This is a genomic window from Streptomyces sp. NPDC055189 (assembly GCF_053606765.1).
In genome coordinates this window covers 163,703-214,785 of the sequence record NZ_JBSGSG010000006.1, presented here as the reverse complement: position 1 = coordinate 214,785, position 51,083 = coordinate 163,703, and the positions used below count along the sequence as shown (strand labels likewise).

The 51,083-nt window shown below is 69.5% G+C and carries 44 protein-coding genes and 5 pseudogenes (1 of these 49 cut by a window edge); 30 read left to right on the top strand and 19 right to left on the bottom strand.

The features are described from left to right. From ACWFR3_RS07300 to ACWFR3_RS07280, 5 genes and pseudogenes are all read left to right on the top strand, one after another. Nucleotides 1-249: pseudogene (locus tag ACWFR3_RS07300) on the top strand (hypothetical protein); the annotation flags it as partial. Nucleotides 250-290: 41 nt separating this feature from the next. After that, nucleotides 291-551: a hypothetical protein gene (locus tag ACWFR3_RS07295; RefSeq protein WP_453733566.1), complete on the top strand. Its 261-nt coding sequence runs from the start codon at nt 291-293 to the stop codon at nt 549-551. Beyond that, nucleotides 548-1,111, top strand: a complete 564-nt coding sequence (locus ACWFR3_RS07290; protein ID WP_453733565.1) for an FxLYD domain-containing protein — start codon at nt 548-550, stop codon at nt 1,109-1,111. The genes ACWFR3_RS07295 and ACWFR3_RS07290 overlap by 4 nt, the downstream gene beginning before the upstream one ends. 174 nt (nt 1,112-1,285) lie before the next feature. Then, nucleotides 1,286-2,050, top strand: a complete 765-nt coding sequence (locus ACWFR3_RS07285) for a hypothetical protein (protein ID WP_453733564.1) — start codon at nt 1,286-1,288, stop codon at nt 2,048-2,050. Between the two features lie 892 nt (nt 2,051-2,942). Next, nucleotides 2,943-3,569 carry an ABC transporter ATP-binding protein gene (locus ACWFR3_RS07280; RefSeq protein WP_453733563.1) on the top strand — a complete coding sequence of 209 codons (627 nt, stop codon included), beginning with the start codon at nt 2,943-2,945 and terminating at the stop codon, nt 3,567-3,569. A 51-nt stretch (nt 3,570-3,620) separates the two neighbouring features. On the opposite strand, the gene ACWFR3_RS07275 is transcribed toward ACWFR3_RS07280, so the two are convergent. Next, nucleotides 3,621-4,835: an N-acetyltransferase family protein gene (locus tag ACWFR3_RS07275; protein WP_453733562.1), complete on the bottom strand. Its 1,215-nt coding sequence runs from the start codon at nt 4,833-4,835 to the stop codon at nt 3,621-3,623. Nucleotides 4,836-5,065: 230 nt separating this feature from the next. Here ACWFR3_RS07275 and ACWFR3_RS07270 point away from each other — a divergent pair, with 230 nt between their 5' ends. Both ACWFR3_RS07270 and ACWFR3_RS07265 read left to right on the top strand, forming a co-directional pair. Beyond that, a complete protein-coding gene (locus ACWFR3_RS07270) occupies nt 5,066-5,869 on the top strand; it encodes an ABC transporter permease (RefSeq protein ID WP_453733561.1) in 804 nt (267 codons plus the stop codon). A 61-nt stretch (nt 5,870-5,930) separates the two neighbouring features. Then, nucleotides 5,931-6,899 carry an NAD-dependent epimerase/dehydratase family protein gene (locus ACWFR3_RS07265; RefSeq protein ID WP_453733560.1) on the top strand — a complete coding sequence of 323 codons (969 nt, stop codon included), beginning with the start codon at nt 5,931-5,933 and terminating at the stop codon, nt 6,897-6,899. Here ACWFR3_RS07265 and ACWFR3_RS07260 read toward each other — a convergent pair. The 7 genes and pseudogenes from ACWFR3_RS07260 to ACWFR3_RS07230 form a co-directional block, all read right to left on the bottom strand. Then, nucleotides 6,896-8,467 (bottom strand): aminotransferase class I/II-fold pyridoxal phosphate-dependent enzyme, encoded by a 1,572-nt coding sequence (locus ACWFR3_RS07260; protein WP_453733559.1) that lies wholly within the window; start codon nt 8,465-8,467, stop codon nt 6,896-6,898. The genes ACWFR3_RS07265 and ACWFR3_RS07260 overlap by 4 nt on opposite strands. Next, nucleotides 8,464-10,149: an AMP-binding protein gene (locus ACWFR3_RS07255; protein ID WP_453733558.1), complete on the bottom strand. Its 1,686-nt coding sequence runs from the start codon at nt 10,147-10,149 to the stop codon at nt 8,464-8,466. The genes ACWFR3_RS07260 and ACWFR3_RS07255 overlap by 4 nt, the downstream gene beginning before the upstream one ends. A 554-nt stretch (nt 10,150-10,703) precedes the next feature. Then, a pseudogene (locus ACWFR3_RS07250) lies at nt 10,704-11,145 on the bottom strand (alpha/beta hydrolase fold domain-containing protein); the annotation flags it as partial. A 298-nt stretch (nt 11,146-11,443) separates the two neighbouring features. Further along, the gene (nikE, locus tag ACWFR3_RS07245) at nt 11,444-13,186 is read right to left on the bottom strand and encodes a nickel ABC transporter ATP-binding protein NikE (RefSeq protein ID WP_453733557.1); all 1,743 of its coding nucleotides are present in this window, start codon (nt 13,184-13,186) and stop codon (nt 11,444-11,446) included. Then, the gene (locus tag ACWFR3_RS07240) at nt 13,183-14,088 is read right to left on the bottom strand and encodes an ABC transporter permease (RefSeq protein WP_453733556.1); all 906 of its coding nucleotides are present in this window, start codon (nt 14,086-14,088) and stop codon (nt 13,183-13,185) included. The genes nikE and ACWFR3_RS07240 overlap by 4 nt, the downstream gene beginning before the upstream one ends. Continuing rightward, complete coding sequence (locus ACWFR3_RS07235; protein WP_453733555.1) at nt 14,085-15,044, bottom strand: ABC transporter permease; 960 nt, start codon at nt 15,042-15,044, stop codon at nt 14,085-14,087. The genes ACWFR3_RS07240 and ACWFR3_RS07235 overlap by 4 nt, the downstream gene beginning before the upstream one ends. A 1-nt stretch (nt 15,045) precedes the next feature. Continuing rightward, nucleotides 15,046-16,653, bottom strand: a complete 1,608-nt coding sequence (locus ACWFR3_RS07230) for an ABC transporter substrate-binding protein (RefSeq protein ID WP_453733554.1) — start codon at nt 16,651-16,653, stop codon at nt 15,046-15,048. 684 nt (nt 16,654-17,337) lie between these two features. On the opposite strand from ACWFR3_RS07230, the gene ACWFR3_RS07225 reads away from it, so the two are divergent. Further along, nucleotides 17,338-18,453 carry a TauD/TfdA family dioxygenase gene (locus tag ACWFR3_RS07225; RefSeq protein ID WP_453733574.1) on the top strand — a complete coding sequence of 372 codons (1,116 nt, stop codon included), beginning with the start codon at nt 17,338-17,340 and terminating at the stop codon, nt 18,451-18,453. Between the two features lie 93 nt (nt 18,454-18,546). Beyond that, nucleotides 18,547-18,837: a hypothetical protein gene (locus tag ACWFR3_RS07220; protein WP_453733553.1), complete on the top strand. Its 291-nt coding sequence runs from the start codon at nt 18,547-18,549 to the stop codon at nt 18,835-18,837. 192 nt (nt 18,838-19,029) lie between these two features. Here ACWFR3_RS07220 and blsG read toward each other — a convergent pair whose 3' ends face one another. Both blsG and ACWFR3_RS07210 read right to left on the bottom strand, forming a co-directional pair. Beyond that, nucleotides 19,030-20,175 carry an arginine 2,3-aminomutase gene (gene blsG / locus ACWFR3_RS07215; RefSeq protein WP_453733552.1) on the bottom strand — a complete coding sequence of 382 codons (1,146 nt, stop codon included), beginning with the start codon at nt 20,173-20,175 and terminating at the stop codon, nt 19,030-19,032. A gap of 683 nt (nt 20,176-20,858) precedes the next feature. Further along, the gene (locus ACWFR3_RS07210; protein WP_453733573.1) at nt 20,859-21,965 is read right to left on the bottom strand and encodes a PP2C family protein-serine/threonine phosphatase; all 1,107 of its coding nucleotides are present in this window, start codon (nt 21,963-21,965) and stop codon (nt 20,859-20,861) included. Nucleotides 21,966-22,096: 131 nt separating this feature from the next. Between ACWFR3_RS07210 and ACWFR3_RS07205 the strand changes: the two genes are divergently transcribed. Then, nucleotides 22,097-22,339, top strand: a complete 243-nt coding sequence (locus ACWFR3_RS07205) for a hypothetical protein (protein ID WP_453733551.1) — start codon at nt 22,097-22,099, stop codon at nt 22,337-22,339. Between the two features lie 7 nt (nt 22,340-22,346). Here ACWFR3_RS07205 and ACWFR3_RS07200 read toward each other — a convergent pair. Continuing rightward, nucleotides 22,347-23,015, bottom strand: a pseudogene (locus tag ACWFR3_RS07200) (ANTAR domain-containing protein); the annotation flags it as partial. 321 nt (nt 23,016-23,336) lie between these two features. Here ACWFR3_RS07200 and ACWFR3_RS07195 point away from each other — a divergent pair. From ACWFR3_RS07195 to ACWFR3_RS07155, 9 genes and pseudogenes are all read left to right on the top strand, one after another. Continuing rightward, complete coding sequence (locus ACWFR3_RS07195) at nt 23,337-23,696, top strand: STAS domain-containing protein (protein ID WP_453733550.1); 360 nt, start codon at nt 23,337-23,339, stop codon at nt 23,694-23,696. Further along, on the top strand, nt 23,696-24,631 hold the full coding sequence (locus ACWFR3_RS07190) for an anti-sigma factor RsbA family regulatory protein (protein WP_453733549.1): 936 nt from the start codon (nt 23,696-23,698) through the stop codon (nt 24,629-24,631). Before ACWFR3_RS07195 ends, ACWFR3_RS07190 begins: the two co-directional genes overlap by 1 nt. Before the next feature lie 871 nt (nt 24,632-25,502). Next, nucleotides 25,503-26,948, top strand: coding sequence for an MFS transporter (locus tag ACWFR3_RS07185; RefSeq protein ID WP_453733548.1), 1,446 nt, complete (start codon nt 25,503-25,505; stop codon nt 26,946-26,948). A gap of 294 nt (nt 26,949-27,242) precedes the next feature. Further along, on the top strand, nt 27,243-28,694 hold the full coding sequence (locus tag ACWFR3_RS07180; protein WP_453733547.1) for an MFS transporter: 1,452 nt from the start codon (nt 27,243-27,245) through the stop codon (nt 28,692-28,694). Nucleotides 28,695-28,942: 248 nt separating this feature from the next. After that, nucleotides 28,943-29,437: a hypothetical protein gene (locus ACWFR3_RS07175; RefSeq protein ID WP_453733546.1), complete on the top strand. Its 495-nt coding sequence runs from the start codon at nt 28,943-28,945 to the stop codon at nt 29,435-29,437. Between the two features lie 200 nt (nt 29,438-29,637). Beyond that, nucleotides 29,638-29,838: pseudogene (locus ACWFR3_RS07170) on the top strand (VOC family protein); the annotation flags it as partial. Nucleotides 29,839-29,954: 116 nt separating this feature from the next. Then, nucleotides 29,955-30,127 (top strand): annotated as a pseudogene (locus tag ACWFR3_RS07165) (SAM-dependent methyltransferase); the annotation flags it as partial. A gap of 611 nt (nt 30,128-30,738) precedes the next feature. Further along, a complete protein-coding gene (locus ACWFR3_RS07160) occupies nt 30,739-31,281 on the top strand; it encodes an EF-hand domain-containing protein (protein ID WP_453733545.1) in 543 nt (180 codons plus the stop codon). Nucleotides 31,282-31,568: 287 nt separating this feature from the next. Next, nucleotides 31,569-32,243: a hypothetical protein gene (locus ACWFR3_RS07155; protein WP_453733544.1), complete on the top strand. Its 675-nt coding sequence runs from the start codon at nt 31,569-31,571 to the stop codon at nt 32,241-32,243. A 377-nt stretch (nt 32,244-32,620) separates the two neighbouring features. Here the strand turns inward: ACWFR3_RS07155 and ACWFR3_RS07150 are convergent, their stop codons facing one another. Together ACWFR3_RS07150 and ACWFR3_RS07145 are read right to left on the bottom strand one after the other, a co-directional pair. Next, nucleotides 32,621-33,136, bottom strand: coding sequence for a class I SAM-dependent methyltransferase (locus ACWFR3_RS07150; protein ID WP_453733543.1), 516 nt, complete (start codon nt 33,134-33,136; stop codon nt 32,621-32,623). A gap of 410 nt (nt 33,137-33,546) precedes the next feature. Beyond that, entirely contained in the window at nt 33,547-34,575 is a 1,029-nt protein-coding gene (locus ACWFR3_RS07145) for a phosphotriesterase family protein (protein WP_453733542.1), read from the bottom strand. A gap of 328 nt (nt 34,576-34,903) precedes the next feature. Here ACWFR3_RS07145 and ACWFR3_RS07140 point away from each other — a divergent pair, with 328 nt between their 5' ends. Beyond that, nucleotides 34,904-35,035, top strand: a complete 132-nt coding sequence (locus tag ACWFR3_RS07140; protein ID WP_453733541.1) for a hypothetical protein — start codon at nt 34,904-34,906, stop codon at nt 35,033-35,035. 286 nt (nt 35,036-35,321) lie between these two features. Here ACWFR3_RS07140 and ACWFR3_RS07135 read toward each other — a convergent pair whose 3' ends face one another. Then, nucleotides 35,322-36,311, bottom strand: coding sequence for a hypothetical protein (locus ACWFR3_RS07135; protein ID WP_453733540.1), 990 nt, complete (start codon nt 36,309-36,311; stop codon nt 35,322-35,324). Between the two features lie 52 nt (nt 36,312-36,363). Next, nucleotides 36,364-36,777, bottom strand: coding sequence for a hypothetical protein (locus tag ACWFR3_RS07130; protein ID WP_453733539.1), 414 nt, complete (start codon nt 36,775-36,777; stop codon nt 36,364-36,366). Between the two features lie 84 nt (nt 36,778-36,861). Here ACWFR3_RS07130 and ACWFR3_RS07125 point away from each other — a divergent pair, with 84 nt between their 5' ends. From ACWFR3_RS07125 to ACWFR3_RS07105, 5 genes are all read left to right on the top strand, one after another. Further along, on the top strand, nt 36,862-37,908 hold the full coding sequence (locus ACWFR3_RS07125; RefSeq protein ID WP_453733538.1) for a hypothetical protein: 1,047 nt from the start codon (nt 36,862-36,864) through the stop codon (nt 37,906-37,908). A gap of 72 nt (nt 37,909-37,980) precedes the next feature. After that, a complete protein-coding gene (locus tag ACWFR3_RS07120) occupies nt 37,981-41,094 on the top strand; it encodes a CHAT domain-containing protein (RefSeq protein ID WP_453733537.1) in 3,114 nt (1,037 codons plus the stop codon). Between the two features lie 332 nt (nt 41,095-41,426). Next, complete coding sequence (locus tag ACWFR3_RS07115) at nt 41,427-41,594, top strand: hypothetical protein (RefSeq protein ID WP_453733536.1); 168 nt, start codon at nt 41,427-41,429, stop codon at nt 41,592-41,594. Between the two features lie 35 nt (nt 41,595-41,629). After that, nucleotides 41,630-42,088 (top strand): hypothetical protein, encoded by a 459-nt coding sequence (locus ACWFR3_RS07110; RefSeq protein WP_453733535.1) that lies wholly within the window; start codon nt 41,630-41,632, stop codon nt 42,086-42,088. Nucleotides 42,089-42,388: 300 nt separating this feature from the next. Continuing rightward, a complete protein-coding gene (locus ACWFR3_RS07105) occupies nt 42,389-42,736 on the top strand; it encodes an amidohydrolase family protein (RefSeq protein ID WP_453733572.1) in 348 nt (115 codons plus the stop codon). A 399-nt stretch (nt 42,737-43,135) separates the two neighbouring features. Here ACWFR3_RS07105 and ACWFR3_RS07100 read toward each other — a convergent pair whose 3' ends face one another. Continuing rightward, nucleotides 43,136-43,939 (bottom strand): TIGR03619 family F420-dependent LLM class oxidoreductase, encoded by an 804-nt coding sequence (locus ACWFR3_RS07100; protein WP_453733534.1) that lies wholly within the window; start codon nt 43,937-43,939, stop codon nt 43,136-43,138. Between the two features lie 415 nt (nt 43,940-44,354). Here ACWFR3_RS07100 and ACWFR3_RS07095 point away from each other — a divergent pair, with 415 nt between their 5' ends. Genes ACWFR3_RS07095 through ACWFR3_RS07085 form a run of 3 tightly spaced genes read left to right on the top strand, consistent with a single transcriptional unit; the run spans nt 44,355 to nt 47,260 of the window. Beyond that, a complete protein-coding gene (locus tag ACWFR3_RS07095) occupies nt 44,355-45,656 on the top strand; it encodes a hypothetical protein (protein ID WP_453733533.1) in 1,302 nt (433 codons plus the stop codon). After that, complete coding sequence (locus tag ACWFR3_RS07090; protein ID WP_453733532.1) at nt 45,653-46,474, top strand: endonuclease/exonuclease/phosphatase family protein; 822 nt, start codon at nt 45,653-45,655, stop codon at nt 46,472-46,474. Before ACWFR3_RS07095 ends, ACWFR3_RS07090 begins: the two co-directional genes overlap by 4 nt. Before the next feature lie 9 nt (nt 46,475-46,483). Further along, nucleotides 46,484-47,260, top strand: coding sequence for a hypothetical protein (locus ACWFR3_RS07085; RefSeq protein WP_453733531.1), 777 nt, complete (start codon nt 46,484-46,486; stop codon nt 47,258-47,260). A 19-nt stretch (nt 47,261-47,279) separates the two neighbouring features. Here ACWFR3_RS07085 and ACWFR3_RS07080 read toward each other — a convergent pair whose 3' ends face one another. The 3 genes from ACWFR3_RS07080 to ACWFR3_RS07070 form a co-directional block, all read right to left on the bottom strand. Beyond that, nucleotides 47,280-47,828, bottom strand: coding sequence for a transposase (locus ACWFR3_RS07080; protein ID WP_453733530.1), 549 nt, complete (start codon nt 47,826-47,828; stop codon nt 47,280-47,282). 276 nt (nt 47,829-48,104) lie between these two features. After that, nucleotides 48,105-49,094 carry a bacteriocin fulvocin C-related protein gene (locus ACWFR3_RS07075; RefSeq protein WP_453733529.1) on the bottom strand — a complete coding sequence of 330 codons (990 nt, stop codon included), beginning with the start codon at nt 49,092-49,094 and terminating at the stop codon, nt 48,105-48,107. A 412-nt stretch (nt 49,095-49,506) separates the two neighbouring features. After that, entirely contained in the window at nt 49,507-49,635 is a 129-nt protein-coding gene (locus tag ACWFR3_RS07070; protein WP_453733528.1) for a hypothetical protein, read from the bottom strand. 723 nt (nt 49,636-50,358) lie between these two features. Here ACWFR3_RS07070 and ACWFR3_RS07065 point away from each other — a divergent pair. Beyond that, nucleotides 50,359-50,655, top strand: a complete 297-nt coding sequence (locus ACWFR3_RS07065; protein WP_453733527.1) for a hypothetical protein — start codon at nt 50,359-50,361, stop codon at nt 50,653-50,655. After that, nucleotides 50,652-51,083: the 5' portion of an IS21-like element helper ATPase IstB gene (gene istB, locus ACWFR3_RS07060; RefSeq protein ID WP_453733526.1), read on the top strand. The gene runs 354 nt beyond the window's last position; only the first 432 of its 786 coding nucleotides appear in the window; the start codon lies at nt 50,652-50,654; the stop codon falls past the right edge of the window. The genes ACWFR3_RS07065 and istB overlap by 4 nt, the downstream gene beginning before the upstream one ends.

The following is a 51,083-nucleotide window of genomic DNA, read 5'->3' as shown; positions in this document are numbered from 1 at the left end:
CACATCAAACTCACCCCCGGCGGCGGCCTGACCTCCTGGATGGACAAGGCAGGCGACACCGCACCGGACCCGCAGCCCGCGCCCGACGACGACGTACAGCCCGACCCGCAGCCCACCCCCGACGACGAGGTCCGGCCCGACCCCCGGCCGACCCCCGACGACCACGTGACACCCGACGAGCACAAGCCCGCGCCGGACACCGACCACACAACTCCCGACAGCCCCGCGGCCCCGCTCCCGGCCGTTTGATCGAACCCCTCCCGGCTGTGTCCGCGCGAGTCCGAGCCCTAGTGATCGTCATCGCCGCCCTCGCCGCGAGCACACTGCCCACCGTCGCCGCGTTCGCCGACCCGTCCCACGTGCCTGCCACCGTGCCGCACAGCACGCCCCGCGAAGAAATCCAGCCCGCCACCAACATCGTCGGCCATCTCGCCCGCCGCACCGCCGAGCGCACCACAGGCCGACCCATCGGCGTGCTGGCGGAGCACCCCTCAACCGTGGCACAGAACACGCCCATGTCGCCTACACCAAATTGGTCCGATTCATCATGAGCAACCGCGACACCACCCCTCACCGACTGCGCGAGCCGGGCGCCCCGCAACAGCACGACGCTCCACAGCGGGGAGAAACGGGAGACCGGCTGCTGCCCCCCAGAAGGCAGCGCAACCCGTGGAAGTGGGCCGCACTCGGCTGCGGCGGGGTGATCATCCTGGCCTTCGGCAGCTGTGCGGTCCTGACCGGCGCCGTCGTGAACGAGGCGGACAAGGAGATCCAGAAATCCTCCGCCGCCAAACCCGGAGACCAGGCGAAGGAAGCCTCCGGAGCCAACGACAAACTCAAGGACGTCCGCCTTGGCGAACCGAGCACTGACGGCCTGGGCCTCCCCCAGGCCGAAGTAGTCATCACCAACAACAGCAGTCAGACGTCCAACTACCTGGTGAGCGTGGAATTCCTCGACGCAAACGGCAAACGCATCGGGGCAAACACCAGCGTGGCCAGCGCTGACGGCGTAAGACCGGGCCAGTCCGTGACCGCCAAAACCAGCTGCGGGGAGGAACACTCCGGCAAAATCACCACGAAGGTGACCGAAGTGCACCGGTACGCCTCCTAGAAGAGGCCGCCGGCCCCGGCCTCAGCCGCCCGCCCCGCCGCACGGGAGGCTTCGTGCACATGCCCCTGGGGCCGCCCGGCACACTCCGCCCGCAGGTGCGCAACCAGGACCTGCCACCCACCAGTCACATTGCCAGGAGCCACGCATCTCATGTCCGAGTCCACTCATCAGTGCATGATCAAAGCGGGCGCCGGCGGGCTCGTGTCCGCAGACTGGTGCATCGACCAGTTCGCCGACCGGATCGCTGCGCTCCCCTGCAGCCTCACCGAAGCGGACACGACCCGCTCCGAGTTGCTGCTGCACGAGCAGCTCTACGGAAAGAAGCGGCTGCAGATCTGCTACACGCCTTTCGACCGCTGCAACCCCACCGCGCAGGTACTGCTCGTCGGAATCAGCCCCGGACGCCACCAGCACCTCCTGGCACTGCAGGCAGCCCGCGCGGCACTGCGAGAGGGCAGCACCCCCGACGAGGCAGTCCGCAGGGCCAAGAACAGCGCCAGCTTCGCCGGTGCGATGCGGAAGAACGCCGTGAACATGCTGGATGAGATCGGAATCCCCCGGGCCCTGGGAATCACCGGCAGCGACACCCTGTTCGGTGACAACGCCCGCCTGCGCGGGGGGACTTCAGCAATCTGCCACGCCGTCTACGTCGACGGCGCGAACTACACGGGCCACGGGCTGGAGCGCATCCCTGCGCTCCGGGCCTTCGCAAGCCAGGTACTCGGCGCGGAAATCGAGGCCACCCCCCACGCATTGGTGATCCCTTTCGGTGACGCCGCGTCAAAGGCTGTACAGCTGGCTATCAACAGCGGGCGCGTGTCTCCTTCCCGCTGCCTGCCCGGCTTCCCCCACCCCTCTGGCGCCAACGGGTGGCGAGTACGCAGGTTCAAGGACGCCAAGCACGATCTGCGCCGTGCTGTCGCAGCCTGGCAGGGATGACCTGCCGCACACGGGCCAACAGACGCTCTGCGCAGCGCAATCAGCCGGGAAGCGATCGCCCGGCTCCTGCGGCCATGAACCGCCGTATGCCCGGTTCTCGCCCGCCCCTTGGACGGATCTCCCTGAGATGACGCACCGGCTCCGGCGTACGACGGGGCCCTCTGCCGCACGAGAACAAGCGCACAGTGTGGTGCAGACGGATGACAGCCGCCGTGTGCGCCGGGCACCGCTCCTCTGCTCATCGCGGAGCTCGCTCCGCACTACGGAGCAGCCGCATTCTGTTGTCGAACCGGACAGGGGGATAACTTCGCAGCTTTCGGGGGCGTCTGCCCCCGGACACCTGCGGATCGATACCGACACCCGCAGAAGGGCACCCACCATGCTCCCGCCCGAATCTCCCACCAGCGCCTCCCCCGGCCGCTTACCCGCCACTGGGGTCAGCAGATCTGCTGCGGTGGCCGTCGAGGCCCCCGACCGGCCGACGCGAAGCCCATGCAAGTCCTTGCCGATGGGACCTACCTGACCAAGATGAACCTGGCCGGTCACCTGGGAGCGGGCCGTGCTGCCGCCGGAGCAGCCGTGAAGGACTGCCGATCTGATCTCGCCCCGTCGGGAAGGAGCGAGGGATGACCGACAACGCCGATGGCCCCGAGCGTGCGGGCAAAGCTGGTCGCCGACCCGCGGCACGTGATGAGGCAGAGGCACGACCAAAGCCCTGCGAGCGAGCCTCCACCCGAGGACGACGACGCCTGCCGCTGCGGCCCGCTCACTTGCGTGCACCTTCTTCCGGGCTGCAGGTGCAGTGCCGGACAGGCTGCCGAGTCGTTGACGTGTTGGTAGTGGCGAATCGAGCGGAGTGGCGATGACGGGCTGTCTCTTGAGGATCGAGCAGGTGGAGAAGTCCTACGGCCGGCGTCAGGTGTTGCGGGGCGTTTCGCTGTCCGTTGCACCCGGCACGGTGGCGGGACTAGTGGGTGAGAACGGGGCGGGGAAGTCGACACTGCTGAAGATCATGGTGGGGCAGCTGGCTCCCGACCGGGGCGCGGTGCAGCGGCGGGGAGCACTGGGGTACTGCCCCCAGTCGCCGGTGCTCAATCCGCACCTCACCGTCGAGCAGCACCTGCGGTTCTTCGGGGCCGCCTACGGTCTGAGCGATCTGTCGTGGGCGTATGAACTGGTAGAGATCCTGGGGTGTGGCGCCTTTATGTCGGACCGGACTGGGGCCTTGAGCGGCGGGACCCAGCAGAAGGTCAATGTGGTCCTGGCGTTGATGCACGATCCAACTCTGCTGGTGCTCGATGAGCCGTACCAGGGATTTGACTGGCACACCTACGAGCAGTTCTGGGACCTGGCCGCATCCCTTCGTGATCGCGGTCGATCGGTGCTGGTGGTTTCCCATCTGGTCCATGACCGCGAGCGCTTCGACGTCCTGCACCATCTGCGGGGCGGCCTCACGCATGCGGAGGATCCCAGGGGCGTACGGCGGGAGACGCCGGCGTCCCCGTCTGTCACGCGGTGAGCTTCTTCTTCCGGGGAGGGCGCGAAACCGGCCGGCCAGCGCGGGGCGTCGTCAGTGTGTGATTTCTTCGCGCGTGCGCGACTGAACAGCGCTTTGCGGCCACGGGGTGTCAACGGGGCGCGTGTACAGGCGGTATCGCTTGACCATACGGCCGCCGATCCGCTTCATGACATGGTTGATCTGGTGGTTGTCTTCCAACACCCATGATGCTTCCGCGGTGTGCAGGCCTTGGGCCTGCGCCGCCCGGGAGAGGGCCAGGTACATCAGCAGCTCCAGGCCCTGCCCGCGGTCTTCCTTGCGTACTCCCATGGCGGGCAGGCGGGCACGGGTGAGTTGCCGTCGGGCGCGCAGAAGACGCAGCAATCCCAGGGGAGCGCCGTAGGAGAACAGCCGTCCGTCGGCAGCAGCGAGTGCGGGGGCGAGGTCGGGCACGAGGATCGCGAAGCCGGCGGGGCGACCGTTGACTTCACCGATCAGGGCGTACTCCGCTCGCAGCACCGGCTTCAGGCGGTGTCCGAGCGCGGCGAACTCGCTTTGGCTCGCCGGGCTGAACCCCCAGTTGTCGCCCAGGGCCGAGTTGTACAGCTCCCGGATGAGCTCTGTCTCTTGGGCGAAGCGGCGGAGGTTGGCCGGCCGTACCGTCAGGGCCGCGTTGCGGGTGATGTACTGGGCTGCACGCTGAAGCCCCCGGTCTTCGTGAAGGGTTGTCGGGAACTGGTGCGCGAGCAGGTCCTTGGCCTGGCTGAAGCCGAGGGACTCCAGCAGGGCGGGGTAGTAAGGGGGGTTGTAGGGAAGCATGACCGCCGGGCGCTCGTCGAACCCTTCGACGAGCATGCCGCATTCGTCGTTGGTGGTGAATCCGACGGGGCCGAGCATCGTCTCCAGACCACGCTCCCGCAGCCACCCTTCCGCGGCCGTGAACAGTGCTTCGCCCACTGACCGGTCGTCAGTGGATTCGAAGAGACCGAAGAAGCCCTCGCGGGTGGCGTGGTGGGCGTTGGAATGTGGATTGTTGACCGCGGCGATGCGTCCGACAGGTCTCCCGCACCGGCGGGCCAGGAACAGCTCAGCCTGTCCGTAGTCGAAGAACGGGTTCTTCCGGGGGTTCAGCAGAGCCCGCTGTTCGCTGCGCAACGGGGGGACCCAGTGGGAGCGCTCGCAGTGCAGCTGGTAAGGCAGCTCGACGAAAGCGGCCAGGTCGCTGCGGGAATGCACGGCGGTGATGTCGAGATCACTACCGGTGTGGGGGGCGGCTGCCACGGTCATGGGGGCCTCATCTGATGTACGCCGGTTGCAGGGTGTGTGGTCACACAACGATTCGCGTGGGCACAAAGCACGCTTGTGCGCCAGCGGCGTTGCCTTTGCCGGATCTGATTCGTTGGTGCAGGGCGTGGCGGCGACGCGGGGAGGGCGCTCCGCAGGGAGCAGCTTGGGCCCGGGCCAGGGCGCACGGGCGCCCAGCGCATCGAGGGCCGAATGAAGGAAGTGACGCAGTTGTGAGGTCTCTTGCATTGTTTTTCACCGCGACGCGCTACGCCCTGGTGGAGCATGGACGTAACCGGCTGGCTGTTGTTCTGATGCTGGTGTTCGTACCGCTGTGGGTGACGCTGGCGCATTTGACCGTCGGCACGGCTCCGGCACGGTTTCGGCTGCATGCCACCGGCGAGCTGCTGAGTGCACGCAGCAACGAGCTGACGCAGATCACGGGGGCCATGAACGCGATCACTGCGATTGTCGGCTTCATGATGTTCGCTTCGACGTTTTCCAACGGTGCGTTCGATCAGCGTCTGGCGATGGCAGGGTTCCCCCGCGGCCTCCTTGTCCTGGCCAAGGTGGCCTGTCTGATGCTGGCCTCGGCGGCGCTGGTCGGTTACGCGACCGCTCTGCTGTGCTGCTTCTGGACACCGCGTCAGCCGGGCGTGCTGGCCGCCGCCCTGTTTTGTACGGCGATGACATACGGAGCGTTCGGCGTCGCCCTGGGATCGTTGTTGCGGCGCGAGGTCGAGGGAATGTTCGCGATCGTCATGCTGACCGTTACGGACATCATCTTGCAAAACCCCGTTGCCAGCGCATCCTCCGACGATGACATCGTGCGGTTCTTGCCCTCCTACGGCGCCATGCAGGCTGCCGTCGCAGCAGGGTTTTCCTCCACCGCGCTTCCGGCCTATCTGCTGATGCAGCTGGCCTGGTTCGCGGTCGCGGCAGCACTGTGCCTGCTGGCCTTCCACCAGCGCACCCGTGTCTTTGCCTGCCGGCAAGTGCGCGGCGAAGGTACGGAATGCGGATCAGCACGTGTCTGACGGTCCTGCGCACAGCGCGGCAGCGACGGCGCCGACTCCCACTCGAGGGACCCGATTCACGGTGGTCGGCGCAAGCGGGTTCATCGGAAGGCGGCTCTGCCGGCGCATCACCGCGGACGGCGGCCGCGTCACGGCGCTTGTCCGGCCGACGACCGATGCACGCGCGCTGACGACGATCGGGGTGCGCGTCGTGAGGGGTGATCTGGTGAGCGGTCAAGGCATCGCCGAGGCGGTCGGGGACGCAGAGGTGGTCATTCATCTCGGCGGGGTAACAAGAGCGCTGTCGAAGGAGGAGTACTGGCAGTGCAACGGGCACGGCGCCGACAGGGTCGCCCGCGCCGCGGCTGCTGTCATGTCTCCCCCGGTCTTCGTGCTGTGCTCCTCGCTCGCGGCGGCGGGCCCCTCCACACGGGAGCGGCCGCGCACGGAGCGGGACACCCCGGCTCCCGTTTCGTGGTACGGGCGCAGCAAACTCGACGGTGAACTCGCTGTGCGCGCGTGGGCCGACCCGATGCAGGTCACCATCGTGCGGCCGCCTGTCGTGTATGGGCCGGGCGATGCCCTGCTGATGCCCTCGGTGAAGCCGATGATCCGTACCGGGATGCTTCTCCAGGCCGGTTTCGGTCAGCGCGGCTTTTCCCTGGTGCACGTGGATGACGTATGTTCCGCACTTGTCGCCGCTGCACACTGCGGAAGCCGCGTACGCCCAGGCGATATTGCCCGCGGCGTGTACCACCTTTCTGACGGCTTCACCCACTCATGGGAGAGCTTTGGCCATGCGGTGGGACAGGCGCTGGGGCGCAGCCGCGCCCCGCGCGTGGTGCCGGTGCCCGTGGCGGTGGTCAAGGCGGCGGCCACGGCCGCCGAGGTGCGGGGCAGGATGCGGGGTGCGCCGCCCGCCTTGACACGCGACAAGGTCAAGGAACTCGCCTGTGAGTGGTGGACGTGTTCCAACGACAAGGCGCGGCACGACCTTTCCTTGGCGTCTCCCATCGATGTGAAGCGGGGCCTGCGCTATTTGCACGGTTAACACTGCAGAGCTGACCGGGCGGCTGGTCCCGTGCCCGTGCGCGCCCGGGGCAGCTCGGTGGCCAGGGCCTCGACGGCCTGGCGGATCTGCTGCTCGCTGTGGCCGGCGGTAATGAAGAACCGCAGGCGGGACTGGGCGTCCTCGACGGCGGGAGGGATGAAGGGTGCGACGCTGATACCGCGTCGGCGCATGCGGTCGGCCAGCCGCAGTGCGCAGCCCGCGTCACCGGTGATGATCGGTACGACGCCGGAGCCGTCCGTGCTTCGCCCCGTGTCGAGCCCTGCTTTCCGGGCCAGCGCACGAAAGAGGTCGGCCCGGAGCCGAGCCCTCGCAGCCAGTTGCGGCCGGGCTCGAAGCTGCCCAAGGGCGGCCAGGGCCGCGGCTGCGGCGCTGGGCGCGATGCCGGTGCCGTAGATGAATCCGGGTGTGGTGTGGCGTAGGTGTGCGATGAGGTCGTGGCTGCCGGCGACATAGCCGCCGCAGCTGGCCAGCGCCTTGGACAAAGTACCCATGTGTACGTCCACTTGGCGGGGCGGCACCTGCCAGTGTTCGGCTGCGCCGGCTCCGCGCTCGCCGAGCACGCCGACGCTGTGTGCCTCGTCGAGATAGAGCTTGGCCTGATGCCTCCGGCACAGCTGCAGCAGCTCGGGAAGGTCCGCGAGGTCACCGTCCATGCTGTAGACACCTTCCGCGGCAACGACCGCAGTGCGGTGGTGTGAGCGCTCCTCGCTCAGAATCCGGTGGAGCGCTGCCAGGTCGTTGTGGGCAAACGAGCGGCGCCGGGCTCCGGACAGCTGGGCTCCTTGCACGATGCTGTTATGGGCGAGCTCGTCGTGGACGATCAGATCATCGCGTCCGACGAGGTGGGACAGCACGGAGACATTCGTGGCGTGGCCTGCGACGAAGACCAATGCTTGCTCGGTGTCCAGGTGCTCGGCCAGCGCTGCTTCCAGCTGCTGATGGACGGGGCGCTCGCCGGAGACGGCACGGCTGGCTGAGACGGAGGTGCCGTACCGGTCGATCGCTGCTTTCGCGGCGTCGGCCACCAGGGGGTCGCCTGCGAGCCCCAGGTAGTCGAAGGAGGAGAAATTGGTCATGGGTGTGCCGTCGACAAGCATGGTGGCCGCGGTCAGTCCGTCGTGCACGGTGAAGTAGGGGTTGCTGACCTCATGCTGCGCGAGCTCGGTGGCGATTCTCGCCAGTCCGGTCTGTGCACTGTCTGCTTGCTCGAGGAGGCTTGCAGTCTCGTGCGGAAGCCGCGCTGCCGGGGCTGCGTGGTCTTGCGTGGTGCGCGGGGCTACGAGACCGGCGCCGGGCCGGTGCCCGGCGGACGGAGACTCCGCGAGTGCTCTGCACAGGTCTGCGACCGTGCGCGCTTGACCGAGCGTGGCGTCCTGGACTCTCACGCCCAGCTGGTGTTCGGCGATGACGACGACTTCGACGAGCTGGACGGAGTCCAGGCCCAGCGACTGCACCTCCGTACTCGCGTTGATTCCCGCGATCCGCCGGGCCGTGACTTTCTCGCAAGCCGCGTGCAGCACCTGCATGATCTCGTCACTGCTGGTCATACGAAGCTTCCATCCGTGGGGGCCGCGGCCTTGTCCGTACGGGCCAGGTAACTTGCGCGCATCTGCTGTCGTCGGGGCTTGCCTGACGTCGTTCTCAAAACGGTGCCCGGGCCGACAGCCACGACGTCGGCCACCTTGAGTGATAGTCGGTGGGCCACGAGTTCTCGCACTCTGTCCGTCAAGGCCGCGGCCTGGTCCGCCCGGCAGGCGGCGAGCACCACGACCTCCTCGGTGTCCGTGGCGGGACGGGTGAAAGCCACCGCCCCATTGGGACGCACCCCTTCGATGGTCTCCACCAGCCACTCAACACTCTGGGGATCGATGTTGCGCCCGTTGACGACGAGGACGTCCTTCGACCGTCCGGTGATATGCAGGGCACCGTCCTCATCGAGATAGCCGCGGTCCCCCGTGCGCAGCCATCCGTCCCGCCCGAAGGTCTCAGCTGTGGCGTCGCTGTCGCCCACATATCCGCGGGCCACGGAAGGGCCCCGGACCCAGACTTCACCAATGTTCCGCGCAGCGCACGTCTTTGCCGCCTCGTCGATGATGCGGACCTCGTGTCCGGACAGCGGGTGGCCGCAGGTGACCACTTCTACCGCTGCTTCCCCGGCCGCAGCACGTTGTGCCCGTCCCCGCTCGTGCAGTCCCGATCGGCTGACATGCTGGCTCTCAAGCCCAGCGCCCTGCGCTGCGAAAGTAACGGCAAGCGTCGCTTCGGCCAGTCCGTAGCAGCACCGCACCGCGGCCGGGTCGAGGCCGGCGAGCTGATGGATGTCGGTGAAGTGCTCAATTGACGCCCGGTTGACCGGCTCACCACCGCACAGCATGGTGTGCACGGCGGAGAGGTTCAGGTCTGCCACCTCCTGCGGTCGCGAGCGGCGTGCCGCGAGCGCGTAGGCGAAGTTCGGTGCGGCAGTGATCGTCCCTCCTGTCTGGGACATCGTCCGCATCCACACGCCAGGATCCCGGATGAATGTGCTGGGCGCCATCAAGGACACCGACAGTCCAAGGGTCAGCGGCGCTAGAACGAAGCCCACCAGGCCCATATCGTGGTGCAGCGGCAGCCAGCTGACACCATGATCTCGTTCGGGCTTCGCACGCAAGGCGTCCATGATGCCCAGCCCGTTGGCAGTCACTGATGTGCATGTGGCTGCGACCGCACGTGGCCGCCCGGTGCTGCCGCTGCTGAATTGCAGGTAGGCGACACGCTCGGGATCAAAGCCGACGGCATCGATTGCGCCCGAGGCGGCGACGTCCAACTGCTCGTAAGCAGCCAGACGCGCTCGCACGCCCGGCAACAGACGCAGGTGCTCCTCGGCCGCGGCTACCACCTTCGGCTGCACCACTTCCAAGGCGGCAACGATCTCTTCCCGCCACCCTTCCTTGCGGCCTAGCGGCGGAGGCGGCAGGGGCACCGGCACCGCTCCCCTCCACATGGCGCCGAGGAATGCGGCTACGAAAGCGGCCGGCTCCTGCGCGATCAAGGCGACTCGGTCCCCGGGAAGCACCCCGGATCGTGCCAGTGCCTCGGCGCGTCCGCGCACTGCCGAAAGCAGCGCGCTGCGGGAAACCTCCATCACGTCGTGGTTCGCAGCGATGTAACGGTGGGCCAGAGCACTGTCGCCCTCCCACCCCGCCATGACGCACGCCAACCATTGCTCACCCTTGACAGGCGTTCCCATTCGGCTTCCCTGCGTTCACTGGCAAGATCGCCCGAACCGTACCGGCAAAGACATCGGGATAGGCAACTCCTGTCCCCCAAAGCGGTGACGCTGCTAGATCAGGGGCGTATGCCCGGCACGCCGGTCCACACCCTCAATACACCCCGGTGGTCAGGAACATGCGGAGCCCAGTGTGGGACCGCAGGAACAGCCCGTCCTGGTCGCCCACTGCACAGCCGGCTGGAAGCGCAAAGCGTTCACTGCCGTTGCAGGCTGCGGGCATAGACCCCGCGAAGCGGTCCCGGAGCCCTCGGGAGTGACTCACCCCCTCGACGCGGCGGCCTGGGGAGCCGGACGCGTCGCCGCCAACGAGCACCCCGGACTACAGTGGGCCTCTTTAATATGTTTTATGCCCGTACGGTGTCACTGCGGCGAGGTGGCCGGTGAACGCCTTCGCGGACGGACCACGCCGGCCCCTCGACCAATGAGCGATAGCTTGCTCATTCCAGTCGCTGCAGAAACTGCCCTCTGCCGAGACCGGCCACGCCCCTCAGTCCTGGCCTCTCTCGGAACCATCAGAAAAGCGGCCGTTTCGGCGTCCCAAGTCGCCGGCCACGTACGGGGAATCGTGCCAGGTAGGCCGTTGCCAGGTGGATGGCCGCCTGTGCCGGGCAGGTCGCACGCAGAGCATCGAGCACGACGACGTCGTGGATGACGCCGGCGTGACGGACAGCAGTGATGGGGACGCCTGCCATGCGCAGCCGGGAAGCGTAGGCCTCGCCCTCATCACGCAGGGCATCCGCCGCAGCGGTGATGACCAGGGCTGGCGGCAAGCCGACGAGCTGTCCGGTAGCGGCCCGCAGGGGCGAGGCCATGGCCTGCGCCCCGTTCCTGCTCGTCGCTGATGTACTGGTCCCAGAACCACTGCATGGCATCGCGGCGCAGGCCATACCCCTCTGCAAAGCAGTGGTGGGAGGCAGTGTCGAAGGCCGCATCGGTGGCCGGGCAAGAGAGCACCCGGGCCCAGAGGCTCAGACCGCCGCGTTGCTGCTTCGCGGTTGTTTCGCTGGCGTAGCGCGGCCGGACGGAGCGCGAGTAGCGACGTGCCCGCGGCCCAAACCCGCAGGGAGCACTCTCCAAGGCTTCGAACAGGCCCTGCAAGGGAGAGAACATGCACAACGAGGAGAGGACACAACAACGTCAGCGCGCTTTCGAGCAGAGCGGCAACGCGACCACCCCGCGACTGAGAGACGCACACGCATGCGATCTCGGGCGCCGAGGCGGTGAGGTTCTGGTCGAGGGCGAGTTCATCGTCCTACTCGCTTGCACCAAACCGGCGTACGCGGTGGCCCTCCCCCAGGTCGGCCCAGCTGCCGTCGCGCCAGGCCGCCTCTTGCCAGTCACTGTCATCCGCGGCGGGCCGGGCCGCCTCCGGGTCCGGTTCGAGGGTGGCTGCCATCAGTTGGCGGGTGTAGGGGTGTCCCGGCGCGCGGTAGACCGCCTCGGTCGGCCCTTCTTCCACGACGACTCCGTCCCGCAGCACCATGACGCGATCTGCCAGGCCCCGCACCAGCGCGAGATCATGGCTGATGAAGATGCATGCCAGCTGCCGCTCCCGGCACAGATCGTCCAGCAACTGCAGCACCTCGGCCTGGACGGAGACATCGAGCGCGGTGGTGATCTCGTCTGCGATGAGGAGGTCCGGCTCGCCGGCCAGCGCCCGGGCGAGGGCGATGCGCTGCCGCTGGCCGCCGGAGAGCTGGCCCGGCAGCCGGTCGGCGAGGGCAGGGTCAAGGCGGGCGTCGGCGAGGAGCCGTCGAGAACGCTGTGCGGCCTCGGTCCGCGGTGCGATACCCAAGAAGCACAACGGCCACCGGACCGCGTCTCCGACCGAACGCCGCGGGTTCAGCGAGGCGTCCGCGTTCTGGAAGACGAGCTGGATCTTTCTGCGCTGCGCGGTCGGTCGCTGTCGCGCCAAGGGGGCGAGGGTGCCGCCCGCGTGCCGCATCGTTCCGCCGGACGACTGGTGCAGTCCGGCCAGCGCCCAGGCGAGCGTGGACTTGCCGCTTCCCGACTCTCCCACCAAAGCCACGACTTCGCCTCGTCGCACTCGGAGGGTGACTCCTTGGACGATACGGTCGGCGCCGTGATCGACGCTGAGGTCCTTCACGTCAAGCACCTCCGCCGCGTCGCTCGCAACGGCGGCCCGCAGACGGATCCGGCGGGTACCGTCCTCAGCGACCACGGAGAGTCCAGGGTCCGCAATCCTTGGCACGCTGGCCAGCAGCCGCCGGGTGTGGGCAGCCACGGGCGCCGCGAACAGCCGTCGCGCAGAGGCGTGTTCGACGACACGTCCTGCCTGCAGGACGGCAACCTCGTCCGCCATCCGCGCCACCACGCCGAGATGGTGGCTGACCACGACCGTGGCGAGGCCGAGTTCATCACGCAGTGCGGCCAGCAGGTCAAGGATCTGGCGCTGGGTGATCACGTCGAGGCCGGTGGTCGGCTCGTCCAGCACCAGGACCCGCGGACGAGCTGCGATGGCCATGGCGATGGCGACGCGCTGTTGTTGTCCGCCGGAGAGCTCGTGGGGATAGCGGCGGGCCACCTCTGCGGCATGAGGCAGTCGGACACGCTCCAACAGCGCGTCGACACTCGCAGAACAGAGGTTCCGACGCCCTGCCCGCCCTGCTTCGGCGATCTGGCGCCCGATGCGCATGGAGGGGGTGAGCGCAGATCCGGCGTTCTGCGGGACCAAGGCGGCCGTCCGGCCGCGCAGCTGTCGCAATTCACCCGGCCTCAAGCTGAACACGTCGTTGTCGGCGACGCGTACGGTGCCCCCGGTCAGCCGCGAGCCGTGCCGCAGATGCCCCAGCAGGGTGCCGGCGATGGTGGACTTGCCGCTTCCCGACTCCCCGACCAGGGCCAGTGTCTGCCCCTGCCGGACCTCGAACCCGACGTCCTGCACCACGGGCACATCTCTGCCCTGCCATCGGTAGGCGACGCTCAGCCCCTGCACCTGCACCTGCACCTGCACGAGGGATGTCCCGCTCGTCAAAAGCCCTCCCTGATGCGGTCCACCCCGTAGGCCTTGGACAGGCCGTCGGCGGCGAGGTTGAGCCCGATCACCAATGTGGACAGGGCGATGATCGGTGCCAGGGTGGCGAGCGGCACGACGGTGAGGGCTGTGCGGTTCTCCGACACCATCAGGCCCCAGTCCGGAGTCGGAGGGTCCGCGCCGAAGCCCAGGAAGGACAGTGAGCTGATCAGCAGGAGGCTCCAGGAGGCACGCATGGCGAACTCCACGCATAGCACGTCGGTGATGTTCGGCACGATCTCGCGCCGCAACACCGTCCAGGGTGGTTCGCCCCGCGCCCGCGCTGCGGTGACGTAGTCCTGGGGCAATACGGCCAGCGCCGCGCCGCGCACCACGCGCACCACTTGGGGCGCGTAGAGGACGGTGACGGCGAGCACGGTGACGTGATACCCGGTGCCGAGCGTACCGACGACGACCAGGAGGGCCAGGATCGCCGGGACGGCCAGGACGCCGTCCAGCACGCGGCCCAGCACGTTGTCGAACCAGCCCCCGCACAGGGCCGCGAGGCAGCCGAGCACGATACCGATGCCCATGACCAGGACCGAGGCGACGAGCGATACACCGAGCGCGTACCGCCCGCCGTACAGCACTCGCGACAGCACATCCCGCCCGTACTGGTCGGTGCCCGCCCAGTGGGCTCCATGAGGGCCGAGCACCGCCTGCGACGCGTCGCTGGCGGTGGGGGCGTACGGCGCCAGGACCGGTGCCAGCAGGGCAATGGCCACGTGCACGAGAACGATCAGCAGACCGGCGGATGCGGTCGGTGAGGCGCGAACAGCACGCCACACGCCCACCGCGCCACTCCCCCGATACGAGGCGGCCCCCGCGGATGCGGCGCTGTCGCTGCTGTCCGGGGCTGTCACCGGGCCACCCGCCGCCGGGTGCGGAGCCGGGGGTTCAGGGCGAGTTGCCCGAGGTCGGCGGCCAGATTCACCACGACGTAAACGACCGCACTGATCAGGGCGATGGCCTGGAGCACCGGCAGATCCCGGTTGTGCACGGCCTCCAGCGTCAGCAGGCCGATACCCGGATAGTTGAAGACGTTCTCCACCACAGCAACGCCACCGACGAGCCAGGCGACACTGAGCGCGAGGACATGCAGTATCGGCGACAAGGCGCTCGGAAGGGCGTGCCGGGTCACCACCCGCCAGCTGCTCAGCCCCTTCAGCCGTGCCGTGGTCACATACTCGCTCGCCAGCACGTCGATCACCGACGAACGGGCCATGCGCACGATGTAGGCGGCCATGCCCACGGCCAGCACGGTGGCCGGCAGCCAGATCGCCGGCAGCAGCTGGCCGACACTCGCCTCCGGCCCGTAGAGCACCACGGCGGGCAGTACGGGCACCGTCACCGAGAAGACCAGTACCAGAACGGAAGCCACCGCGAACTCGGGGACACTCATCCCGATCAGGCAGAGGGTGGAGATGACGGTGTCGGGCCAGCGGTCGCGCCAGAGCCCGGCGACAATGCCCAGCAGCAGAGAGCCGGTGACCGCGAACGCGATGGTGACCACTGCGATCAGTAACGAGTTGCGCAGGTAGGGGCCCACCTCGTCGCCGATCGGCCGACCGGAGACCAGTGAGGTGCCAAAGTCCCCGTGTATCACGCCGCCGACCCACTCCGCGTAGCGCTGTGCGGCGGGTTGGTCGAGGTGCAGCTTGGCATGCAGCTCGGCGACAGCACTGGCGGTCGCGTCCCGGCCCAGAATCTGGGCGGCGACATCACCGGGCAGGGCCTGCACGGCGAAGAAGACCAGCAGGGAGGACAGGACCAGGGTGCCAAGGGCGGACAACAGGCGAAAAGCGATGAAGGCCAGCACGTCAGGCTCCCTTCAGGCCGATGCCGAGGTAGTCGAACTCGTGGCCGTACTCGGCATAGCCGCGGACCTTGCGGGAGACACCGACCAGCCGGTCGGCGAACATCGGCGTGATCGCGCCGCCGTCCTCGATGATCCGCAGCTGCGCCTCCTGATAGAGCTCCCGGCGCCGGGTTCGGTCACGCTCCTGCCGGGCTCGGTCCAACAGAGCGTCAAAGGCCTTGTCGGACCACGCAGTCTCGTTGTACGAACCCCCGCTGCGGAAGATCTCGTTGAGCAGTTGGTCGATGGGCCGCCCGGTGAACCAGTAGGTGGACATCAACGGCTTCTTCATCCAGATCTGCGTGTAGTAGGAGTCCGCAGAGACCGTTTTGATCCGGACCCGGATCCCGGCCCGCCGCACGGAGTCCCGGTAGGCCAGCGCCATCGGCGTGAGGTTGGCGTCGTTGGAGGCGGTGTAGAGATCCACCTCCAGCCCCCGGTACCCGGCTCTGGCCAGCAAATGGCGCGCCTTGTCCGGATCGTGGACCGGATGCTGTGGGGTGTAGTACGGGTCGCCCGGTGGCACAGGGTTGTCCCAGCCGGCGACTCCGGTGCCTTGAAGGGCCGCTTTGACCACGTACTGCGGGTCATAGGCGAGCTTCATGGCCTGCCGCACCCGCACGTCGGTGAACGGCCGGGCGTTGGTGAGCATCGGCAGCACGTACCACTGCGCGTTCTTGACCCGGGTGATGGTGGCACGCTCGGAGGCGGCCACAACCCGGGCGGTGACGAAATCGAGATTGGTTCCGGCGATCAGGTCGACCTGTCCGGCCAGCAGAGCGTTGGCCCGGGGCTGGATGTCGGAAACGGTGTAGAAATCGATGGCATCCAGGACGGGGCGCCCCTGCCAGTGGTCGTGATACGCCGTGAGGCGGCCGGTGCTGCCCGGCGCGAAGGACTCGAGCCGGAACGGCCCTGTGCCGATACCGAAGCCGCCGGCGGACGCGGCGCTGTCCCGCGCAATAACACAGCAGTTGTAGTGGGTGAGCAGACTGGGGAACTCGGCATGAGGCGTCTTCAGAGGAACGACCAGGGTGCGCGCGTCGGGAGTGCCCAGCTGTCTGGCGTCGACCAACGGGCCAAGGACAGCTGCCTGCGGAGAGGCCGTCTTCTTGGCCAGGATATGGCGCAGGGTGTAGGAGGCGTCGGCGGAGGTGAAGGGACGCCCGTCGTGGAAGGTAACGCCGCTGCGCAGCCTGAACGTCCAGGTGCGCGCCGCCGCGTCGGGCTCCCAGGAGATGGCCAGGTCCGGAAGGAGGCCACCGTCACGGTCCACCCGTACGAGCCGGTTGTACAGAGCACCCAGGTATTCGTACGCCGTGACGGGGCTGGCCGGATCCAGCGTCTCGGCCTGCGATGTCGGGGAGCGGGCGATGCGCAGGGTGCCACCGGGGTCAGGCTTGCCCGGCGGTGTGCCGGCCGGCAACTCCGCAGTGGCGGACGCTGAACCGGAGCAGCCGGAGAGCAGGGCGGAACCGCCCAGCGCCGCTCCTTGCGCGGTGACGGCCGCCAGCACCGAACGCCGTGAAACCCCACCCCGTGTCGACTCCTGACCTGGCGCACCGGCCATGCACACAACCCCTCGTCCCCTCGGTTGCCCGCGAGGACACGACGTCGCCGCGGGTGGAGCCGTCTTCCGCACATCCAGCGCTTCCGCGACCGCCCGCACCGAGGTCCCGTACCTCGTCGCTGCGGCCCAGCGAGTTCAAGACGCTCCGTCGACCGCCGATGTACTGCCCCAGCACACCATCGCTGTCCTGGAGTTGGAAGCGAACCGGTGCCAGCCAACCTCCTGCTCCGGCGCCCGCTTCCTGCTCCGGCCGCAGTTCATCCTTGCGCGGGCTGTTGCGGGGCAGGAGGGCTCGTGCGCAGGCCTCGGCGTCGTGGTCGTCACTGCCCGACGGCATGACACGGTCGTAGGAGCACGCAAGGCCGGCACGGGAATCAGACACCCGCCGGACGGTAGTGGTCTGTTTCACTGTGCAACAAGGACGCCTTTTGAGCCCCCGCCAGCACTGACGAGTGCGTCTCCCTGATCGAAAACTCAGCGCGAGCGTCCAGGAGAACAGCGAGGCGGCCTGGCCCGCGCCCGGGGGCCGCGGGTTGCCTACGGCGCTTTGGGTCTCCGCAAAATGTGGCCGGAATGCAGCAAAGACCTGGTCCAGCCCCCAGCGGCAGGGCTTGGGCCGCTGGGCCGCGCCCCACGAAGGGTTGCCCGGCGCGGCGACGCGGAAAGAGTTGAAGCGTGACGTTGATGACTCTCGACAGCGGCATCATCACCCTCGACGAGACGCCCTTCGCACTCCCGTGGCTGCGCTTCAGCTGCCCCTGCCCGGATTGCCGGCACCCGGGCTCCTTCCAGAAGACCGCCGACCTGAGCCTGGGACCCGAGGACCTGCCCGTGGCCCGGGCCGCCGGCCTCAGCCCCGACGGCCTCCTGCTCCACGTCACCTGGCATGAAGAACCCGTGCACGAAAGCACGTACCGGGTGGACTGGCTGCTCGACCACGCCTGGGACCGCAGCGACAGCCAGGAGTTCGGCAAGGAAACCCTGTGGGACAGCACCACCCCCGGCACGGCGGCCATGCGCTGGCATCGGGCGGCCGACTGCCACGCCGGACTCGGTTCCTGGACGGATGATCTGTTCACCCACGGTTTCGCCCTGCTGCGCGACATGACCGTGCGCCAACTGGAGCTGCTCCTGGCCGACTTCGACCCCGTCCACCCCACCGAGTACGGCAGGTACGCCGACGTCACCGCGGTGGCGCAGGCCGAGGACCTCTCCGAGATGTCCCTCGCCCTGACCGCCCACACCGACTACCCCTACCGGACCGTCGGCCCGCTGCTGGAGTTCTGCTACTTCGTCGAGAACGAGGCGACAGGCGGCGAGTTCTTCTTCCTCGACGGATTCAAGGCGGCCGAGGACTTCCGCACCGCGCACCCCTCCTGGTTCGCCCTGCTCACCGAGACCCCCGTGGAGTTCGAGCAGCTCTACTCCAGCCACCACTACCTCTACCGCCTGCGCCGCCCGGTCATCACGCTCGGCTCCGACGGTCGCGTCCAAGCGCTGCACTACGGTCACTCGCACGTCTGGAGCTGGAACCTACCGCCCAGCCGGGTCGGCGACTTCTACCGCGCCTACCACGCCTTCCTGCGCCACCTGCGCTCCGAGTCCTACCGGATCACCAGACGGTTCGAGGCCGGCGAATGCCTGGCCTTGCGCAACACCCGCATCCTGCACGGACGTCACGCCTTCGCCCCCACCACCGGCACCCGCCGCCTCATCACCGCCTACATCCCCTGGGATCAACTGGAAGCCCGCACCCGCTTCCACCGCGAAGTCACGCACTACCATCCCCCAGTCGCATAGCGGCGACTCCGGACCGGCGCCCACACACGAAGTGCCGGCAGCGGCAAGTCTCCTCACGGGGGCTGTACAAGTAACGGCGCTTCCAAGAAGGCGTTGAGCAGGGCGAGCGTGCTGAACTGCCTGATGCGGATCGCCCCGCCCGGCCGCCGGGCTCCCCGGGCGATCGGGATCGATGAGTTCGCTCTGCTCAAGGGGCACCGATACGCCGGCACCAGCGAACGGATCGAGGTGCTGCTCGACCTGGCCGCCGTCGACGCCGCCCTCACTCTGCCCTGGCACAACGGCTGCACCGAAAGCGTCGACAACAAGGCCAAGCTCCTCAAGCGGCAGAGCTCCGGCCGCGCCGGACACGCCTTCCTGCGACACCAGATCCCGCTCAACTGAGCACCCGAACTGCCGATCAACGGCTACGGGAATCTTCGAAGAGCCGTCGGTGGGACAGTGCCAGTCACCACGACGATGGGTGCAGGGCACTGTCGACGGTCCTCGGGCAGAAGGGGCTGGAGGTGATCCGGACCTCGCCCCAAGCCAGAGCCGGGAAGAAGAGACCCCCGGCAGGCCCGGCCCGGCCATCTGTCACCGTTCCGGCATCTGCTCTCCGAATTCCATGCTGAGCCGCTCGCCCCGATGATTGCGCAGCTCGATCGTGCTGTCGCGCACGGTGTAGTACGAGGGACTGAGGGGTGTCTTTCCGAGCGAGCTCTCCACGACGTACTGCGGCACACCGAAACCGGTGATGTGGCCCTGGAGCCCTTCCATAATCTCCCACCCCTTCTGGACCGAGGTCCTGAAATGGGAAACCCCGGTGACGTTGTCGCAGTGATACAAGTAGTAGGGCCTTACCCGAATACGCAACAGCTCCGTCATGAGGGTCCGCATGGTCGCCACGTCGTCGTTGACGCCCTTGAGCAGGACAGTCTGGTTGCCCACCGGGATGCCGTGGCGCAGGAGCCGGTCCACGGCCCCGGCGCTCTCCGGTGTGATCTCCCGGGGGTGGTTGGCATGGGTGTTGAGCCAGAGCGGGTGGTAGCGCTCCAGCATCTCGCACAGCCCGGCGGTGATCCGCTGGGGCAGCAGGACGGGGAACCGGCTCCCGATACGGATGATCTCCACGCTCGGGATCGAGCGAAGCCGGGCCAGAATCGGTTCCAGCTTGCCGTCCGGGTAGGACAGCGGGTCGCCCCCGGTCAGCAGCACATCGCGGATCTCGGGATGATCGGCGATATAGCGGAAGTCCTCCTCGTAGTCCTCGCCCTCGTTCCGGCGGAAGTAGGTACCGGAAGTGTCGGTCGTGTGGAACTTGCGGGTGCAGTGCCGGCAGTAGACGGGGCACGCCTCGGTGATCAGCATGACGACCCGGTCGGGCAGCTTATGGACCACGCGGTTGGTCTTGCGGTGAACCCGGTCGCCGACCGGGTCGACCCCGGCTCCCGGCAGCGTGGTCAACTCCATCGGAGAGGGCACCGCCTGCCGACGTACCGGACACCGCGGGTCGTGCCGATCCATCAGCGAGGCGTAGTAGGGCGTGATGCTCCACCGGTAGCGGCCCGCGCAGCCACGGATCGCCTGCTCCTCCTCAGGCGTCACATCGATCCAGCGGCGGAGCCCGGACAGCGAATTAATCCGGTGCCGCATGTGCCAGCGCCAGTCACCCCACTGCTCAGCGGTCACCCCCGAACCGGCCGCCTCGGGCAGAGCGCTCGGTGACTCAGAATCAGACATGCGCCGTCCCTGAAGTATGGGCCGACGCTCACTGATGGCGGCGTCAACCGCGGGCCCCCCGCCAGAATCCACTCCGCAACGCAGGGGCGGAACCCGGGGACAGCCATCGGAGTTAGGCTCCAGCCGCGGTATATCGTCCGCACGCAACCGGACCCCCAAGACCAGCGCGTCATCCCCCACATGGTCCGCGCGGGCGACCGCGGCTCCGCGCAGACCGCATCCGGGCCGGAAGGGGGATCACACCGCAGCACTCAGAACCTATCTCTGGACCCCTGCTGATCCCGTACACGCGCCACGGTGGAGGGCTCCGTACTCACCGTGCTCTCTATTTGCAGTGGCCCGGCTGCGGCGGGTGCTCCGCTCGCTATGTCGGTACGCGTTTGCCGGATGGGCCGACGGGCGGATTCTGCCGTGCGTTGGTCGGCGGCTGACCATTGAGCAGCCCGGCTCACATGCCGAATATCGGTATGCGAGCTGGGGTGGTCGTCTGGCTTCTGCCCCTGCTGCCTCAGGTGCGAGCCCTAGAGATGTGGTCCCTTCGCCGCCGCGATGTACTCGTTGGCCTTCTTCGCCGGGTCGTTGCTGAGCAAGCCCTCGGCGGAAGACGCGTCGCCGAGGCTAGTGATGGACGGGGCGTGTCCCGGCTGCCGACCGGGCGGGGTGGTGCGGTCCGTCGCTGTGGCTCAGGTGGCTTCTGCGGGTTCGCGGCGCACGGCAAGCAGGGCGATGTCGTCTTCGGTGTGCCTGCTGTAATGCTGTAAGAGGGCGTCGCGCAGGCTGGTCGGGGCGCAGGGGGCGTATGTGACGCGCTGGCGGAGGTCTTCCAGGGAGACGGCGAGATCGACGCGGGGTCGCTCGATCAGACCGTCGGTGACCATCAGCAGGACCTGTCCGTGCTCGAGACGGGCCTGTGCGGCGGGTTGGTGAGGCAGGTTCAAACCCAGCAACGGGCCCCGGGAGGGCAAGTAGTGCGCCGGCCCGTCGGGGGAGACGATCAGTGGCGGAAGGTGCCCGGCGTTGGCGATGTCCATAGCGCCTGAGCGCGCATCGAGAACGACCAGGCACATGGTCGCGGTGACGCCGGGGTGGAAATGCACCAGGAGGCGGTCCATCAACCGCAGGATGTGGTGCGGCTCGTGGCCTTCGAGGGCGTAGGCACGCAGGACGTGACGCAGTTCGACCATGACCGTGGCTGCGGCCAAAGAGTGCCCGGCCACATCGCCCACGGCCAACAGCACCCCGCGCTCGACGGCGAAGGCCGCGTAGAAGTCCCCGCCGAGTTGCGCGCGCTCCATCGCCGGCACATAACCGACAGCGAGGTCCACGCCTTTTAGCGCGGCCAGTTTCTCCGCCCGGGGAAGGAAGGCGTGCTGCAGGTCGGATGCGAAGCGGCGTTCGTCGCGGCCCGCCTTTGCCTCGCTCTCCGCGAGCAGCACCCTGTCGACCGTGGCCAGTAGCTCCTCCGGTGCGACGGGGGAGGCCAGATAGGCCATAGCGCCCGCTCCCAGTCCGCGGATGCGATCGCCTGGATCATTGGCTTCTGCGGAGACATGGATGACCGGAATGCGCGGAAGCCCGGGGTCGGCCCTTATCTGCCGGGCGAGTTCGAAACCGCTTACTCCGGGCAGTCGGACATCGACGATGGCTATGTCCGGCAGTGGATCGGCCCCGTGCAAAACCTCCAGGGCCTCGCGGCCCGAGGCGGCCTCCAGCACCTGGTGGCCGGCCCGGCGCAGCACGCTGCCCAGGGCGAAGCGGTTCGGCTCGTGGTCGTCGACGACCAGGATCATGGATGTTGGGGACCCCGCTTCGCTCACGCGCGGAACCTACGGGGCCATGCCGGGCAGGCACAAGCCCCGCCCACTCGTGCAGGTGACCTTGCCGCTCTTGTTGTTGCGCGGCGTCCACCATGTTCTGGCCCATGAACGTGCCGGGCTGGCGGCACATCCAGCACGAAGACGGCCTGCACGCGCCGGTCGCCGAGGGCCGGGGCTTGTGCCTGCCCGACTGGGTCAAGGTAGACAGCTTCGCAGGCGCTGCTGTGCGGGGCCGTCACCGGCTGCTGCGTCCGGCCGGTGACGGCCCGCCCTGCTGCCCTGCCGTCACGTTGATCAGGCGCGCGCGGGGGTTGGCGGTGCCGGCGGCCGGTGACGCGCCCTCCTGACAGTGATTCAGCTGGCAATCCTGTGAGGTCGGATCGCCGCGGAGCTGCGGCGCTGCGGCGCTGCGGCGCTGCGGGATACTGACCGCGGCTGCGGGCCACCCCGGCCCGCAGTATGGGGGAACACCGAGAAGTGCTTGCGCGTCCCGGTGACTTCCAGCCGCCGGTTCGTCGGGACGCTGAGAGGGCCGGCCGGCCAGGTGAGGCTTCCCGCCCGGCGGCGGTGCTGCAGCAGCGTGTTGAGCGGCCGGGCACTCATGATCTCGGTGCGGGAGACATCGAACACGACCTGCTTGCCGTCGGCCGGATCTGCGAGCAGCCGACCAGGACCCACCGGGATCCGCTCGGGCAGAGGTCTGCTCCGCACGACTTCCGCACAAATCTCCTCCCATCTGCCTCCGGAGCGCTGGCCTGTCGGGGCGGAGGCGTCAGGTGTTGCGGCGCAGGCGCCGGCGCGCTCGTGCCACTCGGTATCTGCGGTGTCGTTCCGTTGCCGGGCGGGGACGATGGCGGGCGTGAGCCTGGTCTCGATCACCTCCCGGGCGACATCGATGAGCAGGATACGGAGGCGCCTGGCGTGGTGGCGTAAGGCGTCGAAGGGCTGGTTGAGGGTGACGTTGCCGCGGGCCGCGATAACCCCCTTTGCCTGTTCGATGATCATGCGGCTCTGCAGGGCCGTGTGAAGCTGTTCGTTGACGGTGTGCTGCTAGCGGATGGTGCGGGCTTGGATCAGATCGATGGTGGCGGCATCGGCGAGCGTCTGGGCAAGGGCGAGGTCGTCGGCACTCAGTGGCCGGTCTCCTGTGTGAGTATTCGCCCCCAGTCCGCCGAACAGGCGCGGACGACGCGGGGGAAGTCGGCCGATCAGAGCTCCAGTGCGTCGGATGCGACTCCTATCGCCGTGCCTCTGATCGGTGCGACCTGCGTCAACTGGCCCTCGTTTACGGTCAGGGGAGGGGATACTGGGCGATGACGGCTCAAAGGGCGGCGGGAGAACGATGTGAACGACCCGCATGGCGGGTACTCGGCGCAGGGCGACACAATGCCTTGGAGCGGCCAGCTGAGGGTCTGTCCCTTGCGGGAGGGGGCTGGCCTTGAAGTCGCCGGGGAGGTCTGCCTGCCCACCCTGGCGGTGTGGGAGGGGGCCCTGGAGCAGGCGATCCGACAGCACCAGGGGGCCTACCGCTTGGAGCTCTCGAAGCTGACCTTCATCGACATGGCCGGAGCCACGGCTTTGGCGATGGCTGCCCTGAGCCTGGACAACGAACGGCGCTTCGTAGTAACCAGCCCGCCGCCTGCTCTGAGTCGTCTGCTCGAGTTGTTCTGGCCCGATCTGTCTGCAATCGAGGTGGGCGCCTGATGAGCGCCATGACCGCATCCGAACCCTTCGCCCACCCGGCATTGTTCTACCGGGGTGAGCAGGAGTACCTGGAAGGCACGGTGCCGTTCATCTGTGAAGGTCTGGATGCCGCTGAGCCTGTGGCGGTGGCGGTGCCCGGGGCCAATCTCGAATTGATTCGTGATGCGCTGGGTGCTGAGCGGTCCGGGCAGGTGCTGCTGCTGGACATGACGCAGGCCGGGCGCAATCCGGGCCGGATCATCCCGCGGGTCCTGGGGGCGTTCGCCGATGCCCATTCCGAGGGTCGGGTGCGGATCATCGGTGAGCCGATCTGGGCCGGGCGTACCGAGGCGGAGTATCCCGCCTGTGTGCAGCACGAGGCATTGATCAATCTGGCGTTCCGGGGCCGTGAGGCAACGATTCTCTGCCCGTACGACGTGCTGCGCCTGAACGAGACGGTGCTGGCCGACGCCCACGCCACCCATCCCACGATCATCGAGTCCGGCAGGCAGGACACGAGCGCGGCCTACGCTCCCGAAGCGATGGTCTCCCGCTACAACCAGCCGTTGACGGCGGGCTGCGACGCGTGGAGGACGGCCTATGCGAAGGACTCGTTGGCCAGTGTCCGGCACGAGGCCACCCACCGGGCTGCCGGCCTCGGCCTGCCCGAGTCCCGCCTGACCGACTTCACCCTGGCCGTGGCGGAGTTGACGACCAACAGTGTCATCCACGGCGGAGGTAGCGGCAAGCTGCGTCTCTGGTCCCAAGATCACCACGTGGTGTGCGAGGTACGCGACGCCGGGCTTCTTGTCGACCCGCTCGCCGGCCGATGTCCTCCTGCCCGGGGCCAGCGCGGGGGGCGCGGACTGCTGATGGTGCATGTGCTCGCCGACCTCGTCCGTATCCATACCACCGCAACGGGGGGCACCACCATCCACTGCTACTTCCGCCACTGACGCCCCGCTTGGGACAGCCCATGTGCCTCTGGAGTCGATGGCACCGTCCCCTGGGCCGTGAATCCGACAGGGGCTAGTCAAGCCAACTCCGCAGGCCAGTGACGGCAGGCAGGCGATCGGCGGTGCGGGCGCCAACTGCGGCAAGTCACACCGGTGCGGCCCGGGCGGCTCAGCGGCGCCCCGTGTGCGGGCGCAGGAGGCGTGGCAGTGGCTGACGCCAGTCGCCCAGGCGTGTGAGGAGCAGCCGGCGGCAGAGAGAACGCACGTCGTCTCACGCCGGATCCGTGGTCAGGGCACTGTCCCAGCGGCCGGCGCGAGAGGAGGCATCGATCTCGCCGAGGCGACGGCCGATGGACCGGACATCGCCCAGCTCCCCGAGCTCCAGGGGCCGCCGCTCCGCGAGGCCCTCGCAGACACGGCAGACGAGCTCCGCCTCTTCAATGACGTCCTTCGTGTCCAGCGCACGCTCGCCCAGCCAGGCAAGCTGATGGTCGAGGCCCCGGTCGGGGACAGCGGCATCTTGTCCTACAAGGGGGAGCCAGGCAGGGGTGGGGAGGGGCAGGCGAGATATTGCGTTGCACCGCCATCGGAGGCTCTCTTACCCTGGTCCAGTTCTGCCGGTGCCCGTTCCGGGGCTCGGCGCTGTGTTTCGAGGTGATGGCATATCTCCCAGGCCGTTTAGCCGCTCGTTCTGAGGCGCTCTTTCCGGTTGTCCGCGTTCGCGGGCTTCTGACGTATGCCTCGACGGCGGCGCTCCCGATGGCCTGGGGTTCGTTGCACCTGCTTTTCCCTGTCGCGCGGTAGGCGCACAGGGCATGCCCGGGCCTGCCCTGTCCCCCCTTTTTCTCTGTACGCGACAAGGATTTCCCTCGTGTCAACCGACACCCAAACCCACGGTCACCCACGCCCCACCGGGGCCGGCCGGGCCGCCACGATCACTCTGGTCGTGATCCTGATCGCCGAGCTGATGAACGCGCTCGACGGTTCCATCGTCCACACCGCCCTGCCGTCCATCCAGGCGGACACTGGGGCGACGAGCGCCGCGGTGCAGTGGATTCCCGCCGCCTACACCCTCACCTTCGCCCTCGCTCTGATCACCGGTGGACGCCTGGGCGACCTCTTCGGGCGCAAGCGGGTCTTCATCGCCGGCACCGTTCTGTTCGCGCTGGCGTCGCTGCTGTGCGGGATCGCGACGGGCCCGGACTTCCTGGTCGCCGCCCGGGCCCTCCAGGGCGCCGGAGCGGCGGTGATGGTGCCTCAGGTCATGGCCACCATCGCGGTCACCTTCCAGGGAGAGTCCCAGGCCAAGGCCTTCGGCATGTACGGCATGATCATGTCGCTGGGCGGAGTCCTCGGCCCCGTCCTGGGCGCGGTCCTGACCTCCGCCGACATCGCCGGTCTGGGCTGGCGGGCTATCTTCCTGATCAACCTGCCCATCGGGCTCGTCACCGTGCTCTTCGCCCTCCGATTCATCCCGGAGTCCCACGACCAGCAGGCCAGGCGCCTGGACCCGCTGGGCATGCTGCTCTCCGCCGCGGGTCTGCTGCTGATCGCCTACCCGCTCACCGTGGGCGGCGAGAAGTACTGGCCCGCCTGGAGCTTCGCCATGATCGCGGCGGGTGTGGCCGTGCTTGCCGTGTTCGTGGCCCAACAGAAGGCCAAAACTGCCAAGGACGGCTCCGCGCTGGTCGCGCTGTCCCTCTTCAAGAGCAAGGCATTCGCCGGCGGGCTCGCCGCGCAGCTGGTCTTCGGGCTGGTCTCCGGGGTGTTCCTGCTGACGTGGGTGCTGTTCATGCAGTCCGGCCTCGGCCTGACCCCGGGGCAGTTCGCCCCGGCGTCCGTCGCCATCTCCATCGGCGGCATGGCCGGCGCGATGCTCGCCTCCAAGTGGGCGGGGCGCCACATGCGCCGGGTGCCCCAGGCCGGGGCGGTACTGATCGCCCTCACGCTGGTGGGCTACCAGCTGCTGGTCTCCGCCCAGCAGACCGAGATGCCGTTCGTGGCCGCCGTCGCGCCGACGATCCTGGTCGGCGCCGGGTTCGGCATGGTCGGCGCTGGGCTCGCCGGACTCACCCTCAGCCAGGTCGGCCACGAGGACGCCGGCTCCGCGGCGGGACTGTTCAACACCGCCATGCAGCTGGGCACCGCGCTCGGGATCGCGATGGCATCGGTGGTGTTCTTCCAGTACGCACCCGCCGGCAGCCACGGCACCACCGTGACCCACGCCTTCGCGGGAAGCGTCTGGTACGTCGTCGGCGCCCTCGCGGTGATGTGGGCACTGATGTTCCGGCTCCCCAAGCCCGCCCAGACCGCCTGACCCACGGTCGGCGCCCGCCCCTCACCGGGCGGGTGCCGGCCCCGTCCTGCCTATTTCCCTCGGCAGGCGTATCCCGCCGCAGACGACGTGAGGTGATGACCTATCGCCCAGGCCCGGTAACCGCCCTCTTTCCGGCACGGAGCACACCCTCGCGGTGCCGTACCTCCCTGCCCGAAATGACGGCGCCCCCACCGGCCGGGCCCGTATCCCCTCCTTCCGCCTGTGCGGAGTCGGCGTACGAGAGGGCCCCGGCCTGCCGTACGCCCGAACCTCACAGGAACAGGAACCCTTCCCGTGTCCCCCGACATCCACCAGACCAACACCCCGGCCACCAGCCCGCCCTCGGGGTACCGCGCCCGCACGCTCACCCTCGCCGTCGTCCTGAGCGCCGAGCTGATGAACGCGCTGGACGGTTCCGTCGTCTACACCGCCCTGCCCACTGTCCAGGCCGACGCCGGTGCCAGCACCGCGGCCCTCCAGTGGATCCACGCCGCCTACGCCCTGACCTTTGCCCTCGGCCTGATCACCGGCGGTCGGCTCGGCGACCTCTACGGTCGCAAGCGGATCTTCCTCGTCGGCACCGGCGTCTTCACCCTCTCCTCCCTGCTCTGCGGAATCGCGACCGGTCCGGACCTCCTGGTCGCCGCCCGCGCCCTCCAGGGCGCCGCGGCCGCGGCGATGGTGCCACAGGTCCTGGCCACCCTCCACGTCACCTTCGACGAGCACTCCCGTACGAAGGCGTTCGGTCTGTACGGGACCGTCATGTCGCTCGGCAGCGTCGCAGGCCCGGTCCTGGGCGGCGTCCTCACCCAGGCCGATCTGTTCGGCCTGGGTTGGCGGCCCATCTTCCTGATCAACCTGCCCATCGGAATCGCCGCCGTCGTCCTCGGCCTGCGCCACATCCCCGAGTCCCGCGACCGCGCCACCCGGCGCCTTGACCCGCTCGGCATGTTCCTCTCCGCGCTCGGCCTGCTGCTGATCACGCTCCCGCTCACCGTGGGTGGCGAACACGGCTGGCCCGCCTGGCCGTTCGCAGCGATGGCAACCGGCCTGCTCGTCCTGGCGGGGTTCGTGGCCCAGCAGAAGAGCAAGATGCGCAAGGACGGCTCCCCCTTGGTCGTCCTCTCCCTCTTCACCGGCCGCACCTTCAGCGGCGGACTGGCCACCCAGCTGGCCTTCGGACTGCTGTCGGGTGCCTTCTTCCTGTCCTGGGCCCTGTTCATGCAGGACGGGCTCGGCCTCACCCCTGCGCAGGCCGCCCTCGGCTTCGTCGCCGCTTCCCTCGGCGAGATAGGTGGTCCGTGGCTCGCGATGAGCCTGATCAGCCGATACGACCGTGCCGTCCCACAGGCCGGAGCCCTGATCGCCGCCGCTACCCTGGTCGGCTACCACCACCTCATCACCACAGAGGCAACCAGCATGGGGACCGCACTGGCCGCTGCGCCCATGCTGGCCGTCGGCCTCGGCCTCGGCATGATCGGCGCCCCGCTCGCTGACCTCACCCTAGGCAGGGTCGCCCACCAGGACGCCGGATCGGCCTCCGGTCTCTTCAACACTGCCACCCAGCTCGGCATCGCACTGGGCACTGCTGTCACCAGCGTGGTCCTCTTCAGCCACACCACCGCGGGCACCCGAGGCCCGGCCATGAACACCGCCTTCGCCGACAGCCTCTGGTACGTCGTCGGCATACTCGTCGTGATGTGGGCCCTGATGTTCCTACTGCCCAAGCCGACCCGCTCCAACTGACCTCCGAGAGGGGGCCGGTGTCCACACCGTCCCCCTCTCACGAACGGCCCTTTCCCAGAGCTTGATCGGCGTCTGTCCGTCTGTTGGCGAGCCAGCCCAGACACGCCCCGGGCCTACCGTGCATCCGCTGCGCTGCGGGCCTCCAAGCGCGATGCCTCACTCAAAAGCACCATGCGAGATGGCGCTGGGGCCATCGGGCTGCCTGACTGGAGCCTATGGAAGACCCGGCTGCGCCCGCTGACGGTGCAATGGCGTTCGACGAGGTGACGTCGCGTCTGTCGACGACCTTCACCACGACGCCGTGGAAGGCGGCGGGCGGTGAGTACCACAAGGGCGTGTACCGCGGTTGCTATGAGGTCGACCTCGCGGACGACCAGGACGAACGGGCGCCCCACCGGCCGCTGCTGCACGGCGCCACCCTCTACCAGCTCGCCGAGTTCCACGCGCTGAGCTCAGCTCTGTTCGCCTACTTCCACGGCCACCACCCGCTCTTTGTGCGGGCCGGCGGCCTGCCCTGGCAAGAAGCCCGCCGGCGGTTCCTCCTCACCTCGGTCGACCTGAAACTGGTGCGGCCGGTCTTCGACCACACCGTCCCCGTGACGCTCATCCTCGAGGACTTCCACGACAAACTCGACACCCACCAGTTGGTCTTCTTCAACGGCCGGGCCGACGTGGGCGACGGGGCCCAGCAGGCACGGATCGGCGGCTGCCTGAACCTGCGTGACGACCTCATCTCCGCCTGAAGACCTGCCTCGCTGGCCAGTGCACCGGCCCGCGGCCCCCGGGAATCCGATGGTGTGCGCCTTGTCCGCCGTGCTGAAAGAGATGGTCCGACTCACGCCCCGATGCCGGGCGGTGTCCGACGAGCCATGGCGTGTGGGCCGCGGTCGGATGCCGGGGCGACTTCGCCCTGCTTGTCAGAGGTGCGCAGCACCGTCCTGTCATGGCAGCCAGAATCGATCTGCCCCTTGATTGCACCGACGCGCAGATCCTTGCCGCGTTCAGGAAGACGGCCCTGGGGTATGCAGACGAGCCGCCACCCGCCCCCTTCAGCACCCGCGAGGAGCGGGTCGCGCAGTTCGACCTCCCGGATGAGGACTCCGTCGACGACGCCGCGTGGCCATGCGACCCGGACGGAGTCGGCCGGGCCGGGGCCGTCGACGGTGATGGCTGCAAGCCTCGGCCCGCACCACTCTGGCCGCAGCCCGCTCGGCGGCATCCCGCGCCTCCTGACGCATCATGCCGGCCTCCTGGCGCATACGCTTCCTGCCCACCCACGCCCCCGAGCACCGACCCGGCCTCGAAGAGCGCGCCCACGCGGCGGCCGACAGCTTCCACGCCGAGCACGTCCCGCACCGCGGCGCCGACTGGGGCCGTTGCTGACCGATGCCGGTTTCACCGTCGAGGCCGAGCCCACCATCACCGTCAACATCGGCCGCAGGGCGCTCCGGCATGCCGTCGAGTGACTGGCAGCGGGCGAGGAGCTGGCGGTGCACGGTGCGGGAGAGTGATCACGCAGCCGCCACCGGCTCGCCCGATGCCGATCACGGTGAAGACCCCTTGCACGGTGGTCCATCTGTCATCGACACCCCGCTTCGTTCACCAGGCTGGTCGACCACCAGGCTCAGCAGACCGTCGGGCACGCTGTGCACGTCCACGGAGCCAGCGGATTCCTGCGTGCCACAGCCGTCAGCGCCTGCCGGCGACTACTTCTGGCGGCCCGGTCGGCGTCCGCGTTCCTCGCCACGGCCCGGCACACCAACGGCGTCCTCACCCTTCCGGGCTGAGCCGAAGCCGGGCCCTCTCTGACACGCCACAACAGCGGCCGCATCACAGCTGCGGTGGCACCGAGCCGCGGAATGCCGTGCCGGCATCGGCCAGTGGACCGACGCGCAGGTGCCCTGTGACGGCTCTCTGTGGCTAAAGGGCGTCAACCTGCAGGAAAGTCATCCACTCCTTCGCGATCGTGTGACCCGCACGGCCGGCGGGGCGGGGAGGCTACCGTGCTGGTCAGCCGCTGACCACCCCCCGAAAGGCAGATCCCATGACCAGTGCCGCGCTGCGAACCAAGTACCTGCACCGCTTCCGCGTCCAGGACACCGACGGTGACGGCATTCTCGACCGCCAGGACGTAACCGCCCGCGCCGAGATGCTGCTGCAGGCGCTTTCGGAGCCGCCGCACTCCCCGCGCGGCAGGGCCGTAATCTCCGGTGCGCAGGCGTACTGGCAAGGCGTCGCGCAACTGGCCGGTATTCCCGGGGACGGACAGCTGACGGAGGAGGCGTTCGCAGATGCGCTGCTGCGGGCCGTGGAGCTGGGGACCATCGGGGAGCTTGTCCGACCGTCGGTGCAGGCACATGTGGCGCTGGTGGACAGCAACGAGGACGGCACCGTGAGCATGCAGGAGTTCCTGCACTCGCAGCAGGCTCTGGGCATGGGGCAGGCGCAGGCGCAGGAGGCGTTCGAGGCGATCGACCGGGACGGCGACGGCCGGCTGACCGTCGATGAGTGGCAGGAGGCCGTGATCGAGGCCTACAGCACGAGCGAAAGCGTTCCCGGCGATCTGGTCATGGGACTTCGGCACTGAACACCGCAGCCCGGTACGCCAGCCGAACGCCGGGGCTGCACCGGGCCGGCTGTCCGAGGACAGACGGTACAGCGGGGACCGGCCGCGGAGGACGGGCAGTTGCGCACGGCCCTCACTGCTGCCGTGCAGGATCCCCGGCAGCGGCGTACGCCGGGAACACGCCGGCGCCCGGTTCCCGCCTCCCGAGCATCCGGACACCCCGCCCGGGCCATGGACCGGCGCCACCGCATCCGCGACCGTGGACAGAGCACGCCCCGCCCGGCAGCCCTGACCGCGGAGGAACCCCTGTGATCCACCCCAGTGAAACGCTCGCCCTGCAGACCGTCGAGGACTTCCTCACCCCTGAGGAACTCACCCAGCTCCGCAAGCTCATGGACGACGAACTGCACACCAGCGGCTGGACACCACGCTTCCAGGCCGAGGTGCTCACCGCCCCTCCCCCGGCCCAGGAAATCCTCGACCACGCCACCACCCGCGCCCTGCCCGCCATCCGCCAGGCGATCCCCTCCATCGGCTCGGCCGCCCCCTGGTGCTACACCGAGCTGACAGCCGGCCAGCGCGTACCGACCCACCTCGACGGCATACCCAATCCCGGCCCCGTCGGCTGCCGGCTGGGCCGCATCGGCGTCGTCCTGGACGAGCCCGAAGCCGGCGGACAGTTCTACATCGAGACCACCTCCAGCGACCACGTCTGGAGCGGCGAACGCGTCGGCGAGCCCCAGGGCTTCCTGCCCGACACCCCGCTCACGCACCGCCACCCCCACGCGCCCCTCCCGGACACCCGCCAGCATGAGGGCGAACCCGCCTGGCTGACGTCCGCCTCCCGCACCCGCTGGACCACCGACGCCAGCCCCGGCACCGCCATCGCCTACGGCGCCCACCTCATCCACGGCGTCCGGCCCGTCGGTACAGGACGATTGCGCAAGTTCGTCACCGACCTGCTCACCGCCGCCCACCGCTGACCTCCCGGAACCGTCCCCTGACCGCGACACGGCCCCCGGTCGCCCCTGACGCCTCCTCTCACCGCGGGCCAACGGGCGGCGGGCCGTCAACCCCGCGGCCGAGGGCGCTGGACAGAGCCGGCAGGCACCCGGGGGCCATCCGGTACAGACCGGCCTCCTGCCTCCCGCGGCGGGGACGGACGCCGCTGATCTACCTCAGCGGCGGGGCGGGATGAGAACACGTACGGACAGCCTCAGTGCGCCGCTCGGCGGGCTTGCGGGGAACTCCGCGACCCAGCAAGCCCTCACTTACTGCCCAGTGCCGAAAGCGCTCCCCAACCGATGAGGTCGCAAGTTCAGCTGCAAGCCGGCCGGCGTCGGGCGTTCATCGCCGGTCTTCAGGATCCTCGCTGACGACCTGCATGTAGTGCAGTCCGCCGGGCAGCGACCGCTCCAGGGGCCGGTGCGGACCCTGGACGGAGAGCAGCAGCAGGCCTCCGGGCTCCAGAGGCAGCCGCGTTGTCGTCCTCGTCCATCAGATGGCTGCCCAACCGGGGGCCGTTCTCGTCCTGGAGGATGCACCAGACGCCGCCCACGGAGTAGGCGGCGTCGAACGTGGACGGCAGACGCAGGTCCAGGATGTCCTGCACCAAGAGCCGGGCACGCTCCCCGAGCCGCTCGCGTGCCCGGACCAGCATGCCTTCGGTGTGGTCAATGCCGGTGACCGCAAGGCCGGCCGGGCCCAGGTCAAGGATCCGTTCGCAGGCCAGCCCCGTGCCCACCCCGAGTTCCAGCAGGTGCCTGCGGGTACCGAGCACGCCAGCAGGGCCCGGGCGTAGGCGCCCGTAGTCGTAGTAGCCCGAGGTCATGATGAGGTCGTAGTACTGCGACAGGCCGGCGTAGGAATCAGGCATGAACGGCAGCATCCCCGGCCCGGGCAAGCCGCGGCGTTGCCCGGGCCGCAAGAGCCGCCTTTGTGGGGTAAGCGGCGGCGCGCCGTACCACCAGACCTGCAGTCCGTGCGCCGGTCCGATCCGGCTCTGTCGCCGTCCGCACACCACCACCGGAGCCCCCATCCGCTCACCGGGCTCACCCGTCCCGACAGCGCGCGCAGGGCAGAGCAACAACCCGGTGGACGGAGCTGGTCGGCCGCGGGCCGGTGCTCCCGCCCCAGCCGTCGGGTTCAGTTGGCGGTGCCCCCTTGTCTGTTGAACCACGGAGGGGGCCTGAGCGTCGCGTAACGCGGGCCGAGCGAGGACGGCGAGGGGGAAGTCGAAGCAGCAGACCACAGCCCCGGTCCGACGAGCGTCTCAGCCACACAGCGTCACCCTCTACGCGACAAACCCGAGGCCGATCCCCGGGGCCCGGGCCACCAGGCCGTGCAGTTGCGTCGGCCAGAGCGGCGATCACGCACGCCTCGCGGGTACTCAGGCGACCGGCACTGCAGCGAGGCACGGAAGATCGTGTCGATCTCGTCCTTGGTGACGCCTTCGGCCATGAGCCGTTCGGTGAACTCGGTGAGCAGGAAGTCGTAGCCCGTGCCGCCGTACGCCTTTAGATGCGCCCGCTTGCACACGTCATGGGAGAGGAGGGTCCGCTTCAGGTGACCGCGGTCAAGAAACTCGCACACGATGCCTACGGACTTCTTGAGCTCCCAGTCGTTGCGGTGGTGAATCAGATCGAATTCGACCCATGCGCCGCGGCGGGCGAGCGTGTCGTGGTACTCGGTGTCGGGGTACTGGTCGCAGTGCCCGATCACAACCCTGCCGGGATCCACGCCCTCTTCCTCGAGCAAGTCGAGCTGAGCCAGACCCACGCGGCCCTGGGAGGCGTGGGTGGTCACGGTCAGACCGCTGTGGAGCTGGGCCCGGGCCGCGGCGCGGAAGGACTTCTCCTCCACCGGAGAGATGTAGTCGCGGTGGGAGCCGATTTCACCGATGATGCCCGGCCGTACGCGATCTTCACCGACGCCCTCGTCGATCTCGGTGATGATGTCCTGGGCCAGAGCGCTGGTCGGGCGCCGCCAGACCTCGTCGTCGAAGTAGGGCTCCCGGTACCACCCACAGCCCATGACGATGTTCAGCCCTGTGGATCTGGCCACGGCGACGAGCGCCTCGGGTCTGCGGCCGAGGTTTCGGTTGGTGACGTCGACGACGGTCCGGCCCCCCGCAGCGGCGAAGTGGGCCAACTCCGCGACTGCCAGAGACTCCTCGAACAAGTGTTGCGTCTTGTCCCGGGTGACACGCGCCAAGTCGATGAAAACGTGCTCGTGTATCAGCGTCACCCCGACGTCGGCGGCGCGGATGGGCCCGTCCACCGTCATCACGGCTCCGGCGTCCCGCCCGTTTTCCATATGCGCCCCTTTGCCGGCCTGTGTGTCCGAAGGTTGCATCGTCACTGAGGAAGGAGCCGCCCCAATGAGCCGACACACGTACGTCGGCTGCCGAATCGATCCTGCTACAGCTGCATGAGCGAGCCCTGCCGTCCCCCGTCCGGGTCGGCATCTCCTCCTGTGGAGTTCCCCAAGACCTCGGCGCGGCGGGTCCCACCTGTGTCGGCGTCGGCGATGACTCGCCCTTTCATTCCCTGCCGAGCCCGCAGCCCCGCTCCTTTCTACCCGCTGACGCGGGAGCTTCGTTTCACCCCCCGCCTAAAGGCGGGGGTAGCTACGAAGGAGACAGATGGACACCGACACGGCCGCGGCCGTGCCCGCCGACCAGAAGGTCTCCGCCGCCGACGTCGCCGCCCCGGCCCTCGACGGGTTCGAGACTGAGGCCGGGAGGCAGCCCGCAGGCAATGTCTCCCCTTTCTGAACCTCACGGACTCTCCTGGCTGTGGAAAGGCCCGGGGAACAGCCGCGCTCGGCGAGCAGACCCACGCCGACGCGGTGCTCTTCCTGGCATTGCTGACGGAGCGCCAACGCCGGGTACGGACGCGCACGCTCGGCTGCCCCGCGGTGAGTATGGACGCGTCCGTCCTGGCTCCGGGCAGCCGTCACGGTGCCCTCCGCCTCAACTGGACCCGCCCCGAGGCCGATGCCGTGCACCCGCACCCGCACGACGAGCGCGACGCAGCGCTGCGCGAAGGCTGTCGGCCGCGTCACTCCTCCGGGTCGGGCGCCGTCAAGTTGATCAGGTGCCGCTGCCCCTGCAACAGGCACGTCACCTCCCGGCCCGTACGGCGGCCGGGAATCCCCTCCGCCGGCACCCCCAGGCGCTGCGCCAACTCCCCCAGATGCAGGTGCACCGACGCCTCTACCAGGGTCGTGTACGCGTCGGTGGCGCTGCGCATCCGAAGCTGGGCGGTGAGGAAGGTGGCGGCCGCGAGGGGCAGCGCGGGCCACCACCACACCGCCAGCAACGCGTACAGCACGGCCCAGGCCGCGAGCGCGGACGCTCGGCTCAGGGCCTCGCGGGTCGCCTCGATCTGCTGGCGCGGGGCGTCGGGCAGCAACTGCCACAGGGCAGGCCATACCGTGGCCAGGTCCAGGGCCAGGTCCTGGGCGAGGCGGAGGGTCACCGCGTGCACGCGGTCACCGGTCCAGGTCGGGCGATGCGGCCTCTCCCGGGAGATGCGGGCCATCGCCAGCCGCGCCGTCCGCAGGTCCGCTTCGCCGTCGCTGCCTGCGGCATCACCCCCGGTGCCGCCTCCGCTGTCGCCCGCGATCAGCGCTTCGCCCACGCGCCGGCGGGCACGTTCGTAGGCGCGTTCCGCTGCGGCCCGCCGCTCGCGGCGCTTCTTGACGCGCCAGTCGGCGAGCGCCCGCAGAGGCCACGGCCACAGCGCCCAGTCCGCCGCGAACCACAGTCGCTCCACCAGCGAACCGAGCGTCTGTGCCACGATGCCCAGGGCGGCGGCCAGCAGCGCCACCATCATCAGGAGCACGGCAAGCCGCACGCCGGCACCGGCGCCCGGAGCCGGGTGCCAGGCCTGTACCTCGCGCACCAGCAGATCCACGTCGAGGGCGTGGCCATGGCCCAGGGTCCGGGCGGTGAAGGCCACGCCCAGGAACAGCGCGCCGGGCAGCACGAGGAGGGACAGCCACCGCTCTGCCAGGCGTTTGCTCAGCTCCGTGAGCAGACCGTTCATGCCGGCGGACCATTCATCGCCGGGCCCTTCCCGTCGGCGGGGCGCCCTGCCATCAGCGCTCCACCGAACGCAACGCCACGTCAGCCACCTTGCACTTGGGTGCCTCCCGCATCGCGCGTGCAGCCCACTCCAAGCGCCTGCAGACCCGCAGGGGACAGAGAAAGGCGAGCTCGGCTTTCGCCGCCTCCCCCGTCCCGACGGGCGTCGCCGGCCACGTACCCGAGCGGAACGCCTGGCCGTAGGCACCATGAGCCACCTGGTTGCGCCGCAGGATCTCGTCGACGGCGTCAAGTGCCGCCCGGCAACCCTCGGTTCCGGCCCCTGCTCTGTCGACGACCGTGCTGCGCAGCCGGTCGAGCGCTGCGCTCTGGCCATCCCCGGCCAAAATCTCACGCAGCGCGTCGAAGTTCTCACATACGTACGTCAGGCCTCGTTGAACCTGCGCCGCCGCATCTTCCTCTGTCATCCCGAACCCCCGTCGCAGGCACAGATCCTTCGGGCATCATGCAGGAACGCGCGGCCGGAAGGCAGCGGTTTGGGGGCACGGCCGGTGAACGAACCGGAGCAGGCGGCGACATCGCCGGAGCGGCGCGAGGACGTGCGCCGGGAGCTGTTGCAGCGGGCCGCACGGGTGCTGCGCGCCGAGGGGGCACACACCTCTGACGACGAACTGATCGACGCTCTGGCCGAGTTCGTGGCCGCCGGCCAGCTCGATCCCCCCGCACACATCGCATCCCCCGGCCGCCCCGACGACCCGGCCACCGTAGCCCTGGGCTGGCTGTTCTGGCACCGATACGTCCAGCGCAGCGCCCGGAGCGATCTGGACAACGCGGTACGCACACTCTCTCCCCTGTTCCGCCCGGACCTGTTGCACCTGGTGCCTCAGGGCCTGCGGAGCCGGATCGCGGACGCGTACGGCACGCATGTGAGCACCCAGCTGGCGCAGGCTCTGCAGGCCGGCGACGACACCGTCGAGGCGGAGCTGTCGGCTCTCGTGTGGTGGTGTTCCTTCCTGCTCCGGCACGCCGATCCCGGCCATGACCGCTACGGCGGCCACCTGTGCGCACTGGGGTGGGTCCTGTTCCAGCGGTACCAGGCACTCAGCAAGCCCGACGCCGACGATCTGCTGCGCGCTGTCAGCCTGCTGAGCCGTGCCGTGCGCGCCCTGCCCGCCGGACACGGCGACGGGCCGCTCGTCCGCGGCCACCTGGCCATCGCCCTGGCCGGGCGGTACTCGCTGACGAAGTCCCTCAACGACGTGCGCACCGCCTGCGCGGCGTGTACGACCGCGCTGCGCCACACCGCGCTGCCCGAGCCGCAGCGCGCGGGCCTCACCTCGAAATTGGGTGTTCTGCTCGGCGATCTGATGGGGCGTGCGCTCCAGGAGCACCGGTGGGACGAGGCGGTGGGGGCAGGCCGTGCGGCCATGGAATTGCCGCCGCTGGCCCTCGTCGCCCACGACTTCGCGGCGGACGCTCTGCAGCAGCGCTTCGAGCACGGTGGGGCGGATCCCGCGGACCTGGACGAGGCGATCCGGCTGCGCACGGCGCTCACGCAGGCGCCCGACCACGGCCTTCCCGCCCTTCAACTCGCCTGAGTCCTGCACAAGCTGGCCCACACGTACTGGCTGCGCCACCATCACTCAGATGACCAGGGCGACCTGGATGCGGTGGTCGACTGCAGCGAGCGGGCTCTGGCGACCGTGCCGGACCAGGACACCGTCCTGCGCTGGGAGATCCTCCGCAGACTGGCCGTCGCGCTCCTGGCCCGCATGGCCCGGGACGATGCCCCCTCCGTGTCGCCCGGCCCTGCCGGCGCCGGTGACGCACAGCGAGTCATCCAAGTCATCCGCACCGGCCTCGGCGGCACGGCCGACGCGGACAGGACGGCAGGCACGGGCGGCAACCAAGCCCCCGCACACCTCCGCGCCGTCTTCATACGCTCCCTGGCCCGCGCGCTGTGGCATCGCTACGTACACGAGCAACGGCCTGAAGACCTCACCGAGGCAGCCGAGTTGCTGCGCTCGGACGCCGTCCGCCAGTACGCGCAGACCGATGGCATCGCGTTGTTCGGCACCCTCGCCGCGCGCGTGCACCGCGCCCGGTACCGGGCCGGCCAGGGCCTCGACGCGCTTCGTGAGGCAGTGGCCGCCGGCCGGGACGCCGTCGTGAAGGTGCCGCCCGACCACCCCGAACGCGGCACCGTACTCGGCGAGCTCATCGTCTGTCTGATCTTCCTCTTCAAGCACACGGGGGACATTGCCGCCCTGGACGAAGCCGTCGACCGCGCCCACCAGGCCGTCCGCGCCGTCGGCGAGGACAACCTCGACGGCCCCGGCGGCGCGCGCCCGCTGTACCAACTGGGCACCGCCCTCACCGAACGCGGATCGCACACCGACAGCCTCGACGACCTCGACGCCGCCGTACGCACCCTGCGGCGCCTGCATGCCTCCCCCGCCCCGACCAACGGCCAGGACCTGCACGCCCTGGGCAGCGCGCTCACGAACCGGGCCGAGCGGGACGGCGACCCGACCGGGTACGACGAAGCCGTCCCCCTGCTGCGGCGAGCGGTAGACCAAAGCGACGACGAGGTATGGGTGGCGCTTTCCGGTCTCGGCCACGCCCTCCTGCGCCGCTACCAGGCGCGCGGCCTCGCAGCGGACCTCGACGAGGCCCTGGTGATCGCACGGCGTGCCGCCGAGGCCGTCCCCGCGCACGACCCCACTGCGCTGCACGCCCTCACTCCGCTGGTCAGCGCGCTGCTCGACGAGCGGCGCCGGAATCCCGGGCGGGTGGACGTGGACGATCTCGTGGCCCTGTGCCAGGAGGCCATCGACCTCACTCCGCACGACCATGCGGCCCGCGGCGTGTTCCGCCACAACCTGGGCGTCGCCCACAAGGAACAGGCCGAGGAAGTCGGCCCGGATCCGCTCCTTCAGGCGTTCGCCGCCCTCCGCGACAGGCCGTTGATCCCCGGCACGGTGATGCAGGCGGTCGACGACTTCACCACCGCCGCGTACAGCGAGAGCCTCCCGGCGTCCCAGCGGATCCGCTCCGCCCGGGCGGCCGCCGTCCTGATCGCCCCGATGGACGTGCTCTGGGCCCAGTACCTGCTGGAGTACGCCGTCGGCCTCATCCCCCTCCTCGCCCCTCGGCGAAGCAGCCGGGCCGATCAGCAGCACGCACTGCGGAGCGTCTGCGACCTGACCACCCTCAGCGCGGCCGTGACGCTGGCCGCGGGATCGACCCCCCACCCGGACGTCCCGCACCTGCCGCTCCTGCCGGATGCCGCGCTCGACTCCCTCCGGGCCCTCGAACAGGGCCGGGCCGTCATCCACAGCCAACTCCTCGACACCCGCGGCGACATCACGGAGCTGCGCAAGGAACACCCCGGGCTCGCCGACCGTTTCGTACACCTGCGGGATCTGCTCGACAGCGAGACGGCCCCCGCGACAGGCCGCAGCACCGACGCGGCCACACAGAACGCGGGCGACGCAGCCGGCAGCCGCCTGAACCGTCCGCGTATCGCCGCCGACCTCGCCGCCACCCTCGACGAGATCCGCGGCCGTGAGGGCTTCGCGTCGTTCGCCCTGCCACCGGAGTCGCAGACGCTGCGCACGGCTGCCGCAGCGGGGCCCATCGTTGTCCTCAACTGCAGCCCGCACCGCTGCGACGCCCTGCTGGTGCGGCCCCACGGCGTCTACCATCTGCCGCTGCCCGCCCTGACCTTCGAGGAAGCGACCCGGCAAGCCGATCTGTTCCACCGTACGATCGCCGTCGTCACCGATCCGCAGGCCGACCTCAGGGCGCAGCGCCGGGCGCAGCAGACCCTCAGCGGCGTCCTCGGCTGGCTCTGGGACGTGGCCGCCGAGCCCGTTCTGCTAGCGCTCGGCATCGACTCCGGCATCGACGCGGGCATCAACGCGGGCGGTGAGGCACCGCGGGTGTGGTGGTCGCCCGGCGGACTGCTGGGCACGCTGCCGCTGCACGCCGCCGGTCACCACGCCGAGGCCGTCGCGCAGGGCGGTCACCGTACGGTCCCGGACCGGGTGATCTCCTCCTACACGCCCACGGTCCGGGCGCTGCGCTACGCCCGCCGCCCGCTGCCGGACGCAGACAACGAAGACGGCGCGGAGGGTGAACCGGGGCAGTCACTGATCGTCGCCATGCCCCGCACCCCGCAGGCGGCACCCCTCGACGGTGCCCGCGGCGAAGCGGAAGCGGTGGCGGCCCTCCTGCCGGGCCCCACGATGCTCATCGGGCCTGACGACGACACGGCGCACGCCGCGGCTGCCGATGCCACCATGCCGACCAGGGCGGCGGTTATGGCGCGGCTCACCGGCGCCCGCATCGTCCACCTGGTCGGCCACGCGGTCACGGACTCCGTCGACCCCTCACGCAGCCGCCTGATGCTGTGGGATCACGCGACGAGTCCGCTGACCGCCGCGGGCGTCGCCTCGGTGACCCTGGACGGGGCGGAACTGGCCTACCTGTCCGCGTGCCGGACGACCTACACCGCCGCAGCCGACCTCCGGGATGAGGCCATCCATCTCACGAGCGCGTTCCAACTGGCCGGATTCCGGCATGTGGTGGGCACGCTGTGGGAGGCCGACGAGGTGATTTCCGAGCGGATCGCGAAGACGTTCTACGCTTCCCTGACCGGAACCAAGGGCCTGGACTGCGCCCGCTCCGCCGCCGCACTGCGCCGGGCCACCCTGGAACAGCGCGACAAATATCCGCGCACGCCGTCGCTCTGGGCCGGGTATGTGCATGCGGGCGCGTGACGACGCGGAACGGGGCGCACCCTGTGTTCCCCAGGGTCGGCCTCCGGCAGGGCCCAGCCGCGCCTCGCGCAGGACGCCGAGCCGGCTTCCTGCACCGACTGAGGGCTGCCGCCCGCCCAGTCGCAGAAACCGGACCCCCGGCCGGATCCCCCGGCACCGCTGCGTGCACCCAACCGGCCAGCAAAGCAGACCAGCCTCAGGCCCGCTGCACCCGAGGGCGATGGTGGCTGCGTCCTCGATAAGCGCGCAGAACAGGCATAACCATCGCGACGCAAGGTGACTTCCCTTACACGCTTTTATGCGCTTTATCCTGCTCTTACTGAGGAGTTGCCATGCCCAGCCCTGTAAAGCCCGAGCGTCAGGACATCCTTCTCACCGGCGGTCATGTGCTCACCATGGACGCGGCGACCGGCGATGTCCACGTCAGGAACGGGGAGATCCCGCGGTCGCCCCGCGCGTCGACGCTCCCGCCGCCGAGCGGATCGACGCCACCGGAATGATCGTGGTGCCCGGGCTGGTGTAGACCCACTGGCACATGTGGAGCACACTGCTGCGCGGCCTGTCCGTCGGGCCCGGCGCAGACGCCGAGTACTTCACCACCCTCAACCGGCTCGGCCCGCTCGTCGACGCCGCGGGAGCAGCCGCCGGTGTGCTGCTGTCGTGCGCGGAAGCGATCCACTCCGGCTGCACCACCGTCCATGACTGGGCACAGAACGTGCGCTCTCCCGAGCACGCCGAGGCCGAACTCGCCGCCCTGCGGGCCACCGGCCTGCGAGCCCGCTTCTCCTACGGCTGGTCCATCGGGCACGACAACGCACGCACCATCGACCTCCACGATCTGGAGCGCCTGCACCACGCCTGGAGCAACGACCTGGTCGGCCTGGGCATGGCCTGGCGCGGCCCTGGCGGCAGCGACCCGTCCATGCGCGTCGCGTCGCGCCCCGCGTCTACCGCGCGGAACTGGAGACCGCACGCAGCTGGGGTCTGCCCGTGACACTGCACGCCAGTGGACCGCGCCGGGCGGCCGGACAACTCCTGGAGATCGCCGAGGCCGGCCTGCTCGGTGCGGACATGCAAGTGGTGCACGCCAACTCCGCCACCACCGCGGAAATCAGTGCCCTGGCCGCGGCAGGCGGATCCGCCTCCATGTCCCCCTACACCGAGATGCCCATCGGCTACGGCCTGCCCGCCACCCGGGCGCTCCTCGACGCCGGGATCCCCACCGGCCTGTCCGTCGATACCACCATGATCTCCGGCAACGCGGACCCCTTCGCCACCATGAGGATCGTCCACGCTGTGGCCAACGGCCACGCCGAGGACAAACGCCCTCTCTCCCCCGCGCGCGCTCGAACTGGCCACCATCGACGGCGCCCGCTCGCTGCGGCTGGACCATCTCACCGGATCCCTCACTCCGGGCAAGCGCGCCGACGTCATCGCCATCGACAGCCGGGCCGTGAACCTCGGCATGGTCACCGATCCCGCCCGCCTGGTCGTCACCGCGGCACAGCCGTCCAATGTCGACACCGTCATCGTCGACGGCCGCGTCCTCAAGCGCGCCGCGGCCCTGACCGCACTGGACGTCGCCGACACACTGGCTGCCGCCCGCACCGCGGCAGACCGGGTGCTGCACCGTGCGGCATGACGCTTGCCCAGCGCACAGAGGCCGTCCGTCGCGGGGGCGCAAAGAGGCGTTCACGGAGAGGACCGAGGCTTCTACGAGAGCTCTGCGCGGGCGTACGCCACACAGCCCTTCCCGGGATGTTCGGGTTCCCTCATCACCCCCGATGGACAGGCCCGATGGGGGACACCGGCTCACCGTCGCCGACGATACGACGAGACAGCACGGCATCGGCCGCTCCTTCCTCCCCCAGCACGCCTGCGCATCGACTCGCCAGGCCGCGCCGGCTCCAGGCGGGTGAGTGCGAGCTGTGCGGGAAGCGGACCGACTACGGGGAGTTCGCCGGTCTGGTCGATCTATAAGGAGCGGGTGGCCAGAGGCCCCGCCGGGGCTGCTTCGCACGCCAGTAGCTGGTCTTCTGGCCTACGCGATGTACGGGACGAAGTCGTCCAGTACGCGCAGCGTTTCGTCGGCGGATCCCGAAGGAAGCTGGCAGAGCACCTCGGTGACACCGAGTCTGCGGTAGTGGTCCAGTTTCCCCCTGTTCGGCAGGGTTCCGGACGGCACGACACGGAGGGCCGACGCATCGCGCCCCGCATCGGCGAATGCCTGCTGCAGCGCGGGCAGGTGCGCCGCGAGCCCGCGGCCCCCGATCGGCATCCAGCCGTCGGCGCACTCGGCGATACGCCGGAAGACAGAGAGGTGCGCATTGGCGCCGATCAGGACCGGAACAGATGCGTTTTCCGGCTTGGGCCAGGGGTAGAAGGGTCCGAACGAGACGAATTCGCCCTGAAAACCGGCAGGCTCCTGCCCCCAGAGAGTCCGCATGGCGGCGATGTACTCCCAGACGACTGCACGGCGACGCCCGAACTCGACACCGTGGTCGGCCACTTCCTCCCGGTTCCAGCCGAAACCGATCCCCAGGGTGAAACGTCCGCGGGACAGGTGGTCCAACGTCGCGGCCGCCTTCGCCAGCGAGATCGGATCATGCTGTGCCGCCAGGCAGACGCCCGTCCCGATACGCAGGGCGGCCGTGACCGTTGCCGCCGCAGCCAGGGAGGTAAACGGGTCGAGCAGTCTGCGACAGTACTCCGGCAGCGGCCTACCCGAGATCGCCGGCACCTGGCCCGACGCGGGGATATGGGTGTGCCAGCGCGCTCTCGCCGAAGACTGACGGGATCGGGGAAGACTCGATATGACCGGGCTGCAGGGTCTGTCAGAGCTCACCGCGTGGAGGCGGGGCCAGCCGGATCGTCTGTGGCTGCTGCATCCGGATACGTATGAGCTTGGGCTCGCCCGCCGCCGGCCGCACCGGCGAGCCTCGCCGACGCTTTGCACCCCGAGGGAATCTGGTCCAGTTGGCCGGTGTTCCGGGATGTTTTTGTGACTGCAGTCATCGGCGGTCGTTGGACGGGGCGTGAGTGCTCGTCGCCCACCGCTCCTAGACGCCCCCGCGGCCGCCTGGCGCCGCCGCGACCAGGAGGCCGCCCCCGTGGGGAGTCGGTGGAGCAGGGCAGGCGGTGCGAGGTGGAGGAGGGCTGAATCCCGGCGGGGATCAAGCAGCACCCATGAACGTGTCGGTGCGTCCCGGCTATTCTGCCGCCTACCGGCTCGCGCGCGGCCGGTCGGGGGAGGCGACGTGATGACGCACCGCACCCGTACGGGCACCACCGGCCCCGGCCCGTCGCCCCACGACCCGCCCGGGACTGTCCGGCGGCTCACCGACGCGCTCGTCGCCCTGGGGCCGTTCGCCGCGGCGCTCATCGCCTACAAGGCGCTGCTCGACTACGGGCTGCCGGAGGACTGGTTCAGCCTCTCCGTGCTGCGGTACCTCTTCGCCGGACTCTGCGCCCTGTGCCTGGGGCTCGCCCTGCGTATGGCGGCGCAGTGGCGGACGGACCGGTCCGCCGACCAGGAACCGTCCGCCTCGCTCCTGCCCCCGGCGGAGGTCTCCGTACAACGGCTGGTCGACGACTCGGCGCACCGCGTGCTGGCCGAGTTCCGCATGCTCTCCCACCGCGGCGAGGACCTGGCCGGATGGTCGCAGTACCTGGATGATCATCACGTACCACCCACCGCGATCGGCACCTCGTACGGGCTGCGCATGCTCTCGGCGTGCGACCTGCGCGAGCCGCGCGTGCACAGGCGCCGGGTGCTCGACTCGCTGCTCGCGCTTCAGAAGACCGGTGGCGGCTGGGCGGCCAGTACGCAGCGGGACCGCGGCCGGCCCGAGGTCACCGCGTGGGTGCTGGCAGCGATGGTGCGCAGCGGCCTCGACGACGCGACGCGGGCGCAACTGACCGGTGTGCTGGAGGACATGCTCGATCCCGCGGAGGACCCGCTCGGCATGGACTGCACCACCGTGCTCACGATCGTCGTGGCTGCACTGGCCGAGATCGCGCCGGGGTCCGCCGGGCTGCTTCGTCTCGTCCACCGGCTGGCCGACGCAGCCCGCCCCGGCGCGGCGGCGATGGGCGGCGGGACGGCCTGCTGGGGAGAGAGCGTGCACGCGGTCGAGCCGTCCGCCGCGCACACTGCGCGAGCCGTCCTGGCCCTGCACCGCGCGGCCGGAGCACTTCCGGACGGGGCACCCTTCGCCCGCGTGGCCGGGGCCGGACTCAGATGGCTGTGCGGGACAGAACTCGAACTACGACTCATGGACGAACAACTGCGCCGCCCCATGGCGGACGGCACCGTGGACGCCTTGCTGGTCGGACACTTCACCCCGGCATGGGTGACGAGAGCGCTGCTGCTGCCCGGCGCACCCGAGGCGCCCGAACTGCTGGCCACGACCGTACGATCAACCCTCGACTGCTTCAAGGATGGCACGTGGCGATGGCACGACGGCAGGCAACCGATCTGGCTGGCGTACCAAGGGGCGGTGGTGATGCGGGAGTACGCACTGCGGGCCACGCCGCGCCCCCCACGGGCACGGGCCCTGTGAGAACGCAGCGCCGCACCCTCACGGTCGTCAGCTGGAACCTGCACGAGGGGGTCGACGGTTCGAGCGGCGCCTTCGCCAACGGGGCGGGCCCCGCGGACCCGCGTGCGACCGAGGAGGTGCTCGCCCTGATCGCCGAACGGGACGTGGACGTGGCCGCGTTCCAGGAGGTCGCCTTCGACCGGGACGGACACGCGGAACTGCTCGCGGAACTGCGGAGGCGGACCCCGCTGCGGCACGTGGCGGCGCATCCGCTGCACGCCTCCTCGTTCACGCCGGGCCGCCGCAGCGGCGTAGCCGTGGCCAGCCGCTTTCCGCTGCGGAATACGGGACGGTACGTGCTGCCCAACCCCGGGCTTCACGTCGTCCTGGACGGTCAGGAGATCCACAGCCACGACAAGGGCCACGTACGCGTCACCGTCGATCTGGGCGAGGCCGAGGTCGAGGTCGTGTCGCTGCACTCGTTCCCCTTCTACCTGTTCCGGCGTGACGCGGCGGAACCGGAGTTCAAGGAGATCTGGCGTGCCCTCGCCGACGAGCTGGTCCGGCCCGGCGGGCCGCGGCGGCTCCTGGTGTGCGGCGACTTCAACGCGAACGCCTCGGGCCTGCTGCTCGACACACTGGACGTCCCTCTGGCCAGCGCCTTCGACGGACAGCCCACTCAGCGGGACCGCAGCGTGGACGATGTCCTGCACTCCCCCGACCTGGTCCTCACCGAGTCGGTGACTGTCGACAACTACTCGGATCACCTGGCCTGTGTGGCCGTCTTCCAACTCCCGGGCGAGAACGACGAGTGTCCGGGCTCTCGTGGTGGTCCCTGACGGAGGCGGGTGGACAGGGTGGGAGAACATCTGACGCGAGCGCGCGAACACCTGGACGCGATGCTGGGCGGCGATGTCCCAGAAGCGCGGCGGCTCGATAGGGCGCGAGCCACGGTGGCCGAACTGGCTGACGCAACAACCCTGCTGGGAATGCTCACGGAACTCGCGACCGGCACGCAGACCACCGCCGCCTGCGCGCGGCGCTCGTACCGTGACACTCTGGGCTGTCAATGGCGACTGCAGCTCGTCGACGGCGGCTACCCCTATACCCTCCGGCTGCACGCGTGGCGGGCGACCGGGCCGGACGAGAGGCTGGACATCCACAACCACCGTTCCGCGCTGGCCTCCGCGGTGGTGCGCGGTGAGCTGCTGTCCGATCTGTACGTGTCCGAGGGTCCGGGGGATGACTCCACGGACGGGGGCGTCACGGTCACCGCGTACCGGGAGCAGCTGTCCGCGGACGGCGCCCACTGGCTGCTCCTGCACCGGGGTCCGACTCGCCTCCGGCTCGTGCACACGGTCCGCTACGTCGCGGGGGCGTCGTACGCGCTGGGCCCGCTCGCGCTGCACCGCGCCTGGTGCGATCCGGGCAGCGAAGCCCTGACGCTCTTCCTGGAGACGGGCACCGAACGCCGCCCGCACACGGACGTGTACAGCACCCTCGACCGCCACCCGACGACGGTGCACAAGCACGCCCTGACGGAGCGGGAATTCCGCTCGGTACTGACCTCCCTGGCGGCATCCCTCACCGACACCGCCCCGCCCCGAGGCGGACTCGAGGCATAGTGAACGGGTGGGCGGGAAATTAGTCCGCCGCAAAACGGGCGGCACACCCGGCACCCTCAGCTACGGAGCATCCGCCCCGCGCCACCAGCGCCCGCCCCGGCCCATGACGATCGTTCCACGGAGCACCCGGTCTCATGGCTCTCGTCCAGGCCGGCGACCTGCTCCGCCAACTGCCGCGCGAGGACAGGTCTGTTCCGCTCAACTGGCTTCGCCGTGGCCGCGCAGTGGCTTGTTCGGCTGCGCGATCGGTGGGCCGTTTACTGAGCTTGTAGGCGTGGTCTCGTGTGCGTGAGGGGCAGTCCGGTGGCGGCGAGACACCCGTCAAGCACATTGCTGCGGTACCGAGTTCGGCGCAAGCCATGACGTAGAGCATGCTCAAGTGGTCAAGGTCAGTGAAGGCGGTGTTGGCTTGAGAACTGCGCCGCAGCAGGGACCAGACGCCTTCGACGGGATTGAGGTCGGGTGCGTAGGGCGGCAGATGGACTGCGGTGATCCAGTCTCGGGCGTCTATGAAGGCACGTAACCGGGCGTCCTTGTGCACGCTCAGGTTGTCCCACACCACCACCATCGGCGCCCCGAGTTGTTGGGGGGCGGAGGACAGCAGGTCGCGGTAGTCGGTCCAGGTGAAACTGCGTCGACGAGTGCGCTTATGGTCGCCGTGCCGTATCAGCCGGCTCCCCGCCCCCTTCCGGCCTGGTGCTCCAGGAGCCACCGCGTTCTCCGGGGCGCACCCGGCCCGCACCCCGGCCGGTCGGTGCTCGCCGGGGTGCGGGCCGGGTGTGACGCGGCGCGGAGCTGGCTGGCTGGCTGGGGTGGCGGATATCGACTCCGGTGCCCCTCGACTTCAGTTCGTGCAGAGTCCGTTGCAGACGTACAGCCAGAACGCGCAGCAGTCCGTGATGAATGCGCAGTTGTGCATCTTGTACTGGCAGTGGTCGCTGCCGGGGCAGTTGTCATGACACTGGTCGGAGCAGTAACAGGTGACGAACAGGTCGTCGTCCTCCTCTACCGGGGAGGAGACCGGGTCCTGCACAGGGCCGAGTGTGATGAGCAGCGCATTGGCCTCGTCACGGCCGAACTGCCCGATGGCCTCCTCCCGCAGTTGGCGCAGGCTCCGGTCGAACGCCGAGCCCGGTTCCGGAACGGAGGTGAAGGTGCACTCTTCGCGCACGATGGTCGTCGCCCGGTCCAGCACTGCGGTCCGGGCCGGGGTCAGCCGGGCGGCGGTCTCGCGGTACCGGCCGAGGTGGTCCAGCCACAGCTGCCGCTTCGTCTCGGGCGGGAGGTGCGGGTAGATCTGCCTCCGGTAGGACATCGGGTAGGCAGAGAAGTCCGCGTACTTGCGGGGAAGGCGGTCCATGTTCGCCTCGACCCACACCTGCGACTTGGACCGGCCGCTGCGCGCGAAGGCGGGGACCTGCCCGGTGACGGCCAGGCCTGCCACCACGGCGGCACCGGCGCCGAGTTGGAGGAACCGCTTGCGCCCCATCACGTCGCCGGCCCCCTCGGCGGAAGAGGTGGCGGGGTGGCGGAGCCTGCCGAAGGCCCGGACCACCCGGACCGTCGAGCGCAGTCCCAACCGCCGCACCAGCGGCACAGCCATGGCGCGCCCCACCCACGCGCGGACGCCGTTGCCCTCGACCCGCAGGAGGGTCGGTGCCCACGGTGGCCGCGAGCCCAGGGCCTGCTCGCGCCACTGCCGGACGTCCGGGGCGCCCAGGGGGCGGACTTCGAGTTTCCCCTCGCAGGCCCGCTCGACCAGGCGGGAGATCTGCCGGCACTGCCCGCAGGAACCGTCGAAAGCCAGGATCAGACGCGCGCTCGGTTCGTTCATCGCACTTGCCCTTCATCGACATGTCGCCTCGGCGCAGGGGGAATACCCCGTGGGATCCGTGCCCCGCATTCATGGCAGGGGCGAGGCATCACCACTGGATTCCTCCGGAGCGGCAACCGTTCTTGCCGGAACAACATCGGCTGATCGGCGATCACTTCAGTGGACCGATGTTTCACCGAGAACGCTTTATCGGTACTTTGCCGATCTTGCTTTGTCCACAAGCGCTTTCCGATCACGGCGGGAATTCGTCGGCACGCCGATCGGCCGGGGAACCGGCCCTCACGGGCCGGTGGGGGTGGCCGGTCAGGAGGCGGCGACTGCAGTCGGTCACGCCACCGAATGGCGGGAACGAAAGGGGTGGGCGGCAGGCCGTCGTCCTGCCGCCCACCCCTTGCGGCCGTGGTACTTCGGATCAGGCGGTTTGGCGGCGCTTGGCGAACCAAGCGACGATCTCCGGGTCGTGGTGGTCGAAGAAGCGAGAGCTACCGGTGTCGAGGGCGGCGATCTCGGCCGGCTGCTCGTCGGTGAGCCCTGTCGCCACCCGATCCACCCGGCCATGGCGGACGGGAGCGCGCCGACAAGGCGGCGAGGAGGGGGACATGAAGCGAGCCGGGGACGCGCGGCTGGCAGCCGGGCCGGAGGCAGCCTGGCGCCTGGAGACGGTTTTCACGCCCGGTGCACATTCGGGGCGGTGCACAACAATCCGACCGACAACACCCGTCACTGTGACGCGCATCGAGAAAGTGACCACCCTTCGTGTACCCAGCGGCCGTCTGGTGGTCGATGCGCCGTGGGACGACGAGGACACCTCGAAATATGCGCGCGGGTTACCGACGAAGTGCCCGCGGGAGCTGGCGGTGCGCATTTCTCCGGGCGTCTGCCGAGTGGAGATCGCGTGGACGGCAGGGCCTTATGAGTTCTTCGGTGAAAACTTCGATGGGGTCGAATGCGCAGCGACCCGGCTGCGCATCAGCGACACAACTGTAGTCGGGTGGGGCATGGGGGCCTGGGTGTCGACGAGGACACAACCGGTTTCCGCCGGGCGAGCAGCCCCGGTTCAGCGCCGACCACAATGTCGGTTGTTTCGCCGACGCCGAGCTGCCGGGCGGGTGCGAGCGGATAAGCGACGAGTCACAGCAAGCCCATCTGGTGGCGTGTGGCATTAACGGTTTGAACTGACCCGACTTTTCCGGCCCGAGTTGGCCCCGCCGGCGGGGCGCGCGGCGAGACCGACGGCACGAAAGCCCTGGTCCGCGTCCTGCTCTTGCACCGGCACCTGCAGCACCGCGACGTCGTCGCCGAAATCCTCGCCGCCCTGGCGGCCGGAGCCTGCACCACGGACGTGGTCGCGCTGGAGGCCCGCAAGGCCGCCGAGCTGGGGGGCCGGTCCCCGACGGTGACCGCGACCACCGTGCTGACGGAGCCGGTTACCCCGCCCGAGCTGCCGCTGCCCAGCCTGACTGAGCGCCGGACCAGCCGACTGCCCGCCGACCAGCGACCCCTGCCCGCCCTCGAACGCTGGGACCAACTGCTGCACCGTCCGGGAAGGGAACAGCCATGACCAGCCCGCACCACACCCTGACCGAGCCCGCCTCCCACGCCGCGATCGACACCGCCTGCCGGGTTCTACGGCTGCCGACCATGCGGGCCCAGTTCGCCGACACCGTCAACAGAGCCGAACGCGAGCACCTGTCCTACCGCGGGTTCTTCGCCGAACTACTGATGGCCGAATGCGAGGACCGCGACCGCCGCCGGTCCGAGCGCCGCATCCGCGCTGCGAGCTTCCCACGCTCGAAATGGCTGTCCGACTTCGACTACACGGCCAACCCGAACGTGACACCGGCGCGGGTCAACAACCTGGCCACCTGCGAATGGGTCACGAAGGGCGAGCCGCTCTGCCTGATCGGCGACTCCGGCACCGGCAAAACCCACCTGCTGATCGGACTCGGCTCCGCCGCCGCGATGGCCGGCTTCCGGGTCCGCTACGCG

Coding starts and splice junctions, on each gene's coding strand:
- ACWFR3_RS07290 (WP_453733565.1), top strand. CDS start 548: ATGAGCAACCGCGACACCACCCCTCACCGACTGCGCGAGCCGGGCGCC.
- ACWFR3_RS07285 (WP_453733564.1), top strand. CDS start 1,286: ATGATCAAAGCGGGCGCCGGCGGGCTCGTGTCCGCAGACTGGTGCATC.
- ACWFR3_RS07275 (WP_453733562.1), bottom strand. CDS start 4,835: ATGACCGTGGCAGCCGCCCCCCACACCGGTAGTGATCTCGACATCACC.
- ACWFR3_RS07260 (WP_453733559.1), bottom strand. CDS start 8,467: ATGACCAGCAGTGACGAGATCATGCAGGTGCTGCACGCGGCTTGCGAG.
- ACWFR3_RS07255 (WP_453733558.1), bottom strand. CDS start 10,149: ATGGGAACGCCTGTCAAGGGTGAGCAATGGTTGGCGTGCGTCATGGCG.
- ACWFR3_RS07230 (WP_453733554.1), bottom strand. CDS start 16,653: ATGGCCGGTGCGCCAGGTCAGGAGTCGACACGGGGTGGGGTTTCACGG.
- ACWFR3_RS07225 (WP_453733574.1), top strand. CDS start 17,338: ATGACTCTCGACAGCGGCATCATCACCCTCGACGAGACGCCCTTCGCA.
- blsG (WP_453733552.1), bottom strand. CDS start 20,175: ATGTCTGATTCTGAGTCACCGAGCGCTCTGCCCGAGGCGGCCGGTTCG.
- ACWFR3_RS07210 (WP_453733573.1), bottom strand. CDS start 21,965: ATGATCCTGGTCGTCGACGACCACGAGCCGAACCGCTTCGCCCTGGGC.
- ACWFR3_RS07205 (WP_453733551.1), top strand. CDS start 22,097: ATGAACGTGCCGGGCTGGCGGCACATCCAGCACGAAGACGGCCTGCAC.
- ACWFR3_RS07190 (WP_453733549.1), top strand. CDS start 23,696: ATGAGCGCCATGACCGCATCCGAACCCTTCGCCCACCCGGCATTGTTC.
- ACWFR3_RS07175 (WP_453733546.1), top strand. CDS start 28,943: ATGGCGTTCGACGAGGTGACGTCGCGTCTGTCGACGACCTTCACCACG.
- ACWFR3_RS07160 (WP_453733545.1), top strand. CDS start 30,739: ATGACCAGTGCCGCGCTGCGAACCAAGTACCTGCACCGCTTCCGCGTC.
- ACWFR3_RS07150 (WP_453733543.1), bottom strand. CDS start 33,136: ATGCCTGATTCCTACGCCGGCCTGTCGCAGTACTACGACCTCATCATG.
- ACWFR3_RS07145 (WP_453733542.1), bottom strand. CDS start 34,575: ATGGAAAACGGGCGGGACGCCGGAGCCGTGATGACGGTGGACGGGCCC.
- ACWFR3_RS07140 (WP_453733541.1), top strand. CDS start 34,904: ATGGACACCGACACGGCCGCGGCCGTGCCCGCCGACCAGAAGGTCTCC.
- ACWFR3_RS07135 (WP_453733540.1), bottom strand. CDS start 36,311: ATGAACGGTCTGCTCACGGAGCTGAGCAAACGCCTGGCAGAGCGGTGG.
- ACWFR3_RS07130 (WP_453733539.1), bottom strand. CDS start 36,777: ATGACAGAGGAAGATGCGGCGGCGCAGGTTCAACGAGGCCTGACGTAC.
- ACWFR3_RS07115 (WP_453733536.1), top strand. CDS start 41,427: ATGCCCAGCCCTGTAAAGCCCGAGCGTCAGGACATCCTTCTCACCGGC.
- ACWFR3_RS07110 (WP_453733535.1), top strand. CDS start 41,630: ATGTGGAGCACACTGCTGCGCGGCCTGTCCGTCGGGCCCGGCGCAGAC.
- ACWFR3_RS07095 (WP_453733533.1), top strand. CDS start 44,355: ATGACGCACCGCACCCGTACGGGCACCACCGGCCCCGGCCCGTCGCCC.
- ACWFR3_RS07080 (WP_453733530.1), bottom strand. CDS start 47,828: ATGGTGGTGGTGTGGGACAACCTGAGCGTGCACAAGGACGCCCGGTTA.
- ACWFR3_RS07075 (WP_453733529.1), bottom strand. CDS start 49,094: ATGAACGAACCGAGCGCGCGTCTGATCCTGGCTTTCGACGGTTCCTGC.